Origin of the sequence: Microbacterium xanthum (assembly GCF_034531355.1) — a bacterium.
Classification (GTDB): domain Bacteria; phylum Actinomycetota; class Actinomycetes; order Actinomycetales; family Microbacteriaceae; genus Microbacterium; species Microbacterium xanthum.
On the sequence record NZ_JAWHUE010000004.1, the window covers coordinates 228,566 to 285,378 of the forward strand.

Here is a 56,813-nt window from a genome sequence, read left to right on the forward strand (position 1 = left end):
GCTGTCGCAGATCGGTCGCACCGGGGAGCAAGGGCGCGGCTTGGCGCTGGGCGGGCTCATCGCCGGGTACATCGGCGTCGGACTCGCGGTACTCGGGGTGATCGTCCTGCTGCTGTTCTGGGGATTCCTGCTCACCGCCGTGGCGCAGACCTCGTACAGCTGACCCCGGGCTCCTCGGCCCCGCACGGGCGTACGCTGGAGTGACCGTGAAGAACAGCCAGCACACGCCGTCGGCGACCTCGCTCCCCCGCGCACCGCGCGAAGGAGCGGACTCGCGCACCCGCACCTATCTGGTGACGATGGGCATCCGTGTGCTGTGCTTCGCGCTCATGGTGCTCGTCACCCCCTACGGATGGTGGACGTGGGTCTTCGGCGCCGCCGCGATCTTCCTGCCGTACATCGCCGTCGTGTTCGCCAACGTCGACTCGGATGTGAGCGACACGTCCGTCGAGAGCCCCGAACGCGCCCTGCCCGCCGCGGCGGATCCCCACCCGTCCCCGTCCGACGAGGCGCAGGGCACGGAGGACCCTCATCCCATGATCATCCGCATCCACGAGTCGCCCGCGCCGCGGGAGGATCCCGATGGCTGAGACCCCGTGCTCCCGGGCGGGGTGCCGCGACGACGCCCGGTGGCGCATCGACTGGCGCAACCCGCGCATCCACACCCCGGAGCGCCGCAAGACCTGGGTCGCGTGCGACACGCACAGGGACTACCTGCGCGACTTCCTCGCCGCCCGCGACTTCCCCGTCGAGGTCACGATGCTCGCGGTCGCCTCGTGACCCGTCGTCCCGCACCGGCCGCCGTCCGCTGGTCGGGGTACGCGGCGATCGCGATCGTGTTCGCCATTGCCTGCGCATTCCTGTCGCACTGGCAATTCGAACGCAACGCGTCACGCGCCACCGAACTGGCCCTGGTCGAGCGAAACTACGACGCCGCTCCCGTCACGCTGAGCACCCTCATCCCCGAGGGCATGGAATTCGACCCCGAGGACGAGTGGCATCCGGTGACCGAGACCGGTCGCTATCTCGTCGATGAGCAGCTGCTCGTGCGGAACCGTCCGCACGGCGGGACCGCCGCCTTCGAAGTCCTCGTTCCCTTCCAACTCGATGATGGCCGCATCCTCATCGTCGATCGCGGATGGGTTCCTCCGGGTGAGAGCACGCGCGAGCCCGATGACATCGCCGGCGCGCCCGAGGGCGCGGTCGAGATCACCGTGCGGTTGCGGCCGGGAGAGCCGCTCACCTCCAGCGGGCAGTCGCTGGATGACGGACAGATCCCGACCATCAACCTTCCGCTCGTCGCAAGCGTCGTGTCGGACGGCGACCGCGTCGAACAAAGCGCATACGGGGCGCTGGTGAGCGAGAATCCGGCGCCGGTGACCGAACTCGGCGCGCTGGACGACCCCTCCGAAGACCCGGGCCCGCACCTGTCCTACGCGATCCAATGGATCCTCTTCGCGATCATGGGGTTCGTCTTCATCGGCTACATGATCCGCACCGAAGTGCGCGCGCGCCGCGAGGACGACGAGGACGACGACACGACGCGGGTCACGCCGGAGCGCACGCGAGGCCGCCTCCGCGACCGCGATGCCGACGCGGAAGACGCGCTGGTCGACGCCCTCGGCTGATCAGGGCGCAACAGCGATCACGCCAGCGTGATCAGGTCGATGTAGTCGCGCCCCCAGATGTCCTCGACGCCATCGGGGAGGATCAGCACGCGCTCGGGATTCAACGCCTCGACGGCGCCCTCATCGTGCGAGACCAGCACCACGGCCCCTTCGTAGTGGGCCAGCGCACCGAGGATCTCCTCGCGCGACGCCGGGTCCAGGTTGTTGGTGGGCTCGTCCAGGAGGAGGACGTTCGCGCTCGAGACGACGAGTGTCGCCAGCGACAGGCGCGTCTTCTCTCCGCCCGAGAGAACGCCCGCGGGTTTGAGGACGTCGTCACCGGTGAACAGGAAGGAGCCCAACACCTTTCGCGCCTCGGTCGCGTTGATGTCGGGCGCGGCCGACATCATGTTCTCCAGCACCGACCGAGAGACATCGAGGTTCTCGTGCTCCTGGGCGTAGTATCCGATCTTCAGGCCGTGCCCGGGCTCGACGCCTCCGGTGTCGGGGGCATCGACGCCGGCGAGGATGCGCAAGAGGGTCGTCTTGCCGGCTCCGTTGAGTCCGAGGACGACGACCTTCGAACCGCGGTCGATCGCGAGATCGACATCGGTGAAGATCTCCAGCGACCCATACGACTTGGACAGATTCGACGCGGTGATCGGTGTTTTCCCGCAGGCCGCCGGCTTCGGGAAACGCAGCTTGGCGACGCGGTCCTCCTGACGGACGTCGTCCAGACCCGACAGCAGCTTGTCCGCACGGGCCAGCATCTGGTGCGCGGCGGCCGCCTTCGACGCCTTCGCACCGAACTTCGCCGCCTGCTGCTGCAGCGCGGTCGCCTTCTTCTCGGCGTTCGCGCGCTCCTTCTTGCGTCGCTCCTCGTCGGCTACCCGCTGTCGCAGGTAGTTCTTCCAGTTCATGTTGTAGATGTCGATCACCTGGCGGTTGGCGTCGAGGTAGAACACCCGATTGACCGTCTCCCCGACGAGTTCGACATCGTGACTGATGACGATCAACCCGCCCTTGTACGTCTTGAGAAACTCACGCAGCCACACGACGCTGTCGGCGTCGAGGTGGTTGGTCGGCTCGTCGAGGATCATCGTCTGCGCGTCGGAGAAGAGGATGCGAGCGAGCTCGATGCGGCGGCGCTGGCCGCCCGAGAGCGTCTTCAGCGGCTGATCGAGGATGCGGTCGGGCAGCGAGAGGTTGTGCGCGATCGAGGCGGCTTCCGCTTCCGCGGCGTAGCCGCCCAACGCCTCGAATCGCTCGGTGAGGTTGGCGTATTTCCGCATCGCCCGCGCGGCGACGTCCGCGTCGTCGGAACCCATGGCCTCCGATGCGTCGCGCATCCCGATCGCCAGTGTTCCCAGGCCGCGGGCATCGAGGATGCGCGTCCGGGCGAGCATCTCCGGGTCGCCGGAACGCGGATCCTGAGGCAGATATCCCAGTTCTCCCGACCGGTCGACCCGTCCGTCCGCGGGGAGCACATCGCCGGCGAGCACCTTGGTCAGCGTCGTCTTCCCCGCACCGTTGCGCCCCACCAGACCGATCTTGTCGCCGTCGGACACGCGGAAGGAGACCTCGGACATGAGAACGCGCGCGCCCACGCGAATCTCGAGGTCGTGCACGGCAAGCACAGCGATGGTCCGTTTCGTTGGTGACAGGGGAACAAGCGAGGCCGACGGCCAGCCTCCTAGTATAAGTCGGGACGGCCCGAACGCCGCCGGGCACCAGATCCGAAGGAGCGCCATGACCATCGCAGCCCCGTCCCCCACTCGTCGCCGTGTCCTCGCGGACGTCATCGCGCGCCCGGACGGCCGCGCGCGGACGCTCGCCACCGACGCCGCACTCGTGCTGGCCGGCGCCGCGGCCGTCGCGGTGCTCGCCCAGGTGTCCATTCCGTTGTGGCCCGTCCCGATCACCGGGCAAACGCTCGCCGTCGTCGTCGTCGGTGCCGCGCTCGGCGCCCGCCGCGGCGCACTGGCCCTGGCCACGTACATGCTGATCGGGCTGGCGGGGCTTCCGGTCTTCGCCGACTTCACCGGATCGATCGCCGCGATCGCCAAGCCGAGTTTCGGCTTCATCCTCGGCTTCATCGGCGCCGCTTTCGTCGCCGGCTGGTTCGCCGAGCGCGCCTGGGACCGCAAGCCGTGGCTCGCCTTCGTCGGGTTCGTCGCCGCGAGCGCCGTGCCCTTCGTCGTCGGCATCCCCTACATGGCCCTGATCCTCAACGGCGTCCTCGGCCTCGAACTGTCGGTCTGGCAGCTCCTCGAGGCGGGCCTTTTCCCCTTCATCATCGGGGGAATCGTCAAGGCGGCCATCGCCGCGGCCCTCATTCCCGCCGCGTGGGCTCTCGTGCGCCGGGTGGACACCTCGCGCGACTGACCGCCGAACTCCGTCCTGATTCGACGAGGGCGGCATCCCCGACCGGGGATGCCGCCCTTCTTCATGTCGCGAGAGCACGCCATGTCGCACCACGGGACAACCTCAGGTAAAGTTAGGCTGCCCTAATCAACCAGGAGGAATTGTGCCCCACTCCCCCCGTGCGCGCCTCGCCGTCGCCGCCACCACCGCCGCCGTTCTCGGTCTGTCGCTTGCCGGATGCGCCGACTCCGCCGACGAATCGACCCCCTCAGGCGCATCGAACGAGAACGGGTTTCCCGTCACGATCGAGCATGCGTATGGAGAGACGGTGATCGAGGGCGCTCCCGAGCGCGTCGCAACGGTGGCCTGGTCGAATCATGAGGTGCCGCTGGCCCTGGGTGTCGTCCCGGTGGGGATGGCGAAGGCGACGTGGGGAGATGACGACGGAGACGGCGTGCTCCCGTGGGTGGAGGAGCAGCTCGAGGAGCTCGGCGCACAGACCCCTGTCCTGTTCGACGAGACCGACGGTTTCGACTTCGAAGCGATCGCGGACACGAACCCCGATGTGATCCTTGCGGCCTACTCCGGACTCACCCAGGAGGACTACGACACGCTGAGCAAGATCGCGCCCGTCGTGGCATACCCCGAGATCGCCTGGGCCACCTCGTACGAGGACATGATCCGGATGAATTCCGCCGCACTGGGCCTCTCAGCCGAGGGTGACGAGCTCATCGACGATCTGCACGCCCAGGTAGACGCCGCACTCGCCGAGCACCCTGACCTCGCCGCGTCGTCGGTGCTGTTCTCCTACATCGACCCGAGCGACTTCAGCCAGATCGGCTTCTACACGACCCTCGACACACGTCCGGGCTTTCTCGCCGATCTCGGCGTGCCCGTCCCCGATGTCGTCGTGGCGGAGTCCGAAGGAAGCGACCAGTTCTACACGAGTATCTCGGCCGAGCAGGCCGACCGCTTCGAAGACGTCGACATCTTCGTGACCTACGGCGAGGCCGACGGGGCCATCATCGGGCAGATGCAGGGCGACCCGCTCCTGTCGCAGATCCCCGCCATCGCGGCGGGGCAGGTGGCGATCCTCGAGAACTCCACCCCGCTTGCCGCGTCCGCCAACCCGTCGCCGCTGTCGATCGGATGGGGCATCGACGAGTACTTCGCCCTTCTCGCGGGCGCCCTCGACTGACGTACCGGTGACCAGCGCCACAGCGACGAGCACACCGGATGCCGCCACCTTGCGGCGTCCGGTGCGCTCGCGCGCGACGTGGTTGACCCTTTCGCTCCTCGCCCTGCTCCTGCTCTGCGGCAGTTCACTCGCATTCGGGGTACGAACGGTCACACTCGAGGACATCATCGCCGCCTTCTCCGGACCGGCGCAGACCGTTTCCGAAGCCGCCGTCGTCACCCGCCTCCCCCGCACCGTCCTCGCCGTCCTGATCGGCGCCGCGCTGGCGCTCTCCGGCGCCGCGATGCAGGCCGTCACTCGGAATCCGCTGGCCGACCCGGGTATCCTCGGCGTCTCCGGCGGAGCAGCTCTCGCGGTCGTCATCGGATTGGCGTACTTCGGTCTGGCCGCCCCGTACTCCGTCATCACCGTCGCGACCATCGGGGCGAGCATCGCGGCCGTGTTCGTCTACGCCGTCGGATCCCTGGGCCGCGGCGGCGCCACGCCGTTGAAGCTCGCCCTGGCCGGAGCCGCGATATCGGCGGCCTTCGCGTCGCTCACCAGCGCCGTCCTGCTTCCTCGCACCGACGTCATGGAGTCCTTCCGCTTCTGGCAGATCGGCGGCGTCGGCGGTGCCACGTGGGACCGGATCGGCGTCGTGTCCCCCGTTCTCGCACTCGGCGCGCTCGTGGTGATCGCCACCGCGCGCGGCATGAACTCCCTCGCGCTGGGAGACGACCTGGCCGCAGGCCTCGGCGAGAACGTCGGCCGCACGCGGCTGATCGCCTCCGCCGGCGCCGTGATCCTCTGCGGCGCCGCGACGGCGGTGGCCGGCCCGATCGCCTTCGTCGGGCTGGTCATCCCGCATCTGTGCCGTTTCCTGGTCGGGTCCGACCATCGGTGGCTCCTCCCCTTCGCCGCCGTCCTCGGCTCCTGCCTGCTCGTCGCGGCCGACGTGGTCGGACGACTGATCGCGCGCCCCGAAGAGATCGAGGTCGGCATCGTCACCGCGCTGATCGGCGCCCCTGTCTTCATCTGGATCGTCCGTCGCCATCGGGTGAGGCAGCTGTGAGCGGTCAGCGCGTGATCGCCGGGCGCCGCGCCCGTCTGTGCACCCACCGCCGCGCGGTTCTCATCCTCGCGGGTCTCGCGACCGCGGTGTTCGCCCTGTCGCTGATGGTCGGCGGCACGTTCTACGGACCGCTCGAGGTGATCCGCGTGATCCTCGGCGACAGCGTCGCGGGGGCGTCCTTCACGGTGGGCGAGTTGCGCCTCCCGCGCGCGGTGATGGGCCTGTTGACCGGATGCGCCTTCGGAATCGCCGGTGTCACCTTCCAGACCCTGCTCCGCAACCCGCTCGCCTCTCCCGACATCATCGGCATCTCCACCGGTGCGAGCGCAGCGGCGGTCTTCGGCATCGTGATCCTCGGCCTCGGCGGCATGGCCGTCTCGCTGCTCGCCCTGGGTGGCGCCGTCGCCACCGCAGTCGCGGTGTACATGCTCTCGATCAAGGACGGTTTCACCGGGACCCGCCTGATCCTCATCGGCATCGGCGTCGCCGCGATGATGAACAGCGTCGTCACGTGGGTGCTCTCGCAGGCCCCCGCGTGGTCGCTGGCCACCGCGATGCAGTGGCTCACCGGAAGCCTCAACGGCGCCACCTGGGAGTCGGTCGTCCCTCTCGCCCTCGCCTTCGCGATCCTCGTGCCGGTGTTGGCGTTGCAGGGTCGCTCGCTGGATCTCCTGCGGCTCGGCGACGACTCCGCCGCCGGGTTGGGGGTCCGCGTCGATCGCACCAGGATCCTCGTGATCGTCTGTGCGGTTGCACTCCTCGCGTTCGCGACCGCGGCCGCAGGTCCCATCGCCTTCGTCGCCTTCATGTCCGGTCCGATCGCCGCCCGACTGGTCGGTCCGGCCGGTGGGCTGCGCCTGCCCGCGGGCCTGGTGGGGGCGATCCTCGTGATGGTGTCGGACCTCGTCGCGCAGTATCTCCTCGGCACCCGCTTCCCCGTCGGCGTCGTCACCGGCGTGCTGGGGGCGCCCTACCTCGTCTACCTGCTGATCAGGACCAACCGCTCCGGAGGTTCGCTGTGACCGTACCGCCCGACGTGCTCTCCGCACGCGACCTCTCCCTCGCGTACGGCGACCGTCGCATCATCGACGGCCTCGGCGTGACGATCCCGCCGGGAAGGATGACGGCCATCATCGGCGCCAACGGCTGCGGCAAGTCGACGCTCCTGCGCGCTCTCGCGCGGCTGATGACCCCGCGGCGCGGCGAGGTCCTCCTCAACGGGGAGGGCATCCGTTCCCTCCCGTCCAAACACGTCGCCCGCACCATCGCTCTGCTCCCGCAGAACCCCACTGCACCGGAAGGCATCGCCGTCGGCGATCTCGTCGCTCGCGGCCGCCACCCCCATCAGAAGCCCTTTGCTCGATTAGGCGCCCACGACTACGCCGTGATCGCTGATGCCCTCGCGGCCACCGGGACCACCGAGTTGGCCGATCGCGCGGTCGACGAACTCTCCGGCGGACAGCGCCAACGCGTGTGGATCGCCATGGCACTCGCCCAGGAGACCGACATCCTCCTGCTCGACGAGCCCACGACGTTCCTGGATCTTTCTCACCAGGTGGAGGTGCTCGACCTGCTGACCGATCTGAACCGGCTCGGCCGCACGATCGTCATGGTTCTCCACGACATGAACCTCGCCGCGCGGTATGCCGACCACATCATCGCACTCCGAGCCGGACGCATCGTGGCAGAAGGAGACCCGACCACGACGATGACCGACCAGATGATCCGGCAGGTCTTCGACCTCGACGCGCTCGTGATCACCGATCCCGTCTCGGGCACCCCGCTGGTCCTTCCGCGCGGGCGTCATCACGCGACGACCCCGGACCCCACGAGAGGACACCCGCATGAGCGCGCAGACGCGTGAGGCATCCCGATTCTTCCGCGCCACCGTCTCGACGGTCACCGACCTGACACCGAGCTTTCGTCGGTTCACCTTCACCGCGGTCGACTTCGACCAGTACGGTGACACCGGCTGGGACCAACGCATCAAGATCGTCTTTCCGACCCCCACCGTCGGTCTCGACGCGATGCCCACCGGGCCGGACTGGTTCAGCGCGTGGCGTGCGCTCCCGGAGGACAAGCGGCCCCCGTTCCGCACCTACACGACACGAGCGGTCCGACATGCGGACCGCGAGGTGGATGTCGACATGGTGGCGCACGACGTACGAGGGCCGGCATCCGCGTGGATCGAGCGTGCCCGCCCGGGGGACGAGGTCCTGATCTTCGCCCCGACGTCGGCACACGAGGGCGTCAGCTACGGAATCGACTTCGTACCGCCCGCCCGTGTCGATGACATCCTGCTCGCCGGGGACGAGACCGCCGCTCCGGCGATCGCGGTCATTCTCGAACAACTCCCACGCACAGCCCGCGGTGTCGTCGTCCTCGAAGTACCCGAGGACGGAGATCTCGGCTACCTTCCGACACATCCCGGGTTCGACGTCTGCGTGGCCGCGCGAGGCGGAGGCGAGCGACATGCGCACCTCGTGCCGATGGTCACCGAGGTGGCCGGTCGGCTCGTGCCGGACGGACGAGGCGCGGACGTCGAGGAGATCGACATCGAGTCGCAGATCCTGTGGGAGGTCCCGCGCACGGCCAAAGGCGGCGCGGCGCTGAAGAGCGCCGCGGTCTACGCCTGGCTGGCCGGTGAGGCGAGCGGGATCAAGGCTCTTCGGCGTCACATGGTCAGCGAGCGCGGGGTCGATCGTCGCGCAGTGGCGTTCATGGGCTACTGGCGACTCGGTCGCGCCGAGGTATGACGAAGGGGACACGCGCGAGCATGTCCCCTTCGTCGATTCGACATCGACGGATCAGATCGCGAACCCGAGTGCTCTCATCATGTCGCGCCCGTCGTCGGTGATCCGCTCCGGACCCCACGGCGGCATCCACACCCAATTGATCCGGAAGCGGTCCACGACAGCATCCAACGCTTGCGCGGTCTGCTCTTCGAGCACATCCGTCAGAGGGCATCCGGCGGAGGTGAGGGTCATATGGATCACAAGAGCATCGTTCTCGTCGTCCCAGGCGAGGTCGTAGATCAGCCCGAGGTCGACGACATTGATCCCCAGTTCGGGATCCATGACGTCCTTGAGCGCCTCCGAGACCTCGTCGAACTTCTCGGGAGTGAGCGTCACGGCCATGTAACGATTCTATGCCCCGGCGTCGACCGTCGGCTCAGCGACCTGCTGAACGAAGCGATCGTACCCTTCGTCCTCCAGACGGTCAGCCAGTTCGGCACCGCCCTCCTCGACGATGCGGCCCTTGACCATGACGTGCACGTGGTCGGGACGGATGTATCGGAGGATGCGGGTGTAGTGCGTGATCAGGAGCACGCCGAGGTCGGTCTGCTCCTTGGCGCGGTTGACTCCTTCGGACACGATCTTCAGCGCATCGACGTCGAGTCCCGAGTCCGTCTCGTCCAGCACCGCGAGCTTCGGGCGAAGAAGCTCGAGCTGCAGGATCTCGTGACGCTTCTTCTCTCCTCCCGAGAAACCCTCGTTGACGTTGCGCTGGGCAAAGGTCGGGTCCATGCGCAGGTTCGTCATCGACTCCCGCACGTCCTTCGTCCACGACCGGATGGCAGGCGCCTCTCCGTCGATCGCGGTCTTGGCGGTGCGGAGGAAGTTGGTGACGGTCACGCCGGGGATCTCCACGGGGTACTGCATCGCGAGGAACAGTCCCGCCCGCGCCCGCTCGTCGACCGACATCTCGAGCACATCCTCGCCGTCCAGCGTGATGGTGCCGCCGGTCACGGTGTACTTCGGGTGCCCGGCGATCGTATACGCGAGTGTGGACTTGCCGGACCCGTTGGGGCCCATGATCGCGTGGGTCTCACCCGTACGGATGGTCAGGGTGACGCCGTTGAGGATCGGGGTCGCCCCGCTCTCGGTCTCGACCGTCACATGCAGGTCGCGGATCTCGAGGACAGTCATGGTGTGTTCCTTCTCACTTCACTTCTTTGGTCACGGCCGGGTCGATCATCACGTCATCGCCGTCGATCTCGACGACATAGACGGGGACCGGTTCGAAGGCCGGAAGATTCTGAGGCTTGCCGGTGATCAGCGAGAACGCCGATCCGTGCGCCCAGCATTCGAGCGTGTCGCCCTCGACGAATCCCTCGGAAAGGGAGATGTCGCCGTGGGTGCAGGTGTCGCCGATCGCGTGCACGACACCCTCACTGTCGAGCACCACGGAGATCGGGACGCCGTCGAGTTCGACCAGATGCGCGGTGTCCTGCTCGAGCTCGCTGAGCGAACAGGCGCGCTGAGCGCTCACGCGGCACCATCCTCGAGCTCGCGCTCGATCGCCGCGGTCAGCTGCTCTTCGAGCGCGGGAATCCCTATCTTCTGCACGATCTCCGCGAGGAACCCGATGACGACGAGGCGCCGCGCTTCGTCTTCGGCGATCCCCCGCGCCTGCAGGTAGAACAGCTGCTCGTCGTCGAAGCGCCCGGTGGCGCTGGCGTGACCGGCACCCTGGATGTCGCCGGTCTCGATCTCGAGGTTCGGGATCGAGTCCGCACGAGCACCCTCGGTGAGCACGAGGTTGCGATTGGCCTCGTACGAGTCCGTGCCGACGGCGTCTGCTCCGATGAGGACGTCGCCGATCCATACGCTCCGTGCCGACGCCCCCTGCAGCGCGCCCTTGTAGAGCACGTCACCGGTGGTGTGCGGTCCGTGGTGGTGCAGGTAGACCTGACTCTCGAGGTGCTGTCCGGAGTCGGCGAAGGAGAGCCCGTACAGGCGCCCTTCGGCACCGGATCCGGCCAGATCCACGGACGGGTTGACCCGCACGACCGACCCGCCGAAGGTGACCACGACGTGCGTGAGCTGGGCGTCCTTGTCGACACGGGCCTGGTGCGAGGCCGCGTGGACGGCGTCGTCGTCCCAGCGCTGCACGCTGACGACCTTCAGTCGGGCGCCGTCGCGGACGATGATCTCGACGTTCTGGGCGTACTGTGCGGACCCGCTGTGATCCAGGACCACCGTCGCACGGGAGTTCGGGGCCGCCTCGATCACGATGTGTCCGTTCGCGTGACCCTCGGCTCCGGTGCCACGCAGCGACACCACGAACGGTTCGTCGTGCTCCTCGTCGGCGTCGAAACGCAGATGCAGGGCGTTCGGGCACCGCTTCCAGGCGGTCGCGCTGATGAGGTCCTCCGGACGGAACACCTCGCCGCGGGGCGCAACGCCATGGCCCGTGGATTCGACGAGATGAGCCTCGACGCCGGTGACGTCGTACTCGACGGCGAGGTCGCCGGTCTCGGTCTCCTCGTCGACGAACAGCGGCGCCAAGCGCGCGAGCGGGGCGTGGCGCCAGTTCACCTCACGGCCCGTGGGTCGTGCGAAATCGGCGGGGTCGAACGATGTCGGGCGCTCCGAACGTGTCTGAACGGGAACGAACGAGCCGGCGCCGTCCGAGTGCGGCACTGATCCAGGCACCGTCGCGGGCGCCTGCGTGGTGGTGGTCGTCATCTAGCCGACGGATCCTTCCATGCCCATCTCGATGAGCTTGTTGAGTTCCATGGCGTACTCCATGGGCAGTTCGCGGGCGATCGGTTCGATGAAGCCGCGCACGATCATCGCCATCGCCTCATCTTCCTCGAGCCCACGGGACTGCAGATAGAACAGCTGCTCCTCGCTCACCTTCGACACGGTCGCCTCGTGGCCGAGCTGGACGTCATCGACGCGGATGTCGATGGCCGGGTAGGTGTCCGAGCGCGAGATCGTGTCCACGAGCAGGGCATCGCAGCGCACCGTGTTCGCCGAGTGGTGGGCCTTCTCATCCACCCGCACCTCGCCGCGGTATCCGGCGCGACCGCCGCCGCGCGCGATCGACTTCGACACGATGGAGGACTGCGTGTACGGCGCCATGTGGATCATCTTCGCGCCGGCATCCTGGTGCTGACCGGGACCGGCGAAGGCGACCGAGAGCGTCTCGCCCTTGGCGTGCTCGCCCATCAGGAAGATCGAGGGGTACTTCATGGTGACCTTCGACCCGATGTTGCCGTCGACCCACTCCATGGTCGCGCCCTCGTGCGCGACCGCGCGCTTGGTCACGAGGTTGTAGACGTTGTTCGACCAGTTCTGGATCGTCGTGTATCGCACGCGTGCGTTCTTCTTCACGATGATCTCCACGACGGCGGAGTGCAGCGAGTCGCTCTTGTAGATCGGGGCGGTGCAGCCTTCGATGTAGTGGACGTAGGAATCCTCATCCGCGATGATCAGGGTCCGCTCGAACTGACCCATGTTCTCGGTGTTGATGCGGAAGTACGCCTGGAGAGGGATCTCGACGTGAACGCCCTTGGGCACGTAGACGAACGAGCCACCGGACCACACCGCGGTGTTGAGCGCCGCGAACTTGTTGTCACCGGCGGGGATGACGGTGCCGAAGTACTCCTCGAAGAACTCCGGGTGCTCGCGCAGTGCGGTGTCGGTGTCCATGAAGATGACGCCCTGACGCTCCAGATCCTCCTGGATCTGGTGGTAGACGACTTCGGACTCGTACTGCGCAGCGACGCCGGCGACCAGGCGCGCACGCTCCGCCTCCGGGATGCCGAGCTTCTCGTACGTGTTCTTGATGTCCTCCGGGAGGTCCTCCCAGGACTGCGCCTGCTTCTCGGTCGAGCGGACGAAGTACTTGATGTTCTCGAAGTCGATGTCGGAGAGGTCGGCGCCCCAGGTCGGCATCGGCTTGCGCTCGAAGAGGTTGTGCCCTTTGAGTCGCGCTTTGAGCATCCACTCGGGTTCGTTCTTCAGGCGCGATATGTCACGCACGACCGCCTCCGAGATGCCACGCGTGGCGCTCGCACCGGCGACGTCCGGGTCATGCCATCCGAACTCGTACACCCCCAGGCCATCGAGCTCGGGCCGGTCGATCAGCACATCCGACATGCTCAACTCCTCTCTTGGGCCGCAACGGTGTCATCCGCCCCGGCATTCCACACCCTCCGGGAGTTTCGAAGGTGGATGCCGCTCGGTGGGCCCGATCACAGGCGCTCAATCGCGCGCCTAGACTGTCAGTGATGCGAAACGCGACTGCGTCGCATCCCGAACCACTCGATTCTACAGGGTTCAGCGACGGTCACGCCGAGCCGATGCCGACGCGATTCACCCGGAAGGTCGCGCATGCCCACCCCCCTCTCCCCTGTCGACGCCACACCCCCTGCCGTCCGCGCCGGTGTTCGCGGCCGGTTGCGGCGCATGCTGCCCGATCAGGTCGACGGGCGTGTCGTCGTCGCGGCGTGGGCGACCCTGGTCGTGCAGATCGGCATCGTCGCGACCGGGGGCCTGGTGCGACTGACCGGTTCTGGACTCGGATGCCCGACCTGGCCGCGGTGCACTGCGGACTCCTTCGTGGCCACCGAGGAGATGGGCATCCACGGGGTGATCGAGTTCGGAAACCGTCTCCTGACCTTCGTGCTGGTGGCGGTGGCGATCGTCACTTTCCTCTTCGTGGTGCGGATGCGCCGTGAACGGCGCGATCTGTTCTGGCTCGCGCTGGTGATCGGGCTCTACGTCCCCCTGCAGGCGGTGATCGGCGGGATCACGGTGCTGACGAACCTGAACCCGTACGTGGTGGGCCTGCACTACTTCGCATCCGTCCTGCTCGTCGCCCTCTCCGCGGCACTCGTCGTGCGGGTGTACGCCGTACCGGGTCCTCGGCGCGTCGCCGTCCCCCGCGCGTATCGTGCGCTGACCGCCTCCACCGCGATCGGCGTCCTCGTGACCGTCGTGGTCGGCATCCTGGTGACCGGATCGGGCCCGCACGCCGGCGATGGAGGTGCGGCCCGCAACGGTCTCGACCCCGAGGTCATGCAGCACGTGCACTCCTGGCCCGCGTACGTCACGTTGGGGCTGTCCCTGGCCGCCTTCGCCGTCGCCTTCCGGATGCCCGGCACACTCCGGCTGCCGCTCTGGACCGGCCTGCTGCTCGCGACCGAGGCGGCACAGATCGGCGTGGGCATCTGGCAGGCGCGGACGGGGTTGCCGATCGCGCTCGTGAACATCCACATGGTGCTCGCCGTGGTCCTCGTCGCCGCCATGACCGCCGTGTTGATGCACCAGTCCCTGCCGGCGGAAGCTCGCCCGCGGTCATAGCGGACTCATCGGATTCGTCCACCGGAGACCGAGTTCGCTCACAACGGGTGCACGGGCGCGACGGGAATCGTGTCCGACGTCGCGGCCGACCGGCCGCACGTGAGGAGCAAGACAGATGACCACCCGTCCCCGCCTCGTGCGCAGCGTCCCCTTCTGGATCCTTCTGGCAGGCTCGGCCGGAACGGCCGGCTACGGCGCGAGCATGGTGACCGCAACCCTCGATTCGATGACGACCACGCTGCTGGACGGGACAGCCACGGGCGTGGATGTCTACGTGGGTCAGTCGACCGCCGTGGTCGGCGCGATCCTCATCGGCGCCGGCGTGATCGGCGTGCTGCTGGCGCTGGCCGTGGCCGCCGCCGCGACCCTGCGGCCGACGCACGCCGCCGAGGTCGTCGAGCCCCCGGCTGACGCAGACATCGACAACGCCGACGACGCCGACCCGGCGCTCTCCGACCGATCCGCCGAGACGGCCACACCCGAGCACGCCACCGACGGCGAGTCAGTCGACGACCGGACAGAACGCGAGCCCGCTCGAATCGGATGAGCCGTCACGGCCCGCTGCGGCTCAGAACGGCAGCAGCGGGTCGACGGCGATCGCCACGAACAGAAGCGTCAGGTAGGTGATCGACGCATGGAACACCCGCATCGGCTTGGGTTCGGTGCCGCGCACCGCACGGTTGTAGAGCACGTGCGACTCGTAGATGAACCAGCCGCCGAACACCACGGCCGACGCCGTGTAGACCAGGCCCATCGGGGCCACCGGGATCAGCAGCAGTGAGCACACGACGGTGGCCCACGCGTACAGGATGACCTGGAGGCCCACCTGGGAACCGTTGCGCGTGGCGCCGAGCATCGGAACGTCGACCTCGTCGTATTGCTCCCTGTACTTCATCGACAACGGCCAGTAGTGCGGCGGCGTCCAGAGGAAGACCAGGACGAACAGGATGACGGGTGGCCACGCGAGCGAGCCGGTGACCGCCGTCCAACCGATCAGGACCGGGAAGCACCCGGCGATTCCTCCCCAGACGATGTTCTGCTCGGTGCGGCGCTTGAGCAGCATCGTGTAGATGACGACGTAGAAGAAGATCGCCCCGGCGGACAGTGCCGCAGCCAGGGCATTGGTCGTCAGGAGGAGCCACAGGGTCGACGCCACGGCCAGCGACCACGCGAACACGAGCGCACCGCGCGGCGACACCTCCCCGGTCACGAGGGGACGGTTCTCGGTGCGCTGCATGTGCGCGTCGATGTCCCGATCGAGGTACATGTTGAAGGCGGCAGCCGAGCCGGCGCTCATCGAGCCGCCCAGCACCGTGGCAAGGACGAGCCAGAGGTCGGGGAGACCGTTCTGAGCGAGGATCATGACCGGCACGGTGGTCACGAGCAGGAGCTCGAGCACGCGCGGCTTGGTCAGCGCGACATAGGCGAGGACCGTCCGCCGGATCGATCGGGGTTGCCGGGTGATCCGGTCGCCGGTCTGAGCCGTCGTCGTGGTGTGCATCTCCCCCGCCATCGCCGCCTGAACAATCACTTCAGTCTATGGCATCACGACGCCGGGGCCGCCGACCGCGGCGCCACCCTGACCCGCCCACCGCACGCATCGACGTCGTGTGACGCCGCCCAGGCTCACCGCTATGCTGGCAGGACACGCGCGCCGCACGCGCCGATCCCACCTCCCGCCTTCGGCTGCCCCGGGGATCCGTGCGCGTGAGCGCACCCTCGAGAAAGGCCCTCTGTGTCGGAACTGCGTTGGGAAGAAATCGATCGGCGCGCGGTGGACACCGCGCGCGTTCTCGCGGCGGATGCCGTCGAGAAGGTCGGCAACGGTCACCCGGGAACCGCGATGAGTCTTGCTCCCGCGGCCTACCTCCTCTACCAGCGCGTCATGAACCATGACCCCCGCGATCCGCACTGGCCCGGTCGCGACCGCTTCATCCTCTCCGCCGGCCACTCCTCGCTGACGCAGTACGTGCAGCTGTACCTCGGCGGATTCGGGCTCGAGCTCGACGACCTGAAAGAACTCCGCACGTGGGGGTCCAAGACCCCCGGACACCCCGAATACGGGCACACCGACGGCGTGGAGATCACGACCGGTCCGCTGGGACAGGGACTGGCGTCATCGGTGGGCTTCGCCTACGCAGCGCGGTACGAGCGCGGGCTCTTCGACCCCGAGAGCGCGCCCGGCGAGTCGCCCTTCGACCACCACATCTTCGTCATCGCCTCCGACGGCGACATCCAGGAAGGCGTGACCAGCGAGGCCTCGTCGCTCGCCGGCCATCAGGAGCTCGGCAACCTCGTCGTGCTGTACGACGCGAACCAGATCTCCATCGAGGACGACACGAACGTCGCCTTCACCGAGGACGTCGCCGCGCGCTACGAGGCCTATGGCTGGCACGTCCAGACCGTCGACTGGAAGAAGACGGGCGAGTACGTCGAAGACGTCGCCGAGCTTCACGCCGCCATCGACGCGGCCAAGGCCGAGACGTCCAAGCCGTCCATCATCGTGCTGAAGACGATCATCGGTTGGCCCGCCCCGGGCAAGCAGAACACCGGCAAGATCCACGGTTCCAAGCTCGGCGAAGACGAGCTGAAGGCGACCAAGCAGGTCATGGGCCTCGACCCCGACGCGATGTTCGCCGTCCCGGACGACGTGATCGCCCACACGCGCGAGCTGGCCGATCGAGCCGCGGCGACCCGCTCGGAATGGCAGGACAAGTTCGACGCATGGGCAGCCGCGAACCCGGAGCGCAAGGCGCTCTGGGACCGCGTGAACGCCCGCGAACTGCCCGCCGACCTCGCCGATGCGCTCCCGGTCTTCGAGGCGGGCAAGGACGTGTCAACGCGCGCGGCGTCGGGACAGGTCATCAACGCCCTCGCCGAGCGGCTGCCGGAGCTGTGGGGCGGGTCCGCCGACCTCGCCGAGTCGAACCTCACGACGATCAAGGGGGCGCCCTCGTTCATCCCGGAGAAGTGGTCGACCGACGAATGGTCCGGTAACCCCTCCGGTCGGGTTCTGCACTTCGGGATCCGCGAGCACGCCATGGCCGCGATCATCAACGGGATCGTTCTGCACGGGCCGACCCGCGCCTTCGGTGGCACGTTCCTCATCTTCAGCGACTACATGCGTCCCTCGGTGCGGCTGGCCGCGCTGATGAACGTGCCCTCGATCTTCGTCTGGACGCACGATTCCGTCGCCCTGGGCGAGGACGGCCCCACTCATCAGCCGATCGAGCAGCTGACCGCCTTGCGCGCCATCCCGAACTTCGCCGTCGTGCGGCCCGCCGACGCGAACGAGACGGCCGTCGTGTGGCACGAGATGCTGCGCCGCCACGCCGGCCCGTCGGGGATCGCACTCACGCGCCAGAACATCCCGACATTCGAGCGCGGCGCCGGCGCGGCCGACGGCGACACGTTCGCCAGCGCCGAGCTGGCGGCCAAGGGCGCCTACGTCCTCGCGGAGGCGCCGGGCGGTACGCCGGATGTCATCATCATCGCCACCGGATCCGAGGTCCAGCTGGCCGTGTCCGCGCGCGATCAGCTTTCCACCGAAGGCATCGGCGTCCGCGTGGTCTCGGCTCCGTCGCTGGAGTGGTTCGCCGAACAGGACGACGCCTACCGCGAGAGCGTGCTGCCCTCCTCGGTGACCGCGCGCGTGTCGGTCGAGGCCGGCCTCGCGATGAGCTGGCGAGACGTCGTGGGCGACCGCGGACGCTCGGTCTCGATCGAGCACTTCGGCGCATCGGCCGACTACAAGACCCTGTTCGAGAAGTTCGGCATCACCACCGACGCCGTCGTCGCAGCCGCACGCGAGACCATCAAGGAGAACGCATGAGCACCCCCACCGCACGCCTCGTCGAAGAGGGCGTCAGCATCTGGCTCGACGACCTCTCGCGCCAGCGCATCACCAGCGGCAACCTCGCCGATCTCATCATCACCCGCAACGTGACGGGCGTGACGACCAACCCCACGATCTTCGCGGGCGCGTTGGCCACGGGCGAGTCCTACGACGGGCAGGTGAAGGTCCTCGCCGAGAACGGGGCCGACGTCGAGCGCGCCATCTTCGAGATCACCACCGACGACGTGCAGGCCGCGTCGGACGTGTTCCGACCGGTGTTCGACGCCACGAACGGTGTCGACGGCCGGGTGTCGATCGAGGTCTCGCCCGAACTGGCGCACGACACCGAGGCGACCGTCGCCGAGGCCCGCAAGCTCGCGGCCAAGGTCGATCGCCCCAACGTGCTGATCAAGATCCCCGCGACGAAGGCCGGGCTTCCGGCGATCACCGAGGTGATCGGCGCGGGCATCAGCGTCAACGTCACCCTGATCTTCAGCCTCGAGCGCTACGACGAGGTCATCGACGCCTACCTCGCCGGGGTCGAGAAGGCACACGCGGCCGGTCACGACATCTCGAAGCTCCAGTCCGTCGCATCGTTCTTCGTCTCGCGGGTGGACACCGAGGTCGACAAGCGGCTCGCCGCCATCGGCACCGACGCGGCCCGGGCGCTGAGCTCCCGCGCCGGACTGGCCAATGCCCGATTGGCATACGAGCTCTTCCAGAAGAGGTTCGCATCCGATCGCGCCCAGGCTCTGCTGGAGGCCGGTGCGACGGTGCAGCGCCCGCTCTGGGCCTCGACCGGCGTCAAGGACCCGTCGCTGCCCGACACGCTCTACGTCACCGAGCTCGTCGCCCCCGGCACCGTCAACACGATGCCGGAGAAGACCCTCGAGGCCACATTCGATCACGCGGAGGTCTCCGGCGATGCCGTCACCGGCGCATACGCGGAGTCGCATGATCTCTTCTCGCAGCTCGAAGCGGTCGGCGTGGACTTCGCCGATGTGACGCAGGTGCTCGAGGACGAGGGCGTCGAGAAGTTCATCGCCTCGTGGCACGAACTGCAGGAGACGGTGAAGACCGCGCTCGCCGAGGCCGCAGAGGCCTGAGGTGAGCTTCCACCTCCACCTGTCCGGCCACGTCGAAGACGTGGTCGGACAGACCCTCCCCGGTCTCGTCTCCAGCCTGATCGCCTCGGCGATCACGGCGGGCGATGACACCCTCTGGGGTCCGGCCGCGCAGCCCGAGGCTTCTCGCCGCCTGGGCTGGGTCCAGGCGGTGGGGGTCTCGCGGCCCCTCGTGCCCGAGATCCTCGCGCTCCGCGAAGATCTGGTCGCGCGTGGAACGACGCGCATCGTCCTCGCCGGGATGGGCGGATCGTCGCTTGCACCCGAGGTGATCGCCAACACGGCCGGTGTGCCGTTGACGATCGTCGACACGACCGCGCCCACGCAGGTGCTCGCGGCCATCGACGGGGACGCCGAGGCGGGGGGCCTGGCCCAGACCGTCCTGGTCGTCTCCAGCAAGTCCGGCTCGACCCTCGAGACGGATTCGGCCCTGCGCGCTTTCGAAGCGGCCTTCCGAGACGTCGGGATCGACCCGTCCGAACGCATCGTGGTCGTCACCGACCCCGGTTCGCCGCTCGAGGCGGCCGCGCGGGAGGCCGGCTACCGTGTGTTCACCGCCGACCCGACCGTCGGCGGGCGCTACTCCGCCCTGACCGCGTTCGGCCTGGTTCCGACCGGCCTCGCCGGCGTCGATATCGTCGAGCTGCTCGATGAAGCCGAGGCGACCCTGCTGGAGGTGGCCGTCGACGACCCCGGGAACCCGGCGCTGGTCCTCGCAGCCGCCGTCGCCGGCGGCGACCCTCGCCGCGACAAGCTCGGGCTCATCGAAGATGGCACCCACATCAAGGGGCTGCCGGCATGGATCGAGCAGCTCCTGGCCGAGTCCACCGGCAAGCAGGGCACGGGAATCCTCCCCGTGCCGATGCTCGCGGTCTCCCCCGAGGTCGAAGACCGGCCCGCCGACCTGCAGATCGTGCGACTGGTGGGTGACGCATCGACCTTCCACCTGTTCGAGCACCACCACGGGGAGATCGTGCTGAGCGGCTCGCTGGGCGCCCAGTTCGTCGTCTGGGAGTACGCGACGGCGATCGCCGGACGGATGCTGGGGATCGACCCCTTCGACCAGCCCGATGTCGAGTCGGCGAAGATCGCAGCGCGCGGACTGCTGGACGCCCGACCGGTCCCGACCGAGCCGGCGTTCACGGCGCACGGCGTGGCCGTGCGCGCGAGCGATCCCTCCCTCGTCGCCTCCGGCACGCTGGCCGGCGTGCTGGACGACCTGTGGTCTCGGCTGCCCGCGGACGGCTATGTGGCGATCCAGGCGTATGTGGATCGCCACGAATACACGCAGCTCGCGGGAATCCGCGAGCTCGTCGCCGCTGACTCCGGACGTCCGACGACGTTCGGGTGGGGACCGCGGTTCCTCCACTCGACGGGGCAGTACCACAAAGGCGGGCCCGCCAACGGCGTGTTCCTGCAGATCATCGACGGCGGCGAGTCGGACCTGGAGATTCCGGGCCGGCCGTTCACCTTCGGTGAGCTGATCCGAGCCCAGGCGGCCGGCGACGCAGAGGTCCTGGCGCACGCTCATGGCCGCCCCGTCGTCACCCTCACCCTCACCGACCCCCAGGTCGATGTCATGTCGCTGTTCGAAGCGGCGCAATAGGAGAACGATCGAATGACGGTTGACATCTCGCGCGGGCACAACCCCCTGCGCGATCCGGAAGATCGGCGGCTGAACCGGATCGCGGGGCCGAGCGCCCTGGTGATCTTCGGTGTGACGGGAGACCTCTCCCGCAAGAAGCTCATGCCCGCGGTCTACGACCTCGCCAATCGCGGGCTGCTGCCCCCCGGCTTCGCCCTCGTGGGATTCGCCCGCCGCGATTGGGCCGACCAGGACTTCGCGGAGGTCGTCCACGACGCCGTCCGCAAACACGCCCGCACGGAGTTCCGCGAGGAGACCTGGCAACAGCTGCTGCAGGGAATCCGATTCGTTCCGGGCGAATTCGACGACGACGCGGCGTTCGTGCGCCTGCGCGAGACCGTCGAGAAGCTCGACGTGGAGCGCGGCACGATGGGCAATCACGCCTACTACCTCTCGATCCCCCCCAAGGCCTTCCCCGTCGTGGCCGAGCAGCTGAAGAAGTCGGGCCTCGTCGATGACACCGCCGACCGTCCCGACCGTTGGCGCCGCGTGGTCATCGAGAAACCGTTCGGACACGACCAGGAGTCCGCGCAGGACCTGAACGACGCGCTGCGTTCGGCGTTCCCCGCCGACTCCATCTTCCGAATTGATCACTATCTCGGCAAAGAGACCGTTCAGAACATCCTGGCGCTTCGCTTCGCCAACGAGCTGTACGAGCCGATCTGGAACCGCAACTACGTCGACCACGTGCAGATCACGATGGCCGAAGACATCGGTGTGGGGGGACGCGCGGGATACTACGACGGGATCGGCGCGGCGCGCGACGTCATCCAGAACCATCTGCTTCAGCTCCTCGCCCTGACCGCGATGGAAGAGCCCATCACGTTCAACGCCGCGGACCTGCGCGCGGAGAAGGAGAAGGTCCTTGCGGCGGTGACGCTTCCCGACGACTTGGCCGCTTCCACCGCCCGCGGGCAGTACGCCGGCGGCTGGCAGGGCGGCGAGAAGGTTCTCGGATTCCTCGAGGAAGACGGCATGAACCCGGAATCGGCCACCGAGACGTACGCTGCGATCACGCTCGGGATCAACACGAGACGCTGGGCGGGAGTGCCCTTCTACCTCCGCACCGGCAAGCGGTTGGGGCGACGGGTCACCGAGATCGCCGTCGTCTTCAAGCGCGCACCCGAGCTGCTCTTCGCCCGCTCGCAGACCTCCGGTCAGGGGCAGAACGCCCTGGTCATCCGCGTCCAGCCGGACGAGGGGGTGACCATCCGTTTCGGGTCGAAGGTGCCCGGCGCCGGAGCGCAGGTGCGCGACGTCACGATGGACTTCGGCTACGGCCACGCTTTCACCGAGGCCAGTCCTGAGGCCTATGAGCGACTGATTCTGGATGTGCTGCTCGGCGACCCGCCGCTGTTCCCCCGCCACGAGGAGGTGGAGCTGTCCTGGAAGATCCTCGACCCGATCGAGCAGTTCTGGGAATCGCAGGGCGGCCCCGTCGAACAATACGCACCCGGATCGTGGGGCCCGGCGTCCGCCGATGAGCTCCTCGCCCGTGATGGCCGCACCTGGAGGCGCCCGTGATCATCGATCTCCCCGACACCACCGTCAGCCAGATCAGCCGCGCGCTGGTCAACGTGAGAGAGGAGGGCGGCGCGGTCGCCCTCGGGCGTGTGCTGACCCTGGTCATCGTGACCCGCGAGGCGGCGATGGAAGAAGCCATCGACGCCGCGAACGACGCGTCACGTGAGCATCCGATGCGCGTGATCGTCCTCATGATCAACTCCACCGAGGACGAGGAGCCTCGGCTCGACGCGCAGATCCGCGTGGGCGGCGATGCGGGCGCGAGCGAGGTCGTGACATTGCACGCGCACGGCGAGGCCGGTGCCTCCAACCTCGAGAGCCTGGTGACCGGGCTGCTCCTGTCTGACGCCCCGGTCGTGGTGTGGTGGCCCAATCAGACGCCCGACCATGTCTCGGAAACCTCCATCGGGCGCATCGCGCAACGCAGGATCACCGATGCCGCGACCAAGTCCGACCCCGGGGCATGGGTCGCATCGCTCGGCGATCACTACGCACCGGGTGACACCGATCTCGCCTGGACACGTCTGACGCGGTGGCGGGAGCAGCTGGCCGCGATCCTGGATCAGCCGCCGTACGAGCCGGTGACGGCGGTGCGGGTGCGGGGCGCCGCGGACTCTCCATCGACGGCTCTCCTGGCCGCCTGGCTGCGGCTCGCGCTGGATGTTCCGGTCGAATGGGGCTACCTCGAGGCGTCGGAGTGGCCTCACGGGGTCAAGGACGTCACCCTGGTCCGGCAGAGCGGCGAGGTGACGCTCGAGCGGCCTGAAGCCGGCGTCGCCATCCTCTCGCAGCCGGGGCAGCCGACCCACGAGCTGGCCTTCCCCCGTCGCACTCTTCGCGAGTGCCTCGCCGAGGAGCTCCGTCGCCTCGACGCGGATGTGCTGTACGGTCGGGTCATCACCGAAGGCTGGAGCCTTCTGGATGCCCCGACGGAAGGTCTGCATGTCTGAACACGTCGTCGAGAAGCGTGTCGTGATCGCCGCTGATCCTGACACGCTCGCGGAAGCGGTGGCGGAGCGCTTCGTGCACCGCCTCCGAAAGCGCGTCGACGTGGGAGAAGAGGTCCACGTGTCGCTCACGGGCGGATCGATGGGCGGACGCGTGCTCGCCGCCGCTCGGGACCGTGTAGACGGCATCGACTGGACGCTCGTGCACTTCTGGTGGAGTGACGAGCGCTTCCTCCCGGCCGGTCACCCCGATCGCAATGAGACGCAGGCGCGCGAAGCGCTTCTCGATCACATTCCCGTACCTGCCGGGAACATCCACGCCATGGCGGCCTCCGATGACGGGGTGGACCTCACGGCCGCCGCGGAGGATTACGCCGGCGAGCTGGCCCGATACGCGGCGCACACCCACGCGTGGCCGACATTCGACGTCACATTCCTCGGGGTCGGGCCCGATGGACATATCGCGTCGCTGTTCCCGGATCGGGCGGAGATCCAGATCGTCGACCGCGCCGTCGTGCCCGTGATCGACTCGCCGAAGCCGCCCGCCGTCCGGCTGACGATGACGCGCCCGGTGATCAACTCCTCGCAGCGGGTCTGGATGGTGATGGCCGGCACGGACAAGGCACCTGCGCTCGGATTGGCGCTGGCGGGAGCGACCTACACGAGTGTTCCGGCTGCCGGCGCGAAAGGGCGCGGTCGAACGGTGTTCTTCGTCGATCAGGCCGCGGCCGCTCAGGTTCCGCCCGAACTCATCGACCGAGACTACTGAGTCGCCGTTCGCGCAGAAAGAGCCGGTCCCGAAGAACCGGCTCTTTCTCTGCGGGTGATCAGGACTGACCGCGACGATCGCGCAACTGCTGCAGCGCCTCGTCCAGAAGTTGCGACGCTTCGTCCTCGGAACGACGCTCTTTCACGTATGCCAGATGGGTTTTATACGGTTCCGTCTTCGCGACCGCGGGCGGGTTCTGCTTGTCGCGACCGGCCGGCAGACCGGAGTGCGGGGAGTCGATGACGTCCGGGATCTCGTCCGGATCGATGTCTGCGACGAAGTAGCGGACGGTCTCGTTGCCCAGGGCATCCCAGTACGAGACCGCGACACGGTCGGCGTGGTACCCGTGGTCCTGCTCCCCCATCGGCCCTGCGCCGACACGGGTTCCGCGGATCGCGTTTCCTCCGGTGGCCATCAGAACGCCTGGAACTTCGTGATGAGGCCGAGGGCCACAATGGACACGAACCATGCCAGGGCCAGCACGACCGTGAACCTGTTGAGGTTTCGCTCCGCCAGCCCCGACGAACCGAGGGCGGAGGTCATTCCACCCCCGAACATGTCGGACAGGCCGCCGCCGCGACCTTTGTGAAGAAGGATGAGGAGTGTCAGCAAGAGGCTGGTGACACCCAGCAGCACCTGCAGGACGAACTCGAGGACTTCCACGGGATCACTACACCTTTCGTCGACCGGGCGGGTCGCACAAGGGATCAGTATACGCAAGAGCAACGCCCCGGCCGCCATGGGGCGACCGGGGCGTGTCGGTCAGACGCCGACGTGCTTCTGATAACGGATGATCGACGAGAACTCGTCGACCAGGAGGCTCGCACCACCGACCAGCGCACCATCGACATCCGGCTGACGCATGAAGCCCGCGATGTTCGCGGCCTTCACCGAACCTCCGTAGAGAACCCGGGTGCGTGCCGCGGCCTCGTCGTCGAGCTCGGTCGCGATGGCTTGACGCAGCGTGGCACAGACCTCCTGTGCCTGCTCGGCCGTCGCCGCCTGCCCGGACCCGATGGCCCACACCGGCTCATAGGCCACCACGACATCGGCCGAGGCCGGCACGTGATGCAGCGCCGCCTTCAGCTGGGCGACCGGGACCGCGCTGGCACCGTGCTTCTCCAGGTCGTCCGCGGTCTCACCGACGCAGATGACAGGCACGAGGCCATGCGCGAGCGCCGCCTTGACCTTGGCAGCCACGACATCGTCGGACTCGGCGTGGTACTCGCGACGCTCCGAGTGCCCGATGATGACGTAGCGGCAGTCGAGCTTGCTCAGGAAGGCCCCCGAGATCTCGCCCGTGTAGGCACCCGAATCTTTCGTCGACACATCCTGCGCACCGAGGCCGAAGGGGATCTTGTCGGCGTCGAGCAGGGTCTGGACCGTTCGCAGGTCGGTGAAGGGCGGGAAGATCGCCACCTCGACACTGCCGTCCTCGTGCTTGGCGTCCTTCAACGTCCAGTGCAGTTTCTGCACGAACGCCACCGCCTGCAGGTGGTCGAGATTCATCTTCCAGTTGCCGGCGATCAGCGGCGTCCGTCCGCCGCTCGTGTTCACTGTTGCCATCCGAGGACCTCCAGTCCGGGGAGCTTCTTACCTTCCAAGAACTCGAGGCTCGCGCCGCCACCGGTCGAGATGTGACCGAAGTCGGTGTCGGCGAAACCGAGCTGGCGAACCGCTGCGGCGGAGTCGCCACCGCCGACGACGCCCAGTCCGTCGACCTCCGCCAGCGCCCGCGCGACCGCGCGGGTACCGGACTCGAAAGCGGGCATCTCGAACACGCCCATCGGGCCGTTCCAGAACACCGTCCGGCTGCCGCGGATCCGTGATGCGAACTCCTCTGCGGTGCGAGGACCGATGTCCAGACCCAGTCCGGAGTCCCCGAACGGAGTTGCCTCCAGTGCGTCGGCATCGGCCACGACGTGCTCGGCGTCCGCCGCGAAAGCCGATGCCACGACGGCATCGACCGGCAGGACGAGCTCGACGCCGCGCTCCTGCGCATCGGCGATGTAACGGCGCACCGTGTCGAGCTGGTCCTCTTCGAGGAGGCTCGAACCCACGTTGTGCCCTTGCGCGGCCAGGAAGGTGAACATCATCCCGCCGCCGACGAGGAGGCGGTCCACCCGCGGCAACAGGTGCTCGATGACTCCGAGCTTGTCGCTCACCTTCGAACCGCCGAGCACCACCGTGTACGGCCGCTCCGGGTTCTCGGTCAGGCGGTCGAGGACGTCGAGCTCCTTGGCGATGAGCAGACCCGCCGCCGACGGCAGCAGCGCGGCGAGGTCGTAGACGCTCGCCTGCTTGCGGTGCACGACGCCGAACCCATCGGAGACCAATGCGTCGCCGAGCTCTCCGAGCTGACGGGCGAAGGCGTCGCGCTCGGCGTCGTCCTTGGCCGTCTCCCCCGCGTTGAAGCGGAGGTTCTCGATCACTGCGACCTCTCCGTCCTCGAGAGAGGCCACCGCGTCATGGGCGGACTCCCCGACGGTGTCGCGTGCGAACGCGACGGGCTGACCGAGCAACTCCGACAGTCGCTGAGCGACCGGCTCGAGGCTGTACGCCGGGTTCGGCTCGCCGCCGGGGCGACCGAGGTGCGAGCAGACGACCACTCTCGCGCCCTTGTTGATCAGAGCGTTGAGGGTCGGAAGGGATGCTCGCACACGACCATCGTCCGTGATGACCCCGTCCTTGAGAGGGACGTTGAGGTCACAACGGACGATGACGCGCTTGCCTGCGAGCGGACCCAGCGAATCGAGGGTACGCAGTGCCATGGGTCGGCTCAGAGCTTCGACGCGACGAGCTCGGTGAGGTCGACGAGGCGGTTGGAGTAGCCCCACTCGTTGTCGTACCAGGACGACACCTTGACGAGGTTCCCGCTGACGTTGGTCAGGCCCGCGTCGAAGATCGACGAGTGCGGGTCGTGCACGATGTCGGTCGAAACGATCGCGTCGGCGTTGTATGCCAGGTATCCCGCGAGCTCACCCTCGGCGGCGGCCTTCTCGTACGCGGCGTTGATGGTCTCCTTGGTGAGTCCCTCGGTGGGGGTCACCAGCGTCAGGTCGACGATCGAGCCGGTGGGGATCGGGACGCGGTAGGAGGATCCGCTCAGCTTGCCGTTGAGCTCGGGCAGGACCAGACCGATGGCCTTCGCCGCTCCCGTCGAAGCGGGGACGATGTTCAGCGCAGCCGCGCGAGCGCGGTGCAGGTCGCCGTGCGGGCCGTCCTGCAGGTTCTGGTCCGCGGTGTAGGCGTGCGCGGTCATCATGAACCCGCGCTCGATGCCGAAGTTGTCGTTGAACACCTTCGCCAGCGGGGCGAGGCAGTTCGTCGTGCACGACGCGTTGGAGATGACGTGCATCGTCTCGGGGTCGTACTCCGAGTCGTTGACGCCCATCACGAACGTGCCGTCGACATCGGTGCCGGGAGCCGAGATGAGCACCTTCTTGGCGCCGCCCTGGATGTGCTTCGAGGCGTCGGCCGCCTTGGTGAAGCGACCGGTCGATTCGATCACGATGTCCACGCCCAGGTCGCCCCAGGGCAGGTTGGCCGGGTCGCGCTCTTCGAAGACCTTGATGCTCTTGCCACCGACGGTGATGGAGTCGCCGTCGAAGGAGACCTCTTCGGTGAGACGACCGCCGACGGAGTCGTACTTGAGAAGGTGGGCGAGCGTCTTGTTGTCGGTGAGATCGTTGACCGCAACGATCTCGAGGTCAGCGCCCTGCTCGAGTGCAGCGCGGAGGAAGTTACGTCCAATGCGGCCGAAGCCGTTGATGCCGATCTTGACAGTCACGGAGTTGCTCCTGAGGTGTCGTGCGCGGGTGCGCGATTGTTGCGATTCAGACGGACAGCGGCGTCCCGGCGAGCGTTCCCGCCGGGACACCCGCGCTCGCTATGACAGTACCAGCAGGCCTGTGGCCTTCTCGCGGGCCGCGTCGAAGCGCTGCGCCACGTTCTGCCAGTTCGCGATGTTCCAGACGGCCTTGACGTAGTCGGCCTTCACGTTGAGGTAGTCGAGGTAGAAGGCGTGCTCCCACATATCGAGCTGGAAGATCGGGATGGTGCCCATAGCGGTGTTCGCCTGCTGGTCGAACAACTGCTGGATGATCAGCTGCTCACCGATCGGGTCCCAGCTGAGGACAGCCCAACCCGAGCCCTGGATGCCGGTCGCCGCGGCGGTGAAGTGTGCCTGGAACTTCTCGAAGCCGCCGAAGAACTCGTCGATTGCTGCGGCGAGTTCGTTGCCCTCCGGCCGTCCGCCGCCTTCCGGGGAGAGGTTGGTCCAGAAGATGGAGTGGTTCACGTGACCGCCGAGGTTGAACGCGAGATCCTTCTCGAGCTTGTTCACGCCGCCGAAATCACCCGACTCACGTGCCTCCGCGAGCTTGTCCAGCGCGGTGTTCGCACCGGTGACGTAGGCCTGGTGGTGCTTGTCGTGGTGCAGCTGCATGATCTTGCCGCTGATGTGCGGCTCGAGGGCCGCGTAATCGTAAGGGAGGTCGGGCAAGGTGTACTTCGCCATATTCTCTACTTCCTATCGGCGTCGCGCCGAGGACCTCGGCGCGGCGAGGGTGACGTTCTCATCCTAGCGAGGGCGAAAGCCGCCTCCAGGGGGTTGCTTCCCTCATCGGTCGTGCTATTCGCGCCGCCGTCCGTCAGTCGTCCATTCCCATGGGCACGGCGGACTCGGTGCCCGGGATGCCGTCGGCCTCGGCCTTCTTGTCCGCCATCGCCAGGAGCCGGCGGATACGCCCGGCGACGGCGTCCTTGGTCATCGGCGGATCGGCGTGGTGGCCGAGTTCGTCGAGACTGGCGTCCCGGTGAGACAGCCGGAGCTGCCCGGCCTGCTTGAGGTGGTCCGGGACCTCATCTCCCAAGATCTCGAGTGCACGCTCCACGCGTGCGCACGCGGCCACCGCCGCCTGCGCCGATCGCCGGAGGTTCGCATCGTCGAAGTTGACCAGGCGGTTCACGCCGGCACGGACTTCGCGCCGCTGCCGCATCTGGTCCCAGTCGGCGGCGGCCTTCGCCGCACCCATGCAGGCCAGCGTCAGCCGGATCGCCTCACCCTCGCGGACGACCACGCGGGGAATGCCGCGCACCTCCCGCGCCTTCGCGGGGATGTTCAGTCGGTGGGCGGCGCCGACGAGGGCCATCGCCGCCTCCGAGGACGGGCACGCGACCTCGAGCGAGGCAGAACGCCCCGGCTCGCTGAGCGACCCGGAGGCAAGGAAGGCGCCGCGCCACACCGCGGCGAGGTCCTCGCGGGTGCCGGTGGTGAGTTTGTTCGGCAGGCCACGCACCGGCCGGCGCCGCTGATCCAGCAGACCGGTCTGGCGCGCGAGGGTCTCGCCGCCGTCGATCACGCGGACGGCCACGTGACCGCCCGCGCGACCCGCCGAGCTCTGCACGTGGGCGAGTTCGGGGCGCACACCGTAGAGCTCCATGAGCTCCCGCGCCACCCGTCGTGCGAGCACGTCCGAGTCGAGCTCGGCCTCGACCGCCACGCGATTGGCGATCGAGTGCAGCCCGCCGGAGAACCGGAGAAGACTGGTCAGTTCGGCCACGCGGGCCGTCGGTCGCGGGTCTCGTACGGCGACGAGTTCGGCCTTCACGTCGGCAGTCAGCGACACGTGTCTCCTCGGTCTTTCTGGGGTGGAACGATCCTCCAGCCTACTCGCGACCGAGGTCGCGATGGGTCACCCTCACGGCGACCCCCGGCGCAGCGGACAGGCGCGTCGCAAGCTCCTGCGCCGTGGCGACCGACCGGTGCTTGCCGCCCGTGCATCCGACGGCGATCACCGAGTGGCGTTTGTTCTCCCGCTGGTACCCCTCGAGGACCGGAGCCAGCGCGGCGGAGAACGCACTGATGAACTCCCCCGCCCCGGGTGCACCGAGCACCGCATCACGCACGGCGTCGTCCTCACCGGTGAACGCGCGCAGGTCTTCGTTCCAGTAGGGGTTGGGGAGGAATCGCATGTCGGCGACCATGTCCGCGTCGGGAGGGAGCCCGTATTTGAACCCGAAACTCATGATCGTCAGGGTGTGTCGCGCGGCACCCTGCTCGGCGAAGAGTTCCCCGACGCGGGTCGCGAGCTGATGGATGTTCAGCGCCGAGGTGTCGACGATGACGTCCGCGTCCTCGCGCACCGGCGCGAGTCGGGTCCGTTCGGCACGGATCCCGTCGACGATGGTGCCGTCGCCCTGCAGCGGGTGGGGACGTCGCACCGCCTCGAAACGCCGCACGAGAACGGTGTCGGACGCGTCGAGGAAGAGCAGGCGAATCGGGCGTCGCGTGCGCAGGGCGCGCATCGCTTCGGGGAGCTCGGAGAACAGTCCTCGCCCGCGCACATCGACCACCACCGCGACGCGGGGCAGGGCTCCCGCGGCGAGCTCGGTGAGGTCCAGCAGGGGTTTGAGCATCTGCGGCGGCAGATTATCGACGACGTACCAGCCGAGATCCTCGAGAGCGTTGGCTGCGGTGGAGCGGCCGGCCCCGGACATGCCCGTGACGATCAGCATCTCACCGACCGCGGGGGCCTCTTCCGGCTCAGCCATTGCGCGCTCCGCTCATCGCCCCAGCCTATCGATCCGCCAGATGCGCATGAATCGATGCGGCGAGCTTCGGGCCGACACCCGGCAGCTCTTGGATCTGTTCGGTGCTGGCCTCGCGCAGGGCGGCGACCGAGCCGAAGTGTCTCAACAGCGCCTTGATGCGCGCGTCGCCGAGACCCGGAACCTCGGCGAGCACAGACTGGATGTCGCGCCGCCGGCGCTTTCGTTGGTGTGTGATCGCGAAGCGGTGGGCTTCATCTCGCAGCCGCTGCAGCAGGTAGAGCGCCTCGGAGGTGCGCGGCAGGATGACGGGGTACTCCTCCCCTGGCAGCCACACCTCCTCGAGGCGCTTCGCGATGCCGCACAGGGCCACTTCCGTGTGCCCGGTGTCTGCCAGAGCGCGCGCGGCGGCTTCGACCTGCGGGCGGCCACCGTCGACGACGAGGAGCTGGGGCCGATACGCGAAGCGAGGCCGGCGACGTTCGGTCACGACCTCTCCGTCGCCCACCGGATCCGCCGTCGGCTCGACGTCGTCCTCGGGGCGGTCCAGGTAGGCCAAGCGGCGCGTGAGCACCTGATGCAACGAGTCGGTGTCGTCGGTGGTCTCCTGGATCCCGAACGATCGGTACTGGTCCTTGCGGGGCAAACCGTCTTCGAACACGACCATCGAGGCCACGACGTTCGTCCCAGACAGATGCGAGACGTCGTAGCACTCGATGCGCAAGGGCGCATCGTCCAGACCCAGCGCTTCTTGCAGATCCGTGAGCGCCTGCGATCGGGCGACGTAGTCGCTCGTTCGACGTGTCTTGTGCAGGTTCAGCGCCTGCTGCGCGTTCACCGTCGCGGTCGACAGGAGCTCGGCCTTGCGTCCGCGCTGTGCGACCTGGAGTGCGACGGGGCGCCCTCGGCGGTCGCGCAGCCACTGTTCGAGTTCCGCGGCGTCGTCCGGGAGCGAGGGCACCAGAACCTGCCGGGGGATGTCCACGTCGGAGGCTTCGCCGTAGGTGCGCTGGAGCACCTGTTCGACGAGGTCCGCGCCGGAGATATCGAGTTCCTTCTCGATCGTCGTGGCGTGCACCCCGCGAACTCGACCTCCACGGACGACGAAATGCTGGACGGTCGCGGCGAGCTCGTCCTCGGCGATGCCGAACAGGTCGGCGTCGGTGTCCTCGCTCAGCACGAGGGCGCTGCGGTTCAAGACCGCCTCGATCGCTCCGAGCTGGTCGCGGTAGACGGCCGCAGATTCGTAGTCCATCGCCGCGGACGCCTCCCGCATGCGTGCGGTGAGCTCGCGCGCGAATCGCTTGTCGCCTCCAGACATGAATGCCACGAAGTCCTGCACGATCGCGCGGTGCTCGTCGATGGTGACCTTCATCGAACACGGTCCGCCGCATCGCCCGATCTGTCCCGGGAAGCACGGACGCCCGCTGGCCATCGCCTTCTTGTAGCTGGAGTCGCTGCAGGTGCGGATCGGGAACACCTTGATCATCTGATCGATCGTGTCGTGCACCGCCCAGACCTTCGGATACGGCCCGAAATACTTCGCGCCCCGGATCCGACGGTTTCGCGTGACGATGACCCGCGGCGCCTCGTCGGCCAGGGTGATCGCCATGAAGGGATACGACTTGTCGTCTCGGTACTTCACGTTGAACGGCGGATCGAACTCCTTGATCCACATGTACTCCAGCTGCAGGGAGTCCACGTCGGTGGCCACCACCGTCCATTCCACCGACGCCGCGGTCGTGACCATGCGCCGGGTTCGCTCGTGGAGCGTGTGCAGCGGTGCGAAGTAATTCGACAGACGCGCCCGCAGGTTCTTCGCCTTGCCGACGTAGAGCACACGCCCATCGGCGTCACGGAACCGGTACACCCCCGGGTCGGTCGGGACCTCACCGGGTCGGGGTTTGTACGGGAGCGGCGTCATCCGGTCAGCCGGCCTTGCGCGCGTCAGCGCGTTCGGCCGGGAAGAGCACCTCGGCGAGGAACGCGCCCGTGTGGCTCTCCTGCACGCGGGCGACGTCTTCGGGCGTGCCCGTCGCCACGATCGAGCCTCCGCCGGAACCACCTTCCGGTCCGAGGTCGATGATCCAATCCGCGGACTTGATCACGTCGAGGTTGTGCTCGATGACGATGACCGAGTTGCCCTTGTCGACGAGCCCGTTGAGGACCTCGAGCAGGCGCCGGACGTCTTCGAAGTGAAGACCGGTGGTCGGCTCGTCCAGCACGTAGACGCTGCGCCCGTTGGAGCGTCGCTGCAGCTCGGTGGCGAGCTTGACGCGCTGGGCCTCACCGCCCGACAGGGTCGTGGCCGACTGCCCCAGTCGCACGTAGCCGAGACCCACATCGACGAGGGTCCGCAGGTAGCGGTGGATCGCCTGGATCGGCTCGAAGAACTCCGCCGCCTCGGAGATCGGCATCTCGAGGACCTCGGCGATGTTCTTCCCCTTGTAATGCACCGACAGCGTGTCGCGGTTGTACCGCTTGCCGTGACACACCTCGCAATCGACGTACACGTCGGGGAGGAAGTTCATCTCGATCTTGATCGTGCCGTCGCCCGAGCAGGCCTCGCAGCGGCCGCCCTTGACGTTGAAGCTGAACCGCCCCGGCTGGTAGCCACGCGCCTTGGCCTCGGGCGTCTCGCTGAACAGGCTGCGGATGCGGTCGAAGACTCCGGTGTACGTCGCCGGATTCGACCGCGGCGTGCGCCCGATCGGCGCCTGGTCGACATGGACGACCTTGTCGAGGTCGTCCAGCCCCGTCACGCGCGTGTGCTTGCCGGGGACGTTTCGAGCCCCGTTGAGGCGCTGCGCGAGCACCTGGTACAGGATGTCGTTGACGAGCGAGGACTTCCCCGAACCACTCACCCCCGTCACCGCCGTGAGGATCCCCAGGGGGAAGTCGACGGTCACGTTCCGCAGGTTGTTCTCGCGTGCGCCGACCACCGAGATCTGCCGTTTCCGGTCGCGCTTGCGGCGCTTCGCCGGAGTCGCGATGCCCCGTCGACCGGCCAGATAGTCGCCCGTGATCGAGGCGCGGTCCGACAACAGCTCGGAAAGGGGGCCGGAGTGGACCACTTCTCCCCCGTCGACCCCCGCACGGGGACCGATGTCGACGATCCAGTCGGCCGCGTGGATCGTCTCTTCGTCGTGCTCGACCACGATCAGGGTGTTGCCGAGGTCGCGAAGGGTCACCAGGGTCTGGATCAGCCGTCGGTTGTCTCGCTGGTGCAGACCGATCGACGGCTCGTCGAGGACGTACAGCACGCCCGTCAGTCCGGAACCGATCTGCGTGGCCAGCCGGATGCGCTGCGCTTCACCGCCCGAGAGCGAGCCGGCGGAGCGACTGAGGTTGAGGTAGGTGAGTCCGACCTGGATGAGGAAGTCCAGACGAGCGCGGATCTCGCGGAGCACCTGCGCGGCGATCTTCGCTTCGCGCTCGGTGAGGGTCATCTCGGCGAAGAAGCGCTGCGCATCTGCCAGGCTCAACCGCGAGGCGTCCGCGATGGAGTGACCGTGCACGCGCACCGCCAGCACCTCCGGCTTCAGACGCGCGCCGTCGCATACGGGGCACGGAACCTCGCGGAGGTACTCCGACCACCGCTGGCGCTGCGTGTCGGATTCGGCCTGCAGATACTGCCGCTCGATGTACGGCACGACCCCTTCGAATCCGGAGGAGTAGCGCATCTCGCGTCCGTAGCGGTTCTTCCACTTGACGGTCACCTTGTAGTTCTCACCGTGCAGCACCGCGTCGCGCACGGCCTGTGGCAGACGCTTCCAGGGCGTGTCGAGGGAAAAGCCCAGGTCGCTCGACAAGCCCTCGAGCAACCGCTCGTAGTACTGGAACAGCCCCTTGCCCTGCGTGGTCCAGGGGATGATGACGCCCTCGCGGATGGACAGCTCCTCATCGCCGAGCATGAGTTCGACGTCGACCGACATGCGCGTGCCGAGACCGGAGCAGGCAGGGCATGCGCCGAACGGGGCGTTGAACGAGAAGGTCCGCGGTTCGATCTCCGTCAGTTGCAGCGGGTGACCGTTGGGGCAGGCGAGCTTCTCTGAGAACGACCGCCAGGCGTCGTCGCCCTCGGCGTCGACGAAGTTCACCTGCACCACGCCCCCGGCCAGGCCGAGAGCGGTTTCGACCGAGTCCGTGATGCGACCCAGGATGTCGGCGCTGGCGACCAGACGGTCGACGACGACGGCGATATCGTGCTTGTAGCTCTTCTTCAGCGTCGGCGGCTCGGCCAGCTGGATGAGCTCACCGTCTACCACGGCACGCGCGTACCCCTTGGCGGAGAGCTCTTTGAAGAGGTCGACGAACTCGCCCTTCTTCTGCGTGACCACCGGCGCGACGATCTGATACCGCGTGCGGTCGGGCAGTTCCATGAGCTGATCGGCGATCTGCTGGACGGTCTGCCGCTGGATCACCTCGCCGCACTCCGGACAGTGCGGCACGCCGATCCGCGCCCAGAGCAGACGCATGTAGTCGTGGATCTCGGTGATGGTTCCGACGGTGGAGCGGGGGTTGCGGTTCGTCGACTTCTGGTCGATCGAGACGGCCGGGCTCAGTCCCTCGATGAAGTCGACGTCTGGGCGATCCACCTGACCGAGGAATTGGCGCGCGTAGGCACTGAGCGATTCGACGTACCTGCGCTGCCCCTCCGCGAAGATCGTGTCGAACGCGAGACTCGATTTGCCCGACCCGGACAGGCCGGTGAACACGACGAGCGAATCGCGCGGGATGTCGAGGTCGACGTCCTTCAGATTGTGCACGCGCGCGCCACGCACACTGAGCGTGTCGCTCGAGGGCGCAGCGGATTTTCCGGTGAGGGAGACGGGAACGATGGGCACCCGTCAAGTGTAGGCGGGCCCTCCGACATCGGCTCCGAGAGCGCGTTCGCCCGGGGCGCACACCCTCGCGAAGCCGGTCAGCGCGACAGGCGCTGCCGCTTGGAACTGACCACCCCGGTGTCGAAACCGGCAAGATGCAGGCCACCGTGGAACCGTGCGTGCTCGATCTTCAGGCACCGATCCATCACCACGGCCAGACCCGCCCGCCCCGCTCGGGCGGCCGCCCGCTCGTTCCACGAACCCAGCTGCAACCACAGGGTCGAGGCGCCGACGGCCACCGCCTCCTCCGCCACGCCCGGCAGGTCGTCGTGACGGCGGAAGACGTCCACGAGGTCGGGCACGACCGGCAGGTCGGCGAGCGACGGGAACGCGCGGCGGCCGAGGATCGTCTCCGCGCGCGGGTTGACGAAGTAGACGTCGTACGGAGAGCTGCTCGTGAGGTAGGTGGCGACGAAGTAGCTCGCGCGCGCCGGGTTGTCGGACGCCCCGACGATCGCGACCGACCGGGTGCGGCGGAGGATGTCGTGGCGCTCCTGCGCGCCCGGCCCCTGCCACGTGCGCTCGGCGACGGTGGAGGGCGCGGTGGGCAGTGCGCAGAAGGCGGCATCGGTCATCGGGTCGCTCCCGTCGCTTCGGTCAGGGCCCGATCCAGGTCCCACAGGATGTCTTCCGGATCCTCGAGTCCGACGGAGATGCGGATGAGGTCGGCAGGTGTCCCGGCGGCGACGAGCTGCTCGGGCGTCAGCTGCCGGTGGGTCGTCGAGGCGGGATGGATGACGAGGGTGCGGGCGTCGCCGACGTTCGCCAGGTGGGAGGCCAGGGTGACCGAGTCGATGAAGGTCTCCCCCGCCGCGCGGGCTGCGGCCTCGCGGGCGACGTCATCGGGGAAGTCGCCCGACGGAGCGACGCCGAACGCGAAGACCGCGCCGGGTCCGAGGGGCAGATACCGCCGGGCGCGGTCGGCGTGGGCGTGAGCGTCCAGCCCGGCCCACGTGACGAACGACACGCGGGGATCGGAGTCGAGCCATTCGGCGACGATGCGAGCGTTCGCGAGGTGGGCGTCCATGCGCTGCGGCAGCGTCTCGATGCCCTGCAGGAGGGTGAACGCCGCCTGCGGGTTCAGGGACGGCCCGATGTCGCGCAGCTGCTCGCTGCGGAGTTTGGTGAGGAAGCCGTACTCGCCGAAGTTGTCCCACCACCTGATGCCGCCGTACGAAGCGACCGGCTCGGTCATGGCGGGGAATCTGCCGTTGCCCCAATCGAAGGTTCCGGCCTCGACCACGACTCCGCCCAGGGCGGTCCCGTGACCGCCGAGGAACTTGGTCACCGAGTGGATCACGATGTCGGCACCGTGTTCGATCGGGCGCAGCAGGTAGGGCGTCGCCAGGGTCGCGTCCACGACGAGGGGAAGACCGGCGTCGTGCGCCACGGCGGCGAGGCCCGCGATGTCAGCGATCTCACCACCCGGATTGCCGATGGCCTCGGTGTACACGACTTTCGTCTCCGGACGGATGGCCGCGGCGTAGTCGGCCGGATCCGACGAGGCGACGAAGGTGGTCTCGACGCCGAAACGCCGCAGGGTCACATCCAGCTGGGTGATGGTCCCGCCGTACAGCTGAGCCGATGCGACCACGTGGTCGCCGGCGCCGACGAGCGCCGCGAACGTGATGAACTCCGCGCTCATGCCGCTCGCGGTGGCCACGGCGCCGATTCCGCCCTCCAGCGAGGCGAGCCGCTCTTCGAGGGCGGCGACGGTCGGGTTGCCGATACGGGAATAGATGTTCCCGTACTTCTGCAGGGCGAACAGGTTGCCCGCATCGGCTGCATCGTCGAAGACGAACGAGCTGGTGTGGTAGATCGGGACGGCTCGGGCGCCGGTCGCGGCGTCAGGGGTCCCGCCGGCGTGCAGCGCTCGCGTGCGGAATCCGAATCGGTGCTCGGTCACTCGTTCTCCTTGTGCTCGGCGGGGACCGCCGTCTCCGTGCCCCCGCGCAGACGCGCGACGGCCTCACGCACGCCGTCGACGGCGGCGGGGTCCTGAAGGCTTGTGATGTCACCCAACACGTCACCCTCCCACAGCTGCACGAGCAGTCTGCGCATGATCTTGCCGGAGCGGGTCTTGGGCAGGTCGGGGACGACGACGACGTGCGCGGGTTTCGCCACCGGCCCGATCTCCTGCGCGACCCGCGCGCGGAGGCTGTCGATATCCACCGCCTCGCGGAGGACGACGAATGCTGCGACCGCGTGCCCGGTCACCGGGTGGGCGACGCCGGCGACACCCGCCTCACCCACGGCGGGATGCGCGACGAGGGCCGATTCGATCTCGATGGTGGACAGTCGGTGACCCGAGACGTTCACCACGTCGTCGAGTCGACCGAGGATCCGGATGGAGCCGTCCGGAGCGACGGTGGCGGAGTCTCCGGACACGTAGTAGCCGCCCCACTCTCCGCGTCCGGCAAAACGCGCCCAGTACGCGTCTCGGTACCGCTCGGGCGACCCCCAGACGGTCCGCGCCATCCCCGGCCACGGTCGTCGCACCACCAGGGTCCCCGACCGGCCGGCGGAGACGGGATCTCCCTCGTCGTCGACGACGGCCGCGTCGATCCCCGGCAGGGCCACGGTCGCCGATCCCGGCGTGAGAGTCGTCGCTCCCGGCAGCGGTGCGATCATCGCCGCACCGGTTTCGGATTGCCACCAGGTGTCGACGATCGGCAGCGAATCCCGTCCGTGGTTGCGGCGGAACCACATCCACGCCTCGGGATTGATGGCCTCGCCCACCGTGCCGAGCAGGCGCAACGACGAGATGTCGTGCGTGCGCGGCACCTCCTCTCCCCACCAGGTCATGAACGTGCGGATGAGCGTCGGGGCGGTGTAGTAGACGGTGACGCCGTAGCGCTCGATGATCTCGAGGTGACGCTCGCGGTGCGGGGCGTCGGGCGTGCCCTCGTAGATCACCTGCGTGAGGCCGTTGGACAGGGGCCCGTAGATCTCGTACGTATGGGCCGTCACCCAGGCGAGGTCCGCGGTGCACCAGTGGACGTCGTCGGGCTTGGCATCGAAGTGAGCCCAGTGCGCCCAGCTCGCGTGCGCGAGGTACCCGCCGGATGTGTGGACGAGGCCCTTGGGCCGTCCGGTCGTCCCGGAGGTGTAGATGATGAACAGCGGATGCTCCGCGTCGAAGGCACGAGGCTCGTGCACGTCTGGTGCCGTGTCGACCAGCTCGTGCCACCAGCGGTCGCGGCCGGGGGTCCAATCGACCTGCTGACCGGTTCGGCGCACCACCAGCACGTGCTCGAGGTCGGGGAGCCCCGCCGCGGCATCGTCGGCAGCGGACTTCACCTCGACCGCGCGCCCGCGACGCCACTGCCCGTCGGAGGTGACGAGCACCTTCGCTCCGGTGTCCTCGAGGCGGAAGCGCACCGCCTCGGCGGAGAATCCGCCGAACACCAGTGAGTGGATGGCCCCGATCCGGGCGCACGCGAGAGCGACGACCACCGTTTCGATGAGAACCGGGAGATAGACCACCACCCGGTCCCCGGGACCGACGCCGAGAGCCTCGAGCCCGTGCGCGGCACGGGCGACACGCCGCTGCAGGTCACGATAGGTCACGGTCACACGATCACCGGGCTCGCCCTCGAAGTGAAGCGCGACCTTGTCGCCCCGCCCCGCAGCGACGTGCCGGTCCACGCAGTTGACGGCCACATTCAACCGTCCGCCCTCGAACCAGCGGACCCTCGGCACCGAGAGCTCGCCGGTCTCGTCGCGCGCGGGAGGCTCCCAGTCGAGCGCGGTGGACCACGGGGTCTCCCAGACGAGTCGCCGCGCCGCCTCCTCCCAGAAACCGATCGGGTCGGCCGCGGCAGCCCCGTAGGCGTCGGCCCCGACGTTGGCCTGCGCGGCGAAGGTCGGATCCGGTGCGAAGGTCCGGTTCTCGCTCAGCCGCGACTCGTCCGTCGGCGGCTCGATTGTCATCGACATGTCCACACCCGCTCGCGCGTCAGAGCCAGCGCTTGAGCACCGCGCGCTCGAACAGCGACAGCAGCGCATTGGTCAGCGTTCCCAGCAGTGCGAGCAGCACGATGGCGAGGATGATGCGGTCCACACGCCCCGTGCTCTGCGATTCGGTCAGGAGGAACCCCAGGCCCATCGACGCGCCGACGAGCTCCGCCGCGACGAGGAACAGCCACGCCTGAGCCAGTCCCAGGCGAAGGCCCGCGACCATCGCGGGCACGACCGCCGGCAGCTGGACCGTACGCAGCAGGGGCCACCCGCGGAGCCCGAAGGACCGCCCGGCCTCGATCAGGTGCGGGTCCACGCGGTGCAGCCCCGCGGCGACCGTCGTGAAGACGGGGAAGAAGGCGCCGATCGCGATCAGGGTGACCTTGGAGTCCTCGCCGATCTGCATCCACAGGATGAGCAGCGGCACCCAGGCCAGCGAGGGCACCGCACGGAGGGCGACGATCGTGGGCCCCAGGATCACCTCTCCCGCGCGGGAGAGTCCCACGACGGCGGCGACGGCCAGACCGGCGACGGCACCGACGGCGAAACCGAGCAGCACGCGCTGGATCGAGATCGCGATGTGCACCCACAGGGTGCCGTCCGCGGCGAGCTGGACACCGGCCTGCACCACCGAAGCCGGTGTGGGAAGACGATAGGTGGGGATGATCCCCGCCGTCGTGACGAACTGCCACGCCGCGAGGAGGACGAGCGGGAGGAGGAGTCCGCCCACAATGCGCACTCCGCGGCGCGCCCAGAAGGGCGTCGCCGCCGAAGCAGCGCCGCCCTCCCGGTGCGCGCGAGTCGCAGGAGCCGTGACGGTCATTCGCTCGTCGCGTTCAGGGCGAACTCGTCGTAGACGAGGGTGTCCAGGGCATCGTCGAGGGCCTCCTGACCACCGGCGACATCACCCGAGTCGACGAGGACCGGTGAGATCCGCTCGAGCACGGCGATCTGATCCGCACCCGGGACGCCGGAGACGTCGAGGTTCGAGCGCTCGATAATGACCGTCTCGGCCACCGCGGTGTCCAGACCGGAGGCCTCGGCGAGGAGCGCCGCTGTCTCCTCGGGGTTCTCCAGCGCCCAGACGCGTGCCTGCTCGTAGGCGTCCACAACGACCTGCGCCACATCGGCGTGGTTGTCGATGAAGTCCTCCGTGGCGTTGAGGAACCCGTAGGTGTTGAAGTCCACGTTGCGGTAGATCAGCTGCGCACCCGAGTCGACCTCGGCGCCGGCCATGATCGGGTCGAGGCCTGCCCACGCGTCGACGGAGCCGCCGGCCAGCGCCGACCATCCGTCCGCATGCTGCAGGTTCTGCACCTCGACATCGCTCAGGGAGAGTCCGGCTTCGTCGAGCGTCTGCAGCAGGAAGAAGTACGGGTCCGTCCCCTTGGTGGCGGCGATCGAGGTCCCCGCGAGGTCATCGACCGAAGCGATGTCGCTGTCGGCCCCGACGACGATGGCCGACCACTCCGGCTGGGAGTAGATGTCGATGACCTTGATCGGCGAGCCGTTCGCCCGGGCGAGGAGGGCGGCCGAACCCGCGGTGGAGGCGATGTCGGCGGATCCCGAACGCAAGAGTTCGTTGGCCGTGTTCGAGCCGGTGGACTGCACCCATTCGACCGAGACGTCGTCGCCGAGGGCCTCTTCGATCAGACCCTGGTCGCGCAGGACGAGGCTGAGGGGGTTGTAGGTGGCCCAGTCGAGGGTCAGCTGGTCGGTGGACCATTCGCCGGACGCGCTCGAGCTGTCGCCCGTGCTGCTGGCGTTCTCGCCGGCGATGCAGCCGGTGGCGAGCATCGCCATCGCACCGGCGAGGGCGATCGCGGGTACGGTTCGGCGGATGACGGTGCTCATCGGTTCTCCTCGGGAGTGTTGTAGTGGTGGGTGTGCACGCCGAGTCCCTCGAGGAGGGTGGCGCGCAGATCCGCGAACGCGCGGTCTGCGCGGTCGCGGGGTCGGGTCCCGGTGACCGGGATGATCTGGGCGATCGAGGACGTGTCGGGCGTCGCCGATCGGAGCGAGGTCAGCAGGACGACCCGATCGGCCAGGTACAGCGCCTCTTCGACGTCGTGCGTGACCAGCAGGATCGTGGTCGGCTGGGCCGCGTGGATGTCCAGGAGCAGATCCTGCATCCGCAACCGGGTGAGCGCGTCCAACGCGGCGAACGGCTCATCCAGCAGCAGCACGTCGGGGTTGCGGGCGAGAGCGCGGGCGAGCGAGGCGCGTTGGGCCATTCCGCCCGACACCTCGCGCGGGCGCAGATCCGCAGCATGGTCGAGCCCGACCAGCTGCAGGAGTTCGCGCACGCGCGCGCTCCCGGCCTCACGAGCCGCGCGTCGATTCCCGCGAGCGCGGGGCAGACCGAGCTGGACGTTCTGCGACAGGGAGCGCCAGGGCAGCAGCCGCGGCTCCTGGAACGCGATCGACGCCCGCTCGTCGGTGTCGGCGAGGCGGTCACCGTCGACGGTGATCTCCCCGGCGGTGGGCTGATCGAGACCGCCGACGAGACGGAGGAGGGTGGACTTCCCGCATCCGGAGGCTCCGATCACCGCCACGATCTCCCCCGCGGGGAGTTCGAGGTCGATGCTGCGAAGCACATCGTTCGCCGTTTCGGTCGACCCGAACGTGCGGCCGACACCGCTCAGGCGAACGGCTCCGCCGCGGCGAGGTGCCGTGGGGGCCGAGACAGGGGCGTCGAGGGTCGTGGTCACGCAGCAACAGTGACAGGGCTGAACCGCACTTCACGAACCGCGCGCAACATCACGAAACAATCCGCTCGCCGGTCACGGGGGATCCGCGGCCGCCTTCCCCGCGGACAGCGGGTCCGCGAACGCGGAGAGCGCGTCGCGGAGCGCGATCAGATCCTCGGCGACGAGACCGGTCGCGCTCATCACCTGTCCGGGCACCTCGAGCGCTCGCTCTCGCAGGGCACGCCCTTCCGGGGTGAGGGCGATGTCGAGAACGCGCTCATCATCCGGCCGGCGTCGCCGCGTCACCCGTCCCTGCGATTCGAGCCGCTTGACGAGCGGGGACAGCGTGGCGGGCTCCATCGCGAGCGCCGCGGCGAGCGGCCCGAGCGAGCGGGGAGACTGCTCCCACAGCGCCAGCATCACCAGGTACTGCGGATGCGTCAGACCGAGCGGTTCGAGGATCGGCCGATACACCGACAGCACATTCCGCGCGGCGGTGACGATCGCGAAGCACACCTGGTTCTCCAGCAGCAGCGGGTCCGGTCCCGCCGGCTCGCGATCGGTCATGTGAGGCTCATTTCGTTAGTACGCTAATCATCATGGCACGAGGCAACGGATCCGAATCCGACCGACCGCGTCACGCGGGCCTGCGGGCGCGGGTGCGGGCCGCCGGCGGCTGGTACGCCTACGTCAACGCCCGACTGATCGCCGTCGCCGGCCCTGCGTCGGTCGGACCGTATGAGACGACCCCCGAGCCGCCGCGACACGAGCGCCCGTGTCCCGTCTGCGGAGCGGTGATGACCGATCACCGGGTCGACCGGTCCGGACCGAAGCCGTTGCTGCGCTGCCCGCCACGCGGCTGAAGGTTCGGCGGCGGTCAGGCGTGGCCGGCCTTCTCCATTGCGCGCAACTCCTTCTTGAGGTCCTGCACTTCGTCGCGCAGGCGTGCCGCCAGCTCGAACTTCAGCTCGGTCGCGGCCGCCAGCATCTGGTCCGAGAGGTCCTGAATGGTCGCCTCCAACTGCTGCGCACCCTCGGCGGCGATGCCTTCGCGCCGCAGCTGCGGCGTTGCCGAGCGCCCCTTGCCGCTCTTGGTCTTGGCGGCATCCTTGCGCGAGAGCATGTCGTTCGTGTCCGACGCCTCCCGAGCGAGAACCTCGGTGATGTCGGCGATCCGCTTGCGAAGCGGCTGCGGGTCGATCCCGTGCTCGGCGTTGTAGGCGAGCTGCTTCTCGCGTCGCCGTTCGGTCTCGTCGATGGCGTTGCGCATGGAATCGGTCATGGTGTCCGCGTACATGTGCACCTGGCCCGAGACGTTTCGCGCCGCACGGCCGATGGTCTGAATCAGAGATGTCCCCGACCGCAGGAACCCCTCCTTGTCGGCGTCGAGGATCGACACCAGCGACACCTCCGGCAGGTCGAGGCCTTCTCGAAGCAGGTTGATGCCGACCAGGACGTCGTACACACCCGCCCGCAACTCGGTGAGCAGCTCGACGCGGCGCAGCGTATCGACGTCCGAGTGCAGGTAGCGAACCCGCACGCCGTGCTCCCCCAGGAAGTCGGTCAGCTCCTCGGCCATCTTCTTGGTCAGGGTGGTCACCAGCACCCGCTCGTCGCGCGTCACGCGCACCCGGATCTCCTCGAGCAGATCGTCGATCTGCCCCTTCGACGGCTTGACGATGATCTCGGGATCGACGAGTCCGGTCGGGCGGATGATCTGTTCGACCACGCCGTCCGCGATCCCCATCTCGTACCGACCCGGGGTCGCGGACAGGTACACGCTCTGGCCGATGCGCTCCTTGAACTCGTCCCACCGCAGCGGACGGTTGTCCATCGCGCTCGGAAGGCGGAAGCCGTGGTCCACGAGGGTGCGTTTGCGGGAGGCATCTCCCTCGTACATCGCCCCGATCTGCGGCACCGTCACATGCGACTCGTCGATGACCAGCAGAAAGTCGTCCGGGAAGAAGTCCAGCAGCGTATGCGGCGGCTCGCCGGCCGAGCGGCCGTCGAGGTGGCGCGAGTAGTTCTCGATGCCGGAGCAGAAGCCCAGCTGTTGCAGCATCTCGAGGTCGAACGTCGTGCGCATACGCAGACGCTGCGCCTCGAGCAGCTTGTTCTGCGACTCCAGCTCGGTCAGCCGCGCGGCCAGCTCGTCCTCGATGGTCCCGATCGCCCGCTGCACCGTCTCGGTGGCCGCGACGTAGTGCGAGGCGGGGAAGATCGGAACGGACTCCATCTTCTGCACGACGTCTCCGGTGAGAGGATGCAGCATGTAGAGCGCCTCGATCTCATCGCCGAACATCTCGATCCGGATGGCGTATTCCTCGTAGACCGGGATGATCTCGATCGTGTCGCCCCGGACGCGGAAGTTCCCGCGGGAGAAGTCCACGTCGTTTCGGTTGTACTGCATCGAGATGAACTTGCGGATCAGCGCGTCCCGGTCGTATCGCTCGCCCACCTGCAGCGCGACCATCGCACGGAGGTATTCCTCCGGGGCGCCGAGGCCATAGATGCAGGACACCGTCGAGACGACCACCACGTCCCGTCGCGAGAGCAGCGAATTCGTCGTGGAGTGGCGCAGCCGTTCGACCTCGGCGTTGATGGACGAGTCCTTCTCGATGAAGGTGTCCGTCTGCGGCACGTATGCCTCGGGCTGGTAGTAGTCGTAGTACGACACGAAGTACTCGACCGCGTTGTGCGGCATGAGGTCGCGGAACTCGTTCGCGAGTTGTGCGGCGAGCGTCTTGTTGTGGGCGAGGACGAGGGTCGGGCGCTGGACCGCCTCGACCAGCCACGCCGTCGTCGCGGACTTACCCGTTCCGGTCGCTCCGAGCAGGACCACGTCGGTCTCCCCGGCGTTGATGCGCGCCGCCAACTCGGCGATCGCCTGCGGCTGGTCGCCGCTCGGGGAGTATTCACTGACGACTTCGAACGGTCGCACGGAACGAGTGGTCTGCACTCTTCCAGCGTAGGCGCGACCCCCGACATCGGGGCCGTCGCTCAGCCCAAACCGCCTCCCGCGTCGAAACCGCCGAACCCCGCGACATCGAACCCACCCGCACCGGCGTCGAACCCCGCCCCGTCCATGCCGCCGACAGCGACCGTCTCCACGCCCGTGACGTCGCCGATCCACGCGGGCTGACCGCCCAGCATGGCGCCGGCGCCCACGGTGAAGTAGGTCGTGAGCGCAGACGAGAGCAGGAAGTGATGGGCCACGACCGACATCACCCCGACACTCCCCAGGAGGGCGCGGGGATCGATGTCATCGCGCGGGTCGACGGGCGTCCCCGTCGCCGCGAGCGCGGTCGTCGATGCGACCGCGCCACCGGCCGCGACCTCCGCGGCCCCGGCGCGGCGGGCACGACGCTCCTCGGCACGACGAACCAGGACCGCCAGGAGGTCCCCGCTCTCGGGGTCGGCCCGCTCCCCGTCTGCCATGAACGGTCGAAGTCGATCGAACATCTCCCGCCGCTTCTCGGGCGGCAGGTCACGGAATGCGTCGGCGTGCGCCTTCTCGATCACGCTGCTCGGAAGCGACCCCAGCAGGTAGACGTACCGCGCGATCTGTTCCTCCTCGCTGATCGCACGGCGCGGCGACCTCCGTCGACGCCATCTCGAGAGAACTCCCATGTCCTCGACCTCCCTCGTCTCCTCCAGGGTACGTCGCGTCCGCCTACAGTGGAGGGATGCTGGAGTTCCTCGTCGGGACCGGCCTCGCCGCCTCGGCGGGCCTGAACGCCTGGATGCCGCTGCTCGTCCTGGGGCTGGCGGACCGATTCGTCCCCGCCGTCGAGCTGCCGGCGACGTGGGCATGGCTCTCCAGCGATCTCGCACTGTGGGTCGTGGGCGTGCTCCTGGTGGTCGAGATCATCGCCGACAAAGTCCCGGCGGTCGACACCATCAACGACGTCCTCCAGACCGTCGTACGACCCGCGTCCGGCGGCATCGTGTTCGGTGCAGGAGCGAGCGCCGAGACCGTCTCGGTGACTGATCCGGCGAGCTTCTTCACCGACTCGTCCTGGGTCCCGATTCTCACCGGGGTCGTCGTCGCGCTCGCCGTCCACGGGGTGAAGGCCGCCTTCCGCCCGGTCGCGAACGCGGCGACCGGTGGCATCGCCGCGCCGGTGGTCAGCACGATCGAGGACGCTTCCGCCCTCGCGCTGTCGATCCTCGCACTCCTCGTTCCGGTGCTCGCCGCCGCCGCTCTGGTCACCGCCATCGTCGCGATGGTCTTCGCCGTCCGGCGATTCCGTCGACGTCGCGGAGGCGAACGCGCGCACGACGCGGTCTGACCGCGGTCAGTGCCGCGCCCCGGCGACCCGTGCCTCGAGCGACCGCCAGAGCTCGTCGACCTGCCGGTGCGTGTCCGCCAGGTCACCGGCGGTGTCGATCACGACATCCGCCAGCCGCAGCCGCTCATCGTCGGACACCTGCGCGGCCAGACGCGCGTCGGCATCGACCTCGCTCATCCCGCGCAGTCGTACGAGGCGGTCACGACGAAGCCGCGCCGGCGCGTGCGCGACGACGATGAGCTCCCACGGATCCGACGCGCGCGTCTCCGCCAGCAGTGGGACGTCGTAGACGACGACCGCGTCGGGGTCGGCCCGGAACGCCGCCGAGAACCGACGGTGCGACTCCTCGCGGACGGCGGGGTGAACGATCGCGTTCAGGGATTGGACGGCGCGCTCGTCGCCGAAGACGGCCGCGCCGAGTGCCGCGCGATCGAGGCTGCCGTCTGGGCGCAGCATTCTCGCCCCGAAGCGCTTCGCGATCGCGGCGAGCACCGGGGACCCCGGGCTCTGGACGTCACGGACGATGCGATCGGCGTCGACGACGACGGCCCCGTGTTCAGCCAACCGGGCCGCGATCGTCGACTTGCCGGAGGCGATTCCTCCGGTCAGGGCGACGAGTGGCATGCCTCGAGCATGCCATGCACGCGCCGAGGTGGTGGGACCGTCACCGGGACGGAGCGCCCGACCCGCCTTCGGGCGCGGGCGCCTCACCCTCACCGGGTACCGGGGCGGTCCCGTACGAGGCCACGAGTGCGATCTCGTCACGGTGTCGCGGGAGGAAGACCCCGACGACGGCGGCGCCGATCGCGATGGCGATCGCTCCCACGGCGTACGCGGCGATCGAGCCCGTTTCCAGGCTCTGCTGGGCGGCCTGCAGGATCTGGTCCTTGTACTGCGGGTACTCCTCGGCCACCTGCAGCGCCGAGGCGTACGACGACTGCAGGGCGGTCGTGACCTGTGCGCTGATGTCGGAAGCCTCGCCGGACTGCGCGATGAGCCGGCCGAACACGTGTGCGAACCCCGCCGCGAGGATCGCTCCGAGGACGCCCTGCATGATCGAGCCGCCGAGATCGCGCTGGAGATCGGCGGTGGCGGATGCCATCCCCACGCGGCGCACCGGCGTCGACTCGGTGATCGCCCGTGAGGCGGGGGTCATCGCGAAACCGGCGCCGATCCCGATCGCGAGATAGGCGATGCTGACGTACCAGAACGGTGTGTTCTCGCTCCAGAACAGCATCGTCACGAATCCGACGAGGACGAAGGCGTAGCCCACCAGCATGGTGAATCGCGAACCGCGCGAGAGGACCAGCTTCGCCGACTGCGGCGCCACCGCCAGCAGACCGATCCCGGCCGGCACGATCGACAGCGAGGCCTCCAGCGTCGAGTAGCCGAGGATGTTCTGCTGGAACTGCTGCCCCACGAACATCGCTCCGATGAGGGATCCGAACACGATCAGGCCGCCGGTCGCGGGTGCCCAGAACAGACGTCGGCGCGCGACCGACAGGTCGTAGAGCGGCGACCGAGCGGTCTTCTGCCGCCATCCGAAGAGCACGATCAGGACCGCGGAAGCCATCAGCAGAGCACCCCCGAAGGCCGCCGTCTCGGGCGCGAACACGGTCGACAGACCGAGAACGAGCGAGGCGATCATGGCGACCGAGATGATCCCGCCGATGTGATCCACGGCGTCATCCGACTCCGAGACATGAGAGGGCACGCAGACGATCACCAGAACGAACCCCGCCAACGCGATCGGCAGCGCCAGGAGGAACGCGGAACCCCACCAGAACCACAGCAGCAGTACCCCGGCCAGGACGGATCCGATGACGGTCGCGGTCGCACTGACCGCCGACCACAGCGCGATCGCGACGGTGCGTCGCCGGCCCGGGGCCCACAGTGCGGTGATGAGCGAGAGCGTGGTCGGATAGGCCATGCCCGCTGCGATCCCGGTGAAGACCCTCGCCGCGATGAGCATCTCGATCGAGACCGAGAAGGCCGCGAACACACTTGCGAGCATCGTCAACCCGAGACCGAGCACGAGCAGTTGCTTGCGACCGTGACGGTCGGCGACGGCTCCGAGGTACATGACCGACATGGCCAGACCGAGCGCGCACCCCACCGCGACGAGGTTCAACGACGTCTGGCTCGCTCCGAACGCGTCACCGATGTCGGGCAGGGCGATGTTCGCCGCGGCGAGATTGATGTTGCAGACGAGCGCCCCCAGGATGAGGGCGGTCAGGACGAGGCGTGCACGGCGAGGCGCATCGGCCGGAGCCGTGGGCGAGGCGGGGGTACTCACGCGCCCACCCTAGCGAGGCGGGTCGCCCCGGCGTCGACCGCCCCTCCTCTGCCAGGATCGCCTCATGGCACTTCCGATCAGCCCCGGCCGCCTCGCCCTGCTCGTGGCGGCGGTACTCGCACCCCTCGTCGTCGTCGCCGCCACTCCCCTCTCGAGCGCTCTGGGTGCGACCGTGCTCGGCGTGATCGCGACGGCGGGTTCGATCCGACGCGGTGCCCCGGCGATGTGGCGCATGGCGGGATCGTCGGCGATCGTCTCGCTCCTGGCCGGATGGACCGCGACCACGGGCGACGCCGCTCCGGTCATCGGCACGGCCCTGGTCGTCCTCGCCTCCCTGGCCACCAGCGCTCTCCCCCGGCACGGCCTGACCGCCTCGGGCGGGATGGTCGTCACGATCGCCGCGCTGCTGGTGATCAAACCCGTCTCGATGCCCGTCGACACGGTCGGCGCGTGGGCGGGGACGGTCCTCGTGGCCCTCACGGTCGGCGCCACGACCGCCTGGATCGCCGCAATCCTCTCGGTCGCGTTGCGGGGGCATGCGCTGCCGCGGCCCGAACTTCCCACCCCGACGGTGCCGTACAGCATCCTGCTCGCCGTCCTCGCGGGCGGGTTCACCTTCGTCAGCCTCACGGTCTTTCCCGACTCCAACGCGTGGTGGACGGTGCTCACCGTCGCGATCATCCTGCAGCCGACGCGGGACGAGCTGTGGTCGAAGCTGGGCGCACGTGTGCTCGGCACCCTGCTCGGCGGGGCGCTCGCCGCCGTCATCGCGGTTCTTCTCCCCACCGCCGTCGCGCCCGCAGCGCTGGGCTTGGTCGCGCTCGGCGCGAACGTCGTCCTCACGGTCCGGGGGGCGCCCTACTGGCAGTCGGCGACCGCGGTCACGGTGACGGTGGTGATGCTCACCTTCGACCGCGGCGAGCTCCTCCAGGGAGATCTCCAACGAATACTGTTCACCGTTCTCGCCGCGGCGACCACCGCGGCAGCCGTCGCCCTGCTCCGCGTGATCCCCCCGACCCGGGCCACGCGCGCGCGGTGAAAGGGCGACGGGCCGGGATCCCGAAGGATCCCGGCCCGTCGCTCGTCGGTGCGTGTCGACTCAGCGGCCCGACAGCTTTTCGCGAAGCGCGGCGAGCGCCTCGTCATCGGCGAGGGTACCGCCGTTGTTGCTGTCAGAGGTGAAGGAAGACGAGGGGGTCTCGCCGGCCGCGGCCGATGCGGCCTCGGCCTCCATGGCCTTGACGACGGCGGCCTTGTGAGCCTCCCAGCGAGCGTGGGCGGCGGCGTACTCCTGCTCCCACTTCTCGCGCTGCTCGTCGAAGCCGTCCTTCCACTGGTTGGTCTCCGGGTCGAAGCCCTCGGGGTACTTGTACTCCCCGTTCTCGTCGTACTCGGTGACCATGCCGTAGAGGGCCGGGTCGAACTCGGTGCCGAAGGGGTCGACCGACTCGTTCGCCTGCTTGAGCGAGAGCGAGATGCGACGACGCTCCAGGTCGATGTCGATGATCTTGACGAAGACCTCTTCGCCGACCGAGACGACCTGCTCAGCGAGCTCGACGTGCTTGCCCGAGAGCTCCGAGATGTGCACGAGACCCTCGATGCCGTCCGCGACGCGGACGAACGCGCCGAACGGGACGAGCTTGGTGACCTTGCCCGGAGCGACCTGACCGATCGCGTGGGTGCGGGCGAAGACCTGCCACGGGTCCTCCTGGGTGGCCTTCAGCGAGAGCGAGACGCGCTCGCGGTCGAGGTCCACCTCGAGGATCTCGACGGTGACCTCCTGGCCGACCTCGACGACCTCCGACGCGTGCTCGATGTGCTTCCACGAGAGCTCCGAGACGTGGACGAGACCGTCGACGCCGCCGAGGTCGACGAACGCACCGAAGTTGACGATCGACGACACCGTGCCCTTGCGGACCTGGCCCTTGTGCAGGTTGTTGAGGAAGTTCGAACGCGACTCCGACTGCGTCTGCTCGAGCAGCGCGCGGCGCGAGAGGACGACGTTGTTGCGGTTCTTGTCGAGCTCGAGGATCTTCGCCTCGAGCTCCTGGCCGAGGTACGGAGTGAGGTCGCGGACGCGACGCAGCTCGATAAGCGATGCCGGGAGGAAGCCGCGGAGCCCGATGTCCACGATCAGGCCGCCCTTGACCACCTCGATCACCTGACCGGTGACGACGCCGTCGTTCTCCTTGATCTTCTCCACGTCGCCCCACGCACGCTCGTACTGCGCGCGCTTCTTCGACAGGATGAGGCGACCTTCCTTGTCCTCCTTCTGGAGGACGAGGGCTTCGACCTCGTCGCCGACGTTGACGACCTCGTTCGGGTCGACGTCGTGCTTGATGGAGAGTTCACGCGAGGGGATGACGCCCTCGGTCTTGTACCCGACGTCGAGGAGCACCTCGTCGCGGTCGATCTTCACGACGGTGCCTTCGATGAGCGAGCCGTCGTTGAAGTCCTTGCCCTTGAGGGTCTCTTCGACCGCGGCCAGGAAGTCCTCAGCAGATCCGATGTCGTTGATGGCGACCTGCTTGGTGGCCGGGGCGGTCGTTGCGGTAGTCATGTAGTGGGTTGTCCTAAGAGGTTGTGTGGTCGGGCTCCGAACGCGGGCAGGCCGCAGGGGAGCGAAACGGATTGTGATCGTGCGATGTCACACGCGTCCCCGCCCGAGGGCGGTCGCGCACGCATCGAGGCGTGACGAAGAGGTCACACGAGTGACACTCGATGCTAACAGAGCAACGACCGCCGATTCCAGCCGGGCCGACGCCGACACCCGGGGCGGACGCTGTCAACCCCTCGGAACGACCCGCCCGACGATGGCAGTGTCTCCGCATGGGCGAGCGAGCAGAGTTGCACACCGGCGATCGGGTCAGTTGGGTCACCCCGCAAGGGCGCACGCGGGGCGAGGTGACCGACATCCGCACCACGGACTTCACCTTCGCCGGCCAACGCTTCACCGCTTCCTCCGAGGACCCGACCTTCATCGTCGCGTCGGAGAAGTCCGGCTCGGAGGCCGCGCACAAGAGGAAAGCGCTGCGCAAGATCCCTGACTGACCGCCCGGCGTCCGGATCCTCCCCTCAGCGGAGGTCGGACAGCCAGGCCAACGCCAGCCGGTGGGAGCGCAGCCCGTAGTCGAGGGTCGCCCGCTGGTGGCGGAAGATCTCTGCGTACTCCGGCGGGACCTCCTGTGTGCGCAGCCCCGCGTCGACGGCTTCCAGATCGGCGATCGATGCCGTGACGTTCCGGATCAGCACGTCGATCACCTCTCGACGGTCCGCGTCGTCCGGAAGAAGCCCCAGCAGATAGACCCTCGCGAGCATCACCCGCTCGACATCCGCCCCCTCGGGCGGGGAGAGCATCCATGCGCGCCAGGCGGCGATCCCGGCCTCGGTGGGCACGTGGACCTTTCGCCGCCGCGCAGACCGCGCCTCCTCGTGAACGACCACGAACCCGTCGGCGGCGAGCCGCGCGAGCGCGCGTTGGATGCTGCCGAAGCTCGCGCTGTAGAAGAGCGAGGCGCCGCCGGCGAACTGCTTGTGCACGTCGTAGAGCGACATCGGCGCCAGGAGAAGCATTCCGAGGATGAGGAATTGCATCGAACCTCCTTGTGAAACACCTTTTATATTACCCTTAGGTATATGAAGACTGTTGTGAACGCCGACACGCCGAAGCGCCGCGACCGCCGCACCGCGCGGGCGCTCGGGGCGATGGAGAAGGCCGCGGCACGAAGCGATCGGCGCCGTCGCGAGCTCCCCCCGGTGCAAGCGCTGGTGCGTGCCCCGGGGGTGGAGTTCGCGCACGGCGACCGTGCGCGCCCATTCCACACGGCGAGCGTCGGGAAGATGATGACCAGCACTCTCGCCTTCCAACTCGCCGAGCGCGGTCGACTCGATCTGGACGCCCCGGTGACCGACCTCCTGCCGAAGAGCGCCACCGCGGGCCTGTTCCGCCGAGCCGCAGCCGATGCTGCACACGAGGTGACGCCGCGGATGCTCGCCGCGCACACGAGCGGCGTCGCGGACTACTTCGAAGATGCCAACGACACCGGCACGCCCTTCCCGCGATTGCTCGCCCACGAACGCGGGCGGCGATGGTCACCGGACGATCTGATCGACTTCACCCGTGCCCACCAGGCACCGGTCGACGCACCCGGTACGAGCTTCCACTACTCCGACACCGGCTACGTCCTTCTCGCCCGCGTGGTCGAGGAGCACGGCGACGCGAGCCTCGCCGAACAGCTGCACGCCCGTGTGTTCGGCCCGACGGGCATGAACTCCTCCGCCCTCGCCTTCCACACCGTCCCCGGCGGGGCCGGTGCGACGGGCACACCCCGCGCCGAGATGGACATCGCCCCGCTCGTCGTCGACGGCACCGACCTGGCGGACGCGCCCGCGCTCAGCTGCGATTGGGGAGGCGGCGGAGTCGTCTCCACCCTGGATGATCTGGCCCGGTTCGCGCAGGCCTGGCACCGCGGGGACCTCCTCGGTCCCGAGGGGCGCGACGCGATGCAGCGGCCTCGCCACCGCTTTCGCAGCGGCATCCACTACGGCACCGGACTCATGGAACTGCGGTACGGCGAGTTCTTCCCGCTGCTCCGAGGCCTCCCCCGCACCATCGGACATCTCGGCGTCACCGGCGCCCACCTGTTCAGCGCACCCGAGCTCGACGTGACGATCGTGCTCAACGCGCATTCGACCGCGGAGATGACACGCAGCTTCCAGCTGCACATACGGCTCCTCCAAGCCGCGGTCTCCGCGGCGCGGAGCTGAGCGTCAGACCGGGACGGCGGCGAGCAGGAGGCCGTGCGGGTCCCATCGACGTTTGGCATCGCGCAGCGCCGCGATCGAGTCCCCGAAGCCGGCGGCCGGGTCGACTCCCCCGTCGATGAAGGTGAGCGCCGAGGACTCCTCCCGCCACGCATCGAATCCGTCGGCCACGCCGTGGACCACCTCGGCGGCATCGGCGCGGGCTCCCGGCTCCGGGACGACCGCGATCGCCAGCACCATGTACTCCCCGCGCAGCGCCGAGACGGCGCCACCACCGACCGCGCGTCGCGACGCGGCCCCGCCCACATGGCGAGCCTCGAGGATGAACAGAGGCGATGTCGCGCCCACCTCCACGAACCGCCCGACCGCGTCGTCGGGAAGCGAGCGCAGCATGCGGTGCGCCGTGACGGCGGGCGTGGGCGCGGGCGGGTCCATGTGGAGGTCCACGACCTCCGCGGGCGAGCGCATCCCGAAGGTGTCGATCTCCGGCGACAACCGCCTCAGATCTTCGAGGAGAACCTCCGCGCGGGCGGGGTCCTCCCGCATGACACCGTCCACGACCACCACCGAGCGCCCTGCCAAGAACGGCGGCAGATCCGGAAGGGGCGGGAAGTGCATGATGCGCAAGGTCGTGGTCACCGACTCGGGAGCTGCACGGGTGAGGGCAGCCCACGCGGGTGCGACGGTTGCCGCGGCCTCGGCCGGCCAGAGGAGCATGCCCGCGAACACCTCGTCGACGGGGAACATCTCGACATCGAGCGAGAGCACCACACCGAAGCCCCCGGAGCCGCCGCGCAGGGCCCAGAACAGGTCGGGGTTCACCTCGGACGAGGCCTCCCGCACCTCACCGTCGGCGCATACGACCCGTACCGACCGCACGGAGTTGACCGTCAGGCCCTCTCCGCGCGCATAGAAGGAGAGACCGCCGCTCAAGGCCAGGCCGGCCACCGAGACGTCTCCGGCGCTGCCGTGCAGGGCGGTGAGGCCATGGGCGGCACCGGCTCGCACCACCTCCGACCAGGTTGAACCGCCACACACCCTGGCCACGCGCGTGGCCGGGTCGAGGGCGACCCCCCGCAGTCTGCGCAGGGACAGCAGGATCGCCGTCGAGAGGTCGGAATCCGCGAGGGCCCCGGCTCCGTGGCCCGTCGATTGCGGCGCGACCCGCAGCCCGGCCTCCGCTGCCGCGCGGACGACATCGACGACGTCGGCCTCACCCTCGGCGACGACGACGGCGAACGGCCGTTGCGGGAACGCGAGGTTCCACGGCATCACCGCGGAGACGTAGTCCGGGTCCTCGGGAAAGCGGACTCGCTCCCCCAGGCGTTCGCGAAGGACGAACTCAGCACGGTCGGCATCGGCGGACATGGCGGTTCCTCTCGGTCCGGCGACCGATCGACACACGCGGCCGCTCCTGCACATCAAGAGGCGCCCGCCCGCCCGGTGATACGGCGACGGGGTGCCGCACGTCGTTCTGCTCAGCCGCCCAGGGCCGCGGCGGTGATCGTTCGCGCGGCAGCCTCGGCCGCATCCACAGCACCCGCCCCCGCCACACGCACCGCCGCGAGCGCGCCCTCGTGAAGGCACACCAACTGCAGCGCCAGCGAATCCGGATGCTCCGCGCCCGCCTCATGGGCCAGCGCCGCGAAACACCCGCGCAGCCAGACCTTCTCTGCGATGATGACGTCGTAGCCCGGGTGCGCGTCATCCGCCATCTCGGCGAGGGCGTTGATGAAGGCGCAGCCGCGGGAATTGCCGCCACTCCACTCCCCCAGAACACGGAAGGGCACGAGAAGACGGTCGCGAGGGTCGCCGACCTCTGCGAGTCGCCGCTCGAACAACTCACGCCACCGGCGATCACGGTCGAGCAGGTAGGTCGCGACCAGGACGTCTTTCGATCCGAACCGGTCGTACAGGGTGCGCTTGGTCACCCCCGACGCGTCGGAGACGGCGTCGACACCGACCGCCGTGATGCCCCGCCGATAGAAGAGGTCGCTCGCGGCGTCGAGGATGCGGCGGGCGCCGGGGGTCAACGTCTCGGGGTCGAGGGCGGTTGCCTTCACTGTTCTGTGTACCTATCGTGGGACGAGCAACTTCACCGATCAGTGTACCTGGAGCCGCCGTGAACGACACACCGACCATGATCGCCGCCCGCATCCATGCCCACGGTGGGCCGGACGTCCTCACCCTCGACCGGGTCACGGTACCCGAGCCCGGCCCGGGACAGATCCGCGTGCGCGTCGTCGCCGCCGCACTGAACAACACCGACCTCTGGACGCGGGAGGGCGCATACGGCGTCGACGGTGAGAACGGGACGCCCTCCGGCTGGACCGGACGGATCGACTTCCCGCGGGTCCCGGGGGGCGACGTGGCGGGGTTCGTGGATGCCGTCGGCGATTCCGTCGACGCATCGATGACGGGAGCGCGGGTCGTGCTCGACCCTGCGACCTATGACGCGCCCGGCGACGACGCACTTCCCGTCCGCATCCTGGGCAGCGAATACGACGGCGGGTATGCCCCGTTCGTGGTCGTTCCCGCCACGCATGCACACCGCGTCGACGACTCGCCGCTCGATGATGCGCAGTTGGCCGCCCTGCCCATCGCGTACGGGACGGCGATGGGCATGATCGAACGCGCCGGGCTCGGCCGCGGTGACCTGGCCGTCGTCACCGGCGCCTCCGGCGGGGTCGGCCTCGCGCTCGTCCAGCTCGCCGTCGCCCGCGGCGCGGAGGTCATCACCGTCTGCAGTCGCGCCAAGGCCGCCGACGTCCGAGCGGCCGGCGCGTCGCACGTCGTGGACCGATCGTCCGACGCGTGGTCGGAGGTGGGTCGGATCGCACCGGATGGTGTCACCGCAGTCCTCGACGTGGTCGCCGGATCGAACATCCGGTCCGGACTCCCCCATCTGCGTACCGGCGCGCGCTGGGTCGTCGCCGGCGCACTGGGGGGACACGAGATCGACATCGACGTGCGAACGCTGTACCTGGGCAACATCTCCCTCATCGGATCGACCATGCACACGCGCGCCCACTTCCGCGCACTGATGGATCTGGCGCGCCGCGGCGCGGTGCGCCCGCTCATCGCGCAGACATTCGCACTCTCCGAGGTGCATCGCGCCCAGGAGGAACTGGCCTCTCGCCGACACGTCGGCAAGCTGGTCCTGCTCCCGGAGCACGGGGCCTAGGCTTCTCGACATGGCGCTCTCCCGCTCGC

At 68.6% G+C, this 56,813-nt stretch carries 57 protein-coding genes (2 of these 57 running past the window's edge); 25 read left to right on the forward strand and 32 right to left on the reverse strand.

The annotated features are described in order from the left end of the window. The 4 genes in view from RZO50_RS13425 to RZO50_RS13440 are tightly spaced (at most 43 nt apart) and all read left to right on the forward strand, a layout consistent with a single transcriptional unit that may run on beyond the window. Positions 1 to 163, forward strand: partial view of a DUF4190 domain-containing protein gene (locus RZO50_RS13425; protein WP_322600234.1) — the 3' portion only. Its footprint begins 83 nt before the window's first position; the window shows 163 of its 246 coding nt (coding positions 84-246); its start codon lies off the left edge, out of view; it ends in the stop codon at positions 161 to 163. Between the two features lie 43 nt (positions 164 to 206). Next, complete coding sequence (locus RZO50_RS13430) at positions 207 to 590, forward strand: DUF3099 domain-containing protein (RefSeq protein WP_322600235.1); 384 nt, start codon at positions 207 to 209, stop codon at positions 588 to 590. Beyond that, positions 583 to 780, forward strand: a complete 198-nt coding sequence (locus tag RZO50_RS13435) for a hypothetical protein (RefSeq protein WP_322600236.1) — start codon at positions 583 to 585, stop codon at positions 778 to 780. The genes RZO50_RS13430 and RZO50_RS13435 overlap by 8 nt, the downstream gene beginning before the upstream one ends. Further along, positions 777 to 1,628 (forward strand): SURF1 family cytochrome oxidase biogenesis protein, encoded by an 852-nt coding sequence (locus RZO50_RS13440; RefSeq protein ID WP_322600237.1) that lies wholly within the window; start codon positions 777 to 779, stop codon positions 1,626 to 1,628. The genes RZO50_RS13435 and RZO50_RS13440 overlap by 4 nt, the downstream gene beginning before the upstream one ends. Before the next feature lie 17 nt (positions 1,629 to 1,645). On the opposite strand, the gene RZO50_RS13445 is transcribed toward RZO50_RS13440, so the two are convergent. Then, complete coding sequence (locus RZO50_RS13445) at positions 1,646 to 3,244, reverse strand: ABC-F family ATP-binding cassette domain-containing protein (RefSeq protein ID WP_322600238.1); 1,599 nt, start codon at positions 3,242 to 3,244, stop codon at positions 1,646 to 1,648. A gap of 112 nt (positions 3,245 to 3,356) precedes the next feature. On the opposite strand from RZO50_RS13445, the gene RZO50_RS13450 reads away from it, so the two are divergent. From RZO50_RS13450 to RZO50_RS13475, 6 genes are all read left to right on the forward strand, one after another. Continuing rightward, the gene (locus RZO50_RS13450; protein WP_322600239.1) at positions 3,357 to 3,992 is read left to right on the forward strand and encodes a biotin transporter BioY; all 636 of its coding nucleotides are present in this window, start codon (positions 3,357 to 3,359) and stop codon (positions 3,990 to 3,992) included. A gap of 142 nt (positions 3,993 to 4,134) precedes the next feature. After that, positions 4,135 to 5,169, forward strand: coding sequence for an iron-siderophore ABC transporter substrate-binding protein (locus RZO50_RS13455; protein WP_322600240.1), 1,035 nt, complete (start codon positions 4,135 to 4,137; stop codon positions 5,167 to 5,169). 7 nt (positions 5,170 to 5,176) lie between these two features. Beyond that, a complete protein-coding gene (locus RZO50_RS13460; RefSeq protein WP_322600241.1) occupies positions 5,177 to 6,220 on the forward strand; it encodes a FecCD family ABC transporter permease in 1,044 nt (347 codons plus the stop codon). After that, positions 6,217 to 7,242, forward strand: coding sequence for a FecCD family ABC transporter permease (locus RZO50_RS13465; protein ID WP_322600242.1), 1,026 nt, complete (start codon positions 6,217 to 6,219; stop codon positions 7,240 to 7,242). Before RZO50_RS13460 ends, RZO50_RS13465 begins: the two co-directional genes overlap by 4 nt. After that, positions 7,239 to 8,084: an ABC transporter ATP-binding protein gene (locus RZO50_RS13470; protein ID WP_322600243.1), complete on the forward strand. Its 846-nt coding sequence runs from the start codon at positions 7,239 to 7,241 to the stop codon at positions 8,082 to 8,084. Before RZO50_RS13465 ends, RZO50_RS13470 begins: the two co-directional genes overlap by 4 nt. Next, the gene (locus RZO50_RS13475; RefSeq protein ID WP_322600244.1) at positions 8,065 to 8,976 is read left to right on the forward strand and encodes a siderophore-interacting protein; all 912 of its coding nucleotides are present in this window, start codon (positions 8,065 to 8,067) and stop codon (positions 8,974 to 8,976) included. Before RZO50_RS13470 ends, RZO50_RS13475 begins: the two co-directional genes overlap by 20 nt. Positions 8,977 to 9,027: 51 nt before the next feature. Here RZO50_RS13475 and RZO50_RS13480 read toward each other — a convergent pair whose 3' ends face one another. Genes RZO50_RS13480 through sufB form a run of 5 tightly spaced genes read right to left on the reverse strand, consistent with a single transcriptional unit; the run spans position 9,028 to position 13,110 of the window. Further along, positions 9,028 to 9,357, reverse strand: coding sequence for a metal-sulfur cluster assembly factor (locus RZO50_RS13480; RefSeq protein WP_322600245.1), 330 nt, complete (start codon positions 9,355 to 9,357; stop codon positions 9,028 to 9,030). A gap of 9 nt (positions 9,358 to 9,366) precedes the next feature. After that, entirely contained in the window at positions 9,367 to 10,149 is a 783-nt protein-coding gene (gene sufC / locus RZO50_RS13485) for a Fe-S cluster assembly ATPase SufC (RefSeq protein ID WP_322600246.1), read from the reverse strand. A 13-nt stretch (positions 10,150 to 10,162) separates the two neighbouring features. Beyond that, a complete protein-coding gene (locus RZO50_RS13490) occupies positions 10,163 to 10,492 on the reverse strand; it encodes a non-heme iron oxygenase ferredoxin subunit (protein WP_322600247.1) in 330 nt (109 codons plus the stop codon). Then, positions 10,489 to 11,691: a Fe-S cluster assembly protein SufD gene (gene sufD, locus RZO50_RS13495; protein ID WP_322600248.1), complete on the reverse strand. Its 1,203-nt coding sequence runs from the start codon at positions 11,689 to 11,691 to the stop codon at positions 10,489 to 10,491. The genes RZO50_RS13490 and sufD overlap by 4 nt, the downstream gene beginning before the upstream one ends. After that, entirely contained in the window at positions 11,692 to 13,110 is a 1,419-nt protein-coding gene (sufB, locus tag RZO50_RS13500; RefSeq protein WP_322600249.1) for a Fe-S cluster assembly protein SufB, read from the reverse strand. Positions 13,111 to 13,344: 234 nt separating this feature from the next. On the opposite strand from sufB, the gene RZO50_RS13505 reads away from it, so the two are divergent. Further along, positions 13,345 to 14,316 carry a COX15/CtaA family protein gene (locus tag RZO50_RS13505; RefSeq protein ID WP_416211607.1) on the forward strand — a complete coding sequence of 324 codons (972 nt, stop codon included), beginning with the start codon at positions 13,345 to 13,347 and terminating at the stop codon, positions 14,314 to 14,316. Between the two features lie 115 nt (positions 14,317 to 14,431). After that, on the forward strand, positions 14,432 to 14,863 hold the full coding sequence (locus tag RZO50_RS13510; protein WP_322600250.1) for a dinucleotide-utilizing enzyme: 432 nt from the start codon (positions 14,432 to 14,434) through the stop codon (positions 14,861 to 14,863). Positions 14,864 to 14,884: 21 nt separating this feature from the next. On the opposite strand, the gene RZO50_RS13515 is transcribed toward RZO50_RS13510, so the two are convergent. Beyond that, positions 14,885 to 15,817, reverse strand: a complete 933-nt coding sequence (locus RZO50_RS13515; protein WP_322601927.1) for a heme o synthase — start codon at positions 15,815 to 15,817, stop codon at positions 14,885 to 14,887. A gap of 234 nt (positions 15,818 to 16,051) precedes the next feature. Here RZO50_RS13515 and tkt point away from each other — a divergent pair, with 234 nt between their 5' ends. Genes tkt through pgl form a run of 6 tightly spaced genes read left to right on the forward strand, consistent with a single transcriptional unit; the run spans position 16,052 to position 24,160 of the window. Further along, positions 16,052 to 18,148 (forward strand): transketolase, encoded by a 2,097-nt coding sequence (gene tkt, locus RZO50_RS13520; protein WP_322600251.1) that lies wholly within the window; start codon positions 16,052 to 16,054, stop codon positions 18,146 to 18,148. Continuing rightward, positions 18,145 to 19,257, forward strand: coding sequence for a transaldolase (gene tal / locus RZO50_RS13525; RefSeq protein WP_322600252.1), 1,113 nt, complete (start codon positions 18,145 to 18,147; stop codon positions 19,255 to 19,257). Before tkt ends, tal begins: the two co-directional genes overlap by 4 nt. A gap of 1 nt (position 19,258) precedes the next feature. Further along, positions 19,259 to 20,881 (forward strand): glucose-6-phosphate isomerase, encoded by a 1,623-nt coding sequence (locus RZO50_RS13530; protein WP_322600253.1) that lies wholly within the window; start codon positions 19,259 to 19,261, stop codon positions 20,879 to 20,881. A gap of 12 nt (positions 20,882 to 20,893) precedes the next feature. After that, positions 20,894 to 22,444: a glucose-6-phosphate dehydrogenase gene (gene zwf / locus RZO50_RS13535; protein WP_322600254.1), complete on the forward strand. Its 1,551-nt coding sequence runs from the start codon at positions 20,894 to 20,896 to the stop codon at positions 22,442 to 22,444. After that, the gene (locus tag RZO50_RS13540) at positions 22,441 to 23,394 is read left to right on the forward strand and encodes a glucose-6-phosphate dehydrogenase assembly protein OpcA (RefSeq protein ID WP_322600255.1); all 954 of its coding nucleotides are present in this window, start codon (positions 22,441 to 22,443) and stop codon (positions 23,392 to 23,394) included. Before zwf ends, RZO50_RS13540 begins: the two co-directional genes overlap by 4 nt. Beyond that, positions 23,387 to 24,160 carry a 6-phosphogluconolactonase gene (pgl, locus tag RZO50_RS13545; RefSeq protein ID WP_322600256.1) on the forward strand — a complete coding sequence of 258 codons (774 nt, stop codon included), beginning with the start codon at positions 23,387 to 23,389 and terminating at the stop codon, positions 24,158 to 24,160. Before RZO50_RS13540 ends, pgl begins: the two co-directional genes overlap by 8 nt. A 58-nt stretch (positions 24,161 to 24,218) precedes the next feature. On the opposite strand, the gene RZO50_RS13550 is transcribed toward pgl, so the two are convergent. The 17 genes from RZO50_RS13550 to RZO50_RS13630 all read right to left on the reverse strand — a co-directional run bounded on the left by RZO50_RS13550 (position 24,219) and on the right by RZO50_RS13630 (position 42,815). Then, positions 24,219 to 24,575, reverse strand: coding sequence for an RNA polymerase-binding protein RbpA (locus tag RZO50_RS13550; RefSeq protein ID WP_322600257.1), 357 nt, complete (start codon positions 24,573 to 24,575; stop codon positions 24,219 to 24,221). Beyond that, a complete protein-coding gene (secG, locus tag RZO50_RS13555; RefSeq protein WP_194424948.1) occupies positions 24,575 to 24,823 on the reverse strand; it encodes a preprotein translocase subunit SecG in 249 nt (82 codons plus the stop codon). The genes RZO50_RS13550 and secG overlap by 1 nt, the downstream gene beginning before the upstream one ends. 99 nt (positions 24,824 to 24,922) lie before the next feature. Then, complete coding sequence (gene tpiA, locus RZO50_RS13560) at positions 24,923 to 25,726, reverse strand: triose-phosphate isomerase (RefSeq protein ID WP_322600258.1); 804 nt, start codon at positions 25,724 to 25,726, stop codon at positions 24,923 to 24,925. Next, positions 25,714 to 26,931 (reverse strand): phosphoglycerate kinase, encoded by a 1,218-nt coding sequence (locus RZO50_RS13565; protein WP_322600259.1) that lies wholly within the window; start codon positions 26,929 to 26,931, stop codon positions 25,714 to 25,716. The genes tpiA and RZO50_RS13565 overlap by 13 nt, the downstream gene beginning before the upstream one ends. A gap of 8 nt (positions 26,932 to 26,939) precedes the next feature. Then, positions 26,940 to 27,950 (reverse strand): type I glyceraldehyde-3-phosphate dehydrogenase, encoded by a 1,011-nt coding sequence (gene gap / locus RZO50_RS13570; protein WP_322600260.1) that lies wholly within the window; start codon positions 27,948 to 27,950, stop codon positions 26,940 to 26,942. A gap of 99 nt (positions 27,951 to 28,049) precedes the next feature. After that, positions 28,050 to 28,679 (reverse strand): superoxide dismutase, encoded by a 630-nt coding sequence (locus RZO50_RS13575; RefSeq protein WP_322600261.1) that lies wholly within the window; start codon positions 28,677 to 28,679, stop codon positions 28,050 to 28,052. 133 nt (positions 28,680 to 28,812) lie between these two features. Then, a complete protein-coding gene (whiA, locus tag RZO50_RS13580; protein WP_322600262.1) occupies positions 28,813 to 29,790 on the reverse strand; it encodes a DNA-binding protein WhiA in 978 nt (325 codons plus the stop codon). Positions 29,791 to 29,830: 40 nt separating this feature from the next. After that, entirely contained in the window at positions 29,831 to 30,715 is an 885-nt protein-coding gene (gene rapZ, locus RZO50_RS13585; RefSeq protein ID WP_322600263.1) for an RNase adapter RapZ, read from the reverse strand. A 25-nt stretch (positions 30,716 to 30,740) separates the two neighbouring features. After that, the gene (uvrC, locus tag RZO50_RS13590; RefSeq protein WP_322600264.1) at positions 30,741 to 32,636 is read right to left on the reverse strand and encodes an excinuclease ABC subunit UvrC; all 1,896 of its coding nucleotides are present in this window, start codon (positions 32,634 to 32,636) and stop codon (positions 30,741 to 30,743) included. Between the two features lie 4 nt (positions 32,637 to 32,640). Then, complete coding sequence (uvrA, locus tag RZO50_RS13595) at positions 32,641 to 35,559, reverse strand: excinuclease ABC subunit UvrA (RefSeq protein WP_322600265.1); 2,919 nt, start codon at positions 35,557 to 35,559, stop codon at positions 32,641 to 32,643. Between the two features lie 77 nt (positions 35,560 to 35,636). Further along, positions 35,637 to 36,173 (reverse strand): CoA-binding protein, encoded by a 537-nt coding sequence (locus tag RZO50_RS13600; RefSeq protein WP_322600266.1) that lies wholly within the window; start codon positions 36,171 to 36,173, stop codon positions 35,637 to 35,639. After that, positions 36,170 to 37,504 (reverse strand): O-acetylhomoserine aminocarboxypropyltransferase/cysteine synthase family protein, encoded by a 1,335-nt coding sequence (locus RZO50_RS13605; protein ID WP_322600267.1) that lies wholly within the window; start codon positions 37,502 to 37,504, stop codon positions 36,170 to 36,172. The genes RZO50_RS13600 and RZO50_RS13605 overlap by 4 nt, the downstream gene beginning before the upstream one ends. Continuing rightward, the gene (gene acs, locus RZO50_RS13610; protein WP_322600268.1) at positions 37,501 to 39,537 is read right to left on the reverse strand and encodes an acetate--CoA ligase; all 2,037 of its coding nucleotides are present in this window, start codon (positions 39,535 to 39,537) and stop codon (positions 37,501 to 37,503) included. Before acs ends, RZO50_RS13605 begins: the two co-directional genes overlap by 4 nt. Before the next feature lie 19 nt (positions 39,538 to 39,556). After that, a complete protein-coding gene (locus RZO50_RS13615; protein WP_322600269.1) occupies positions 39,557 to 40,381 on the reverse strand; it encodes an ABC transporter permease in 825 nt (274 codons plus the stop codon). Next, a complete protein-coding gene (locus RZO50_RS13620; RefSeq protein ID WP_322600270.1) occupies positions 40,378 to 41,412 on the reverse strand; it encodes an aliphatic sulfonate ABC transporter substrate-binding protein in 1,035 nt (344 codons plus the stop codon). The genes RZO50_RS13615 and RZO50_RS13620 overlap by 4 nt, the downstream gene beginning before the upstream one ends. After that, entirely contained in the window at positions 41,409 to 42,269 is an 861-nt protein-coding gene (locus RZO50_RS13625; RefSeq protein ID WP_322600271.1) for an ABC transporter ATP-binding protein, read from the reverse strand. Before RZO50_RS13625 ends, RZO50_RS13620 begins: the two co-directional genes overlap by 4 nt. A 72-nt stretch (positions 42,270 to 42,341) precedes the next feature. Continuing rightward, positions 42,342 to 42,815: a MarR family winged helix-turn-helix transcriptional regulator gene (locus RZO50_RS13630; protein WP_322600272.1), complete on the reverse strand. Its 474-nt coding sequence runs from the start codon at positions 42,813 to 42,815 to the stop codon at positions 42,342 to 42,344. 32 nt (positions 42,816 to 42,847) lie between these two features. On the opposite strand from RZO50_RS13630, the gene RZO50_RS13635 reads away from it, so the two are divergent. Beyond that, entirely contained in the window at positions 42,848 to 43,111 is a 264-nt protein-coding gene (locus RZO50_RS13635) for a hypothetical protein (protein WP_322600273.1), read from the forward strand. Positions 43,112 to 43,125: 14 nt separating this feature from the next. Here RZO50_RS13635 and uvrB read toward each other — a convergent pair whose 3' ends face one another. Continuing rightward, positions 43,126 to 45,207 (reverse strand): excinuclease ABC subunit UvrB, encoded by a 2,082-nt coding sequence (gene uvrB / locus RZO50_RS13640; protein WP_322600274.1) that lies wholly within the window; start codon positions 45,205 to 45,207, stop codon positions 43,126 to 43,128. A 41-nt stretch (positions 45,208 to 45,248) separates the two neighbouring features. Next, positions 45,249 to 45,878: a hypothetical protein gene (locus RZO50_RS13645; protein WP_322600275.1), complete on the reverse strand. Its 630-nt coding sequence runs from the start codon at positions 45,876 to 45,878 to the stop codon at positions 45,249 to 45,251. A gap of 56 nt (positions 45,879 to 45,934) precedes the next feature. Here RZO50_RS13645 and RZO50_RS13650 point away from each other — a divergent pair, with 56 nt between their 5' ends. Then, positions 45,935 to 46,540 carry a DUF4126 domain-containing protein gene (locus tag RZO50_RS13650; protein WP_322600276.1) on the forward strand — a complete coding sequence of 202 codons (606 nt, stop codon included), beginning with the start codon at positions 45,935 to 45,937 and terminating at the stop codon, positions 46,538 to 46,540. 6 nt (positions 46,541 to 46,546) lie between these two features. Here RZO50_RS13650 and coaE read toward each other — a convergent pair whose 3' ends face one another. Beyond that, positions 46,547 to 47,164, reverse strand: a complete 618-nt coding sequence (coaE, locus tag RZO50_RS13655) for a dephospho-CoA kinase (protein WP_322600277.1) — start codon at positions 47,162 to 47,164, stop codon at positions 46,547 to 46,549. Positions 47,165 to 47,204: 40 nt separating this feature from the next. Then, a complete protein-coding gene (locus RZO50_RS13660) occupies positions 47,205 to 48,836 on the reverse strand; it encodes an MFS transporter (RefSeq protein ID WP_322600278.1) in 1,632 nt (543 codons plus the stop codon). 64 nt (positions 48,837 to 48,900) lie between these two features. Here RZO50_RS13660 and RZO50_RS13665 point away from each other — a divergent pair, with 64 nt between their 5' ends. Then, entirely contained in the window at positions 48,901 to 49,875 is a 975-nt protein-coding gene (locus RZO50_RS13665; protein ID WP_322600279.1) for an FUSC family protein, read from the forward strand. A 60-nt stretch (positions 49,876 to 49,935) separates the two neighbouring features. On the opposite strand, the gene rpsA is transcribed toward RZO50_RS13665, so the two are convergent. Further along, a complete protein-coding gene (gene rpsA, locus RZO50_RS13670; protein ID WP_322600280.1) occupies positions 49,936 to 51,396 on the reverse strand; it encodes a 30S ribosomal protein S1 in 1,461 nt (486 codons plus the stop codon). A 269-nt stretch (positions 51,397 to 51,665) separates the two neighbouring features. Here rpsA and RZO50_RS13675 point away from each other — a divergent pair, with 269 nt between their 5' ends. After that, positions 51,666 to 51,887 (forward strand): hypervirulence associated TUDOR domain-containing protein, encoded by a 222-nt coding sequence (locus tag RZO50_RS13675; RefSeq protein WP_322600281.1) that lies wholly within the window; start codon positions 51,666 to 51,668, stop codon positions 51,885 to 51,887. Positions 51,888 to 51,911: 24 nt separating this feature from the next. Here RZO50_RS13675 and RZO50_RS13680 read toward each other — a convergent pair whose 3' ends face one another. Then, a complete protein-coding gene (locus RZO50_RS13680; RefSeq protein WP_322600282.1) occupies positions 51,912 to 52,430 on the reverse strand; it encodes a PadR family transcriptional regulator in 519 nt (172 codons plus the stop codon). A 42-nt stretch (positions 52,431 to 52,472) separates the two neighbouring features. Between RZO50_RS13680 and RZO50_RS13685 the strand changes: the two genes are divergently transcribed. Next, positions 52,473 to 53,603: a serine hydrolase domain-containing protein gene (locus tag RZO50_RS13685; protein WP_322600283.1), complete on the forward strand. Its 1,131-nt coding sequence runs from the start codon at positions 52,473 to 52,475 to the stop codon at positions 53,601 to 53,603. A gap of 3 nt (positions 53,604 to 53,606) precedes the next feature. Here the strand turns inward: RZO50_RS13685 and RZO50_RS13690 are convergent, their stop codons facing one another. Together RZO50_RS13690 and RZO50_RS13695 are read right to left on the reverse strand one after the other, a co-directional pair. Beyond that, positions 53,607 to 54,968, reverse strand: coding sequence for an FAD-binding oxidoreductase (locus RZO50_RS13690; RefSeq protein ID WP_322600284.1), 1,362 nt, complete (start codon positions 54,966 to 54,968; stop codon positions 53,607 to 53,609). Positions 54,969 to 55,078: 110 nt separating this feature from the next. After that, positions 55,079 to 55,663, reverse strand: a complete 585-nt coding sequence (locus RZO50_RS13695; protein WP_322600285.1) for a TetR/AcrR family transcriptional regulator — start codon at positions 55,661 to 55,663, stop codon at positions 55,079 to 55,081. A 59-nt stretch (positions 55,664 to 55,722) separates the two neighbouring features. Here RZO50_RS13695 and RZO50_RS13700 point away from each other — a divergent pair, with 59 nt between their 5' ends. Next, positions 55,723 to 56,784, forward strand: a complete 1,062-nt coding sequence (locus tag RZO50_RS13700; RefSeq protein WP_322600286.1) for a zinc-binding dehydrogenase — start codon at positions 55,723 to 55,725, stop codon at positions 56,782 to 56,784. Between the two features lie 10 nt (positions 56,785 to 56,794). Further along, positions 56,795 to 56,813 carry the start of an HNH endonuclease gene (locus RZO50_RS13705; protein ID WP_322600287.1) on the forward strand. The gene runs 356 nt beyond the window's last position, so 19 of the gene's 375 nt are visible here — the first part of the coding sequence; its start codon is at positions 56,795 to 56,797; its stop codon lies beyond the right edge, outside the window.

Excerpts from the sequence above, each read along its gene's own strand:
- RZO50_RS13435 (WP_322600236.1), top strand. The coding sequence starts at position 583 with ATGGCTGAGACCCCGTGCTCCCGGGCGGGGTGCCGCGACGACGCCCGG.
- RZO50_RS13450 (WP_322600239.1), top strand. The coding sequence starts at position 3,357 with ATGACCATCGCAGCCCCGTCCCCCACTCGTCGCCGTGTCCTCGCGGAC.
- RZO50_RS13475 (WP_322600244.1), top strand. The coding sequence starts at position 8,065 with ATGAGCGCGCAGACGCGTGAGGCATCCCGATTCTTCCGCGCCACCGTC.
- RZO50_RS13480 (WP_322600245.1), bottom strand. The coding sequence starts at position 9,357 with ATGGCCGTGACGCTCACTCCCGAGAAGTTCGACGAGGTCTCGGAGGCG.
- sufC (WP_322600246.1), bottom strand. The coding sequence starts at position 10,149 with ATGACTGTCCTCGAGATCCGCGACCTGCATGTGACGGTCGAGACCGAG.
- sufD (WP_322600248.1), bottom strand. The coding sequence starts at position 11,691 with ATGACGACCACCACCACGCAGGCGCCCGCGACGGTGCCTGGATCAGTG.
- sufB (WP_322600249.1), bottom strand. The coding sequence starts at position 13,110 with ATGTCGGATGTGCTGATCGACCGGCCCGAGCTCGATGGCCTGGGGGTG.
- RZO50_RS13505 (WP_416211607.1), top strand. The coding sequence starts at position 13,345 with ATGCCCACCCCCCTCTCCCCTGTCGACGCCACACCCCCTGCCGTCCGC.
- RZO50_RS13510 (WP_322600250.1), top strand. The coding sequence starts at position 14,432 with ATGACCACCCGTCCCCGCCTCGTGCGCAGCGTCCCCTTCTGGATCCTT.
- RZO50_RS13515 (WP_322601927.1), bottom strand. The coding sequence starts at position 15,817 with ATGCACACCACGACGACGGCTCAGACCGGCGACCGGATCACCCGGCAA.
- tal (WP_322600252.1), top strand. The coding sequence starts at position 18,145 with ATGAGCACCCCCACCGCACGCCTCGTCGAAGAGGGCGTCAGCATCTGG.
- zwf (WP_322600254.1), top strand. The coding sequence starts at position 20,894 with ATGACGGTTGACATCTCGCGCGGGCACAACCCCCTGCGCGATCCGGAA.
- pgl (WP_322600256.1), top strand. The coding sequence starts at position 23,387 with ATGTCTGAACACGTCGTCGAGAAGCGTGTCGTGATCGCCGCTGATCCT.
- RZO50_RS13550 (WP_322600257.1), bottom strand. The coding sequence starts at position 24,575 with ATGGCCACCGGAGGAAACGCGATCCGCGGAACCCGTGTCGGCGCAGGG.
- tpiA (WP_322600258.1), bottom strand. The coding sequence starts at position 25,726 with ATGGCAACAGTGAACACGAGCGGCGGACGGACGCCGCTGATCGCCGGC.
- RZO50_RS13565 (WP_322600259.1), bottom strand. The coding sequence starts at position 26,931 with ATGGCACTGCGTACCCTCGATTCGCTGGGTCCGCTCGCAGGCAAGCGC.
- RZO50_RS13575 (WP_322600261.1), bottom strand. The coding sequence starts at position 28,679 with ATGGCGAAGTACACCTTGCCCGACCTCCCTTACGATTACGCGGCCCTC.
- rapZ (WP_322600263.1), bottom strand. The coding sequence starts at position 30,715 with ATGGCTGAGCCGGAAGAGGCCCCCGCGGTCGGTGAGATGCTGATCGTC.
- uvrC (WP_322600264.1), bottom strand. The coding sequence starts at position 32,636 with ATGACGCCGCTCCCGTACAAACCCCGACCCGGTGAGGTCCCGACCGAC.
- RZO50_RS13600 (WP_322600266.1), bottom strand. The coding sequence starts at position 36,173 with ATGACCGATGCCGCCTTCTGCGCACTGCCCACCGCGCCCTCCACCGTC.
- acs (WP_322600268.1), bottom strand. The coding sequence starts at position 39,537 with ATGTCGATGACAATCGAGCCGCCGACGGACGAGTCGCGGCTGAGCGAG.
- RZO50_RS13615 (WP_322600269.1), bottom strand. The coding sequence starts at position 40,381 with ATGACCGTCACGGCTCCTGCGACTCGCGCGCACCGGGAGGGCGGCGCT.
- RZO50_RS13620 (WP_322600270.1), bottom strand. The coding sequence starts at position 41,412 with ATGAGCACCGTCATCCGCCGAACCGTACCCGCGATCGCCCTCGCCGGT.
- RZO50_RS13630 (WP_322600272.1), bottom strand. The coding sequence starts at position 42,815 with ATGACCGATCGCGAGCCGGCGGGACCGGACCCGCTGCTGCTGGAGAAC.
- RZO50_RS13635 (WP_322600273.1), top strand. The coding sequence starts at position 42,848 with ATGGCACGAGGCAACGGATCCGAATCCGACCGACCGCGTCACGCGGGC.
- RZO50_RS13645 (WP_322600275.1), bottom strand. The coding sequence starts at position 45,878 with ATGGGAGTTCTCTCGAGATGGCGTCGACGGAGGTCGCCGCGCCGTGCG.
- RZO50_RS13650 (WP_322600276.1), top strand. The coding sequence starts at position 45,935 with ATGCTGGAGTTCCTCGTCGGGACCGGCCTCGCCGCCTCGGCGGGCCTG.
- coaE (WP_322600277.1), bottom strand. The coding sequence starts at position 47,164 with ATGCCACTCGTCGCCCTGACCGGAGGAATCGCCTCCGGCAAGTCGACG.
- RZO50_RS13665 (WP_322600279.1), top strand. The coding sequence starts at position 48,901 with ATGGCACTTCCGATCAGCCCCGGCCGCCTCGCCCTGCTCGTGGCGGCG.
- rpsA (WP_322600280.1), bottom strand. The coding sequence starts at position 51,396 with ATGACTACCGCAACGACCGCCCCGGCCACCAAGCAGGTCGCCATCAAC.
- RZO50_RS13675 (WP_322600281.1), top strand. The coding sequence starts at position 51,666 with ATGGGCGAGCGAGCAGAGTTGCACACCGGCGATCGGGTCAGTTGGGTC.
- RZO50_RS13680 (WP_322600282.1), bottom strand. The coding sequence starts at position 52,430 with ATGCAATTCCTCATCCTCGGAATGCTTCTCCTGGCGCCGATGTCGCTC.
- RZO50_RS13685 (WP_322600283.1), top strand. The coding sequence starts at position 52,473 with ATGAAGACTGTTGTGAACGCCGACACGCCGAAGCGCCGCGACCGCCGC.
- RZO50_RS13690 (WP_322600284.1), bottom strand. The coding sequence starts at position 54,968 with ATGTCCGCCGATGCCGACCGTGCTGAGTTCGTCCTTCGCGAACGCCTG.